The 41,605-nt window shown below is 62.6% G+C and carries 40 protein-coding genes; 15 read left to right on the plus strand and 25 right to left on the minus strand.

Annotated elements, in window-relative coordinates; genetic code table 11:
- Nucleotides 1-579: 579 nt before the first annotated feature.
- The gene (locus DLM85_RS24170; RefSeq protein WP_111480764.1) at nucleotides 580-1,050 is read right to left on the minus strand and encodes a hypothetical protein; all 471 of its coding nucleotides are present in this window, start codon (nucleotides 1,048-1,050) and stop codon (nucleotides 580-582) included.
- Between the two features lie 245 nt (nucleotides 1,051-1,295).
- On the opposite strand from DLM85_RS24170, the gene aspS reads away from it, so the two are divergent.
- Genes aspS through DLM85_RS24180 form a run of 3 tightly spaced genes read left to right on the plus strand, consistent with a single transcriptional unit; the run spans nucleotide 1,296 to nucleotide 3,958 of the window.
- On the plus strand, nucleotides 1,296-3,056 hold the full coding sequence (aspS, locus tag DLM85_RS24175) for an aspartate--tRNA ligase (RefSeq protein ID WP_111480765.1): 1,761 nt from the start codon (nucleotides 1,296-1,298) through the stop codon (nucleotides 3,054-3,056).
- Nucleotides 3,057-3,062: 6 nt separating this feature from the next.
- The gene (locus DLM85_RS25245; protein ID WP_133257261.1) at nucleotides 3,063-3,512 is read left to right on the plus strand and encodes a hypothetical protein; all 450 of its coding nucleotides are present in this window, start codon (nucleotides 3,063-3,065) and stop codon (nucleotides 3,510-3,512) included.
- A gap of 56 nt (nucleotides 3,513-3,568) precedes the next feature.
- Nucleotides 3,569-3,958, plus strand: coding sequence for a hypothetical protein (locus tag DLM85_RS24180; RefSeq protein ID WP_111480766.1), 390 nt, complete (start codon nucleotides 3,569-3,571; stop codon nucleotides 3,956-3,958).
- Between the two features lie 16 nt (nucleotides 3,959-3,974).
- Here DLM85_RS24180 and DLM85_RS24185 read toward each other — a convergent pair whose 3' ends face one another.
- Nucleotides 3,975-4,949, minus strand: a complete 975-nt coding sequence (locus tag DLM85_RS24185; protein WP_207891094.1) for a phytanoyl-CoA dioxygenase family protein — start codon at nucleotides 4,947-4,949, stop codon at nucleotides 3,975-3,977.
- A 261-nt stretch (nucleotides 4,950-5,210) separates the two neighbouring features.
- Here DLM85_RS24185 and DLM85_RS24190 point away from each other — a divergent pair, with 261 nt between their 5' ends.
- Nucleotides 5,211-6,110 carry an urease accessory protein UreD gene (locus DLM85_RS24190; protein WP_111480767.1) on the plus strand — a complete coding sequence of 300 codons (900 nt, stop codon included), beginning with the start codon at nucleotides 5,211-5,213 and terminating at the stop codon, nucleotides 6,108-6,110.
- Nucleotides 6,111-6,379: 269 nt separating this feature from the next.
- On the opposite strand, the gene ureG is transcribed toward DLM85_RS24190, so the two are convergent.
- The 6 genes from ureG to DLM85_RS24220 all read right to left on the minus strand — a co-directional run bounded on the left by ureG (nucleotide 6,380) and on the right by DLM85_RS24220 (nucleotide 11,724).
- Entirely contained in the window at nucleotides 6,380-7,132 is a 753-nt protein-coding gene (gene ureG / locus DLM85_RS24195) for an urease accessory protein UreG (RefSeq protein WP_111480768.1), read from the minus strand.
- Nucleotides 7,133-7,234: 102 nt separating this feature from the next.
- Nucleotides 7,235-7,906 carry an urease accessory protein UreF gene (locus tag DLM85_RS24200; protein ID WP_111480769.1) on the minus strand — a complete coding sequence of 224 codons (672 nt, stop codon included), beginning with the start codon at nucleotides 7,904-7,906 and terminating at the stop codon, nucleotides 7,235-7,237.
- A 122-nt stretch (nucleotides 7,907-8,028) separates the two neighbouring features.
- Nucleotides 8,029-9,744 (minus strand): urease subunit alpha, encoded by a 1,716-nt coding sequence (ureC, locus tag DLM85_RS24205; RefSeq protein WP_111480770.1) that lies wholly within the window; start codon nucleotides 9,742-9,744, stop codon nucleotides 8,029-8,031.
- A 3-nt stretch (nucleotides 9,745-9,747) separates the two neighbouring features.
- Nucleotides 9,748-10,245, minus strand: coding sequence for a hypothetical protein (locus DLM85_RS25250; protein WP_133257262.1), 498 nt, complete (start codon nucleotides 10,243-10,245; stop codon nucleotides 9,748-9,750).
- Nucleotides 10,246-10,273: 28 nt separating this feature from the next.
- Nucleotides 10,274-11,011 (minus strand): urease subunit beta, encoded by a 738-nt coding sequence (locus DLM85_RS24215; protein ID WP_111480772.1) that lies wholly within the window; start codon nucleotides 11,009-11,011, stop codon nucleotides 10,274-10,276.
- 101 nt (nucleotides 11,012-11,112) lie between these two features.
- On the minus strand, nucleotides 11,113-11,724 hold the full coding sequence (locus tag DLM85_RS24220) for an urease accessory protein (RefSeq protein ID WP_133257263.1): 612 nt from the start codon (nucleotides 11,722-11,724) through the stop codon (nucleotides 11,113-11,115).
- Between the two features lie 200 nt (nucleotides 11,725-11,924).
- On the opposite strand from DLM85_RS24220, the gene DLM85_RS24225 reads away from it, so the two are divergent.
- From DLM85_RS24225 to DLM85_RS24260, 8 genes are all read left to right on the plus strand, one after another.
- Nucleotides 11,925-12,119, plus strand: coding sequence for an ArsR family transcriptional regulator (locus tag DLM85_RS24225; protein ID WP_111480797.1), 195 nt, complete (start codon nucleotides 11,925-11,927; stop codon nucleotides 12,117-12,119).
- Entirely contained in the window at nucleotides 12,095-12,298 is a 204-nt protein-coding gene (locus tag DLM85_RS24230; RefSeq protein ID WP_133257264.1) for an SdpI family protein, read from the plus strand. The genes DLM85_RS24225 and DLM85_RS24230 overlap by 25 nt, the downstream gene beginning before the upstream one ends.
- A gap of 134 nt (nucleotides 12,299-12,432) precedes the next feature.
- The gene (locus DLM85_RS24235; RefSeq protein ID WP_111480775.1) at nucleotides 12,433-15,501 is read left to right on the plus strand and encodes a sensor histidine kinase; all 3,069 of its coding nucleotides are present in this window, start codon (nucleotides 12,433-12,435) and stop codon (nucleotides 15,499-15,501) included.
- A 189-nt stretch (nucleotides 15,502-15,690) separates the two neighbouring features.
- Nucleotides 15,691-16,344 carry a response regulator gene (locus DLM85_RS24240; RefSeq protein WP_111480776.1) on the plus strand — a complete coding sequence of 218 codons (654 nt, stop codon included), beginning with the start codon at nucleotides 15,691-15,693 and terminating at the stop codon, nucleotides 16,342-16,344.
- A 569-nt stretch (nucleotides 16,345-16,913) separates the two neighbouring features.
- A complete protein-coding gene (locus DLM85_RS24245; protein WP_207891095.1) occupies nucleotides 16,914-17,714 on the plus strand; it encodes a 3'-5' exonuclease in 801 nt (266 codons plus the stop codon).
- A gap of 725 nt (nucleotides 17,715-18,439) precedes the next feature.
- Nucleotides 18,440-19,744 carry an OmpA family protein gene (locus tag DLM85_RS24250; protein WP_111480777.1) on the plus strand — a complete coding sequence of 435 codons (1,305 nt, stop codon included), beginning with the start codon at nucleotides 18,440-18,442 and terminating at the stop codon, nucleotides 19,742-19,744.
- 90 nt (nucleotides 19,745-19,834) lie between these two features.
- Nucleotides 19,835-21,148: an OmpA family protein gene (locus tag DLM85_RS24255; RefSeq protein ID WP_111480778.1), complete on the plus strand. Its 1,314-nt coding sequence runs from the start codon at nucleotides 19,835-19,837 to the stop codon at nucleotides 21,146-21,148.
- A gap of 231 nt (nucleotides 21,149-21,379) precedes the next feature.
- Complete coding sequence (locus DLM85_RS24260; RefSeq protein ID WP_111480779.1) at nucleotides 21,380-23,023, plus strand: amidohydrolase; 1,644 nt, start codon at nucleotides 21,380-21,382, stop codon at nucleotides 23,021-23,023.
- A gap of 115 nt (nucleotides 23,024-23,138) precedes the next feature.
- Here the strand turns inward: DLM85_RS24260 and DLM85_RS24265 are convergent, their stop codons facing one another.
- The 5 genes from DLM85_RS24265 to nuoK all read right to left on the minus strand — a co-directional run bounded on the left by DLM85_RS24265 (nucleotide 23,139) and on the right by nuoK (nucleotide 28,783).
- A complete protein-coding gene (locus tag DLM85_RS24265) occupies nucleotides 23,139-24,578 on the minus strand; it encodes an NADH-quinone oxidoreductase subunit N (protein WP_111480780.1) in 1,440 nt (479 codons plus the stop codon).
- Nucleotides 24,579-24,590: 12 nt separating this feature from the next.
- Nucleotides 24,591-26,051, minus strand: coding sequence for a complex I subunit 4 family protein (locus DLM85_RS24270; protein WP_111480781.1), 1,461 nt, complete (start codon nucleotides 26,049-26,051; stop codon nucleotides 24,591-24,593).
- 61 nt (nucleotides 26,052-26,112) lie between these two features.
- A complete protein-coding gene (locus tag DLM85_RS25255; protein WP_133257265.1) occupies nucleotides 26,113-26,400 on the minus strand; it encodes a hypothetical protein in 288 nt (95 codons plus the stop codon).
- A gap of 11 nt (nucleotides 26,401-26,411) precedes the next feature.
- Entirely contained in the window at nucleotides 26,412-28,352 is a 1,941-nt protein-coding gene (nuoL, locus tag DLM85_RS24275) for an NADH-quinone oxidoreductase subunit L (protein ID WP_111480782.1), read from the minus strand.
- Between the two features lie 98 nt (nucleotides 28,353-28,450).
- Nucleotides 28,451-28,783 carry an NADH-quinone oxidoreductase subunit NuoK gene (gene nuoK / locus DLM85_RS24280; protein WP_111480783.1) on the minus strand — a complete coding sequence of 111 codons (333 nt, stop codon included), beginning with the start codon at nucleotides 28,781-28,783 and terminating at the stop codon, nucleotides 28,451-28,453.
- 296 nt (nucleotides 28,784-29,079) lie between these two features.
- On the opposite strand from nuoK, the gene DLM85_RS24285 reads away from it, so the two are divergent.
- Nucleotides 29,080-29,682: an RNA polymerase sigma factor gene (locus DLM85_RS24285; RefSeq protein WP_207891096.1), complete on the plus strand. Its 603-nt coding sequence runs from the start codon at nucleotides 29,080-29,082 to the stop codon at nucleotides 29,680-29,682.
- Between the two features lie 155 nt (nucleotides 29,683-29,837).
- Nucleotides 29,838-30,224, plus strand: a complete 387-nt coding sequence (locus DLM85_RS24290) for a hypothetical protein (protein ID WP_111480784.1) — start codon at nucleotides 29,838-29,840, stop codon at nucleotides 30,222-30,224.
- 63 nt (nucleotides 30,225-30,287) lie between these two features.
- Here the strand turns inward: DLM85_RS24290 and DLM85_RS25260 are convergent, their stop codons facing one another.
- The 12 genes from DLM85_RS25260 to DLM85_RS24345 form a co-directional block, all read right to left on the minus strand.
- Nucleotides 30,288-30,836 (minus strand): hypothetical protein, encoded by a 549-nt coding sequence (locus DLM85_RS25260; RefSeq protein WP_133257266.1) that lies wholly within the window; start codon nucleotides 30,834-30,836, stop codon nucleotides 30,288-30,290.
- Nucleotides 30,837-30,882: 46 nt separating this feature from the next.
- Nucleotides 30,883-31,401, minus strand: coding sequence for an STM3941 family protein (locus DLM85_RS24295; protein WP_111480785.1), 519 nt, complete (start codon nucleotides 31,399-31,401; stop codon nucleotides 30,883-30,885).
- 60 nt (nucleotides 31,402-31,461) lie between these two features.
- Nucleotides 31,462-31,974 (minus strand): NADH-quinone oxidoreductase subunit J family protein, encoded by a 513-nt coding sequence (locus DLM85_RS24300; RefSeq protein ID WP_111480786.1) that lies wholly within the window; start codon nucleotides 31,972-31,974, stop codon nucleotides 31,462-31,464.
- Nucleotides 31,975-32,152: 178 nt separating this feature from the next.
- Entirely contained in the window at nucleotides 32,153-32,728 is a 576-nt protein-coding gene (locus DLM85_RS24305; RefSeq protein WP_111480787.1) for a NuoI/complex I 23 kDa subunit family protein, read from the minus strand.
- Between the two features lie 122 nt (nucleotides 32,729-32,850).
- Nucleotides 32,851-33,993, minus strand: a complete 1,143-nt coding sequence (nuoH, locus tag DLM85_RS24310; RefSeq protein ID WP_111480788.1) for an NADH-quinone oxidoreductase subunit NuoH — start codon at nucleotides 33,991-33,993, stop codon at nucleotides 32,851-32,853.
- A 96-nt stretch (nucleotides 33,994-34,089) separates the two neighbouring features.
- Complete coding sequence (locus tag DLM85_RS24315; RefSeq protein ID WP_111480789.1) at nucleotides 34,090-35,097, minus strand: NADH-quinone oxidoreductase subunit G; 1,008 nt, start codon at nucleotides 35,095-35,097, stop codon at nucleotides 34,090-34,092.
- Between the two features lie 215 nt (nucleotides 35,098-35,312).
- A complete protein-coding gene (nuoF, locus tag DLM85_RS24320; RefSeq protein WP_111480790.1) occupies nucleotides 35,313-36,653 on the minus strand; it encodes an NADH-quinone oxidoreductase subunit NuoF in 1,341 nt (446 codons plus the stop codon).
- A gap of 18 nt (nucleotides 36,654-36,671) precedes the next feature.
- Entirely contained in the window at nucleotides 36,672-37,238 is a 567-nt protein-coding gene (locus DLM85_RS24325; RefSeq protein WP_111480791.1) for an NADH-quinone oxidoreductase subunit NuoE family protein, read from the minus strand.
- 10 nt (nucleotides 37,239-37,248) lie between these two features.
- On the minus strand, nucleotides 37,249-38,439 hold the full coding sequence (gene nuoD / locus DLM85_RS24330) for an NADH dehydrogenase (quinone) subunit D (RefSeq protein ID WP_111480800.1): 1,191 nt from the start codon (nucleotides 38,437-38,439) through the stop codon (nucleotides 37,249-37,251).
- A 189-nt stretch (nucleotides 38,440-38,628) separates the two neighbouring features.
- Nucleotides 38,629-39,198 carry an NADH-quinone oxidoreductase subunit C gene (locus DLM85_RS24335; protein WP_111480792.1) on the minus strand — a complete coding sequence of 190 codons (570 nt, stop codon included), beginning with the start codon at nucleotides 39,196-39,198 and terminating at the stop codon, nucleotides 38,629-38,631.
- 79 nt (nucleotides 39,199-39,277) lie between these two features.
- Nucleotides 39,278-39,835, minus strand: a complete 558-nt coding sequence (locus DLM85_RS24340) for an NADH-quinone oxidoreductase subunit B (RefSeq protein ID WP_111480793.1) — start codon at nucleotides 39,833-39,835, stop codon at nucleotides 39,278-39,280.
- Between the two features lie 89 nt (nucleotides 39,836-39,924).
- The gene (locus DLM85_RS24345) at nucleotides 39,925-40,311 is read right to left on the minus strand and encodes an NADH-quinone oxidoreductase subunit A (protein ID WP_111480794.1); all 387 of its coding nucleotides are present in this window, start codon (nucleotides 40,309-40,311) and stop codon (nucleotides 39,925-39,927) included.
- A gap of 198 nt (nucleotides 40,312-40,509) precedes the next feature.
- Here DLM85_RS24345 and DLM85_RS24350 point away from each other — a divergent pair, with 198 nt between their 5' ends.
- On the plus strand, nucleotides 40,510-41,106 hold the full coding sequence (locus tag DLM85_RS24350; RefSeq protein WP_165822290.1) for a Uma2 family endonuclease: 597 nt from the start codon (nucleotides 40,510-40,512) through the stop codon (nucleotides 41,104-41,106).
- The last annotated feature ends 499 nt before the right edge of the window (nucleotides 41,107-41,605 follow it).

The following is a 41,605-nucleotide window of genomic DNA, read 5'->3' on the forward strand; positions in this document are numbered from 1 at the left end:
CGCCCGTATCGGCCGCCTCGTGCGCAAATCCCTCTCCTTCTCCCGCTCTCTGAAGCTGCTCGACGCTTGCATCCACCTGTTCCTACACGACTACAACGCCACGCGACACCCTCGTTGAGCCACTACCATATTTTTTACCTTGATTCTTATTCTCTACGGTCGCTGGTGCCGCTGCAAACGCTGTATTATTTTGTTCCATCAATGACGGTTTATCAAGGCTATTGGAAGTTGAAGTGCAGGCGGGCGTGAAGAGCGAAGAATTAGATTGCTCGACGGGCCTGCAGAACTGTAGTTGGAGTTGATTGCGAAGCGGTGCTGCATTGCAAACCTGAGCGGACAACGGCGTCGCTGTCGAAAAGGCATAATGGTTCAGCTGGCAAAAATACCGGGATTTGTTCAGAGTTCTAGGTCAGGATGCGTTGGGCACGCGTGGGCCGCAGAAAATGCCGTCGGACTTCCGCTCAGCGCGGGTGGCGGCAGGCGCGGTGCGCCCATAAAAATACCGCGCCGCACCTGATAAGCCAGGCGGCGCGGTAACAATCAAGGCTAGGGATAGAACCAGGCCACGGCCGGATACTACTAAAACAGTCCCTTCTTTTTCTTCGTGCTCGACACCGGCGTCGACGGGTACTTGATGTTCACCTTCTTCCAGTACAGGTAGTTGTCGATTTTGGCTTCCACCAGGTAGGTGCCGGCCGGGATGTGGCCCAGATCGACGGGGGCGCCGGTGTGGGTGGCCGGGTCGAGGGCCTGCTGATATACCACGGCCTTCTTGTAGTTGGTCATGGTGAGTGTGCCGGGCTTGGTAAACTGCTGGGTGAAGCTCAGCAGCACGGCGTTGGAGTTGGGCTTGGGAAACACGTCGATGCCCGACAGCGTTTCCACGCGCTTGATGCCGCCGTCGAGCACCAGCGGCTCGGCCTCCGACTTGGACTTGATCTGGGTGCCGGTCGTTTCCGACTTGGTTTTGGTCTTGACCTTGGTCTGGGCCTGCGCGGCCGAAACGGTGAGCAGGGCGGTAGCAGCGAGCAGGTAAACGGAGCGTTTCATGGGGCGAAAGAGTTTCCGCAAGAAAGCGGACAAACGATGAAATGACAGGTGAAGGAGCCAAGCAGGCGGCTGAGCGGCCCGTTGCACATTCCGGGCCAAATTGCACAACGCGCCTTGTACGTGCCAATCGGGCGCGCGGCTTGCCTATCTTTGCCGGCTCCGAAATTGATTGTGCGGCTGCTTCCAAGTGGCCCGAACGACCCCGGCTGCCGCCTGCCCCGCGGCGCGGGCTTACCCTGCGAATTATGCTCCGAACCCACACCTGCGGCGACTTGCGCCAGGAACATGTTGGTCAAACCGTTACGCTCAGCGGCTGGGTGCAGCGCACCCGCGACAAGGGCGCCCTGCTCTACCTCGACCTGCGCGACCGGTACGGCATCACCCAGGTGGTGTTCGAGCAGGGCGTGGAAGCCGAGCAGCTGCGCGAGCAGGCCCGCGAGCTGGGCCGCGAATTTGTGGTGAGCGTGACGGGCCGCGTGGCCGAGCGCTACAGCAAAAACGCCAACCTGCCCACCGGCGACGTCGAAATCCGCCCCGATACCCTGACGGTGCTCAACCCGGCCAAGCTGCCGCCCTTCCTGATCGAAGACGAGACGGACGGTGGCGACGAGGCCCGCATGAAGTACCGCTACCTCGATTTGCGCCGCAACCCGGTGCGCCGCAACCTGGAGCTGCGCCACCGCCTCGCGCAGTCGGTGCGCCGCTACCTCGACGGGCAGGGCTTCCTGGAGGTGGAGACGCCCGTGCTCATCAAGAGCACCCCGGAAGGCGCCCGCGACTTCGTGGTGCCCTCGCGCATGAACCCCGGGCAGTTCTACGCCCTGCCCCAGTCGCCGCAGACGTTCAAGCAGCTGCTGATGGTGTCGGGCTTCGACCGCTACTTCCAGATCGTGAAGTGCTTCCGCGACGAGGACCTGCGCGCCGACCGCCAGCCCGAATTCACCCAGATCGACTGCGAAATGGCCTTCGTGGAGCAGGAAGACATCCTGCAGACCTTCGAGGGCCTCACGCGCCAGCTGTTCATCGAGGTGAAGGGCTTCGATCCGGGCGAGTTTCCGCGCATGACCTACGCCGACGCCATGCGCCGCTACGGCTCCGACAAGCCCGACACGCGCTTTGCCATGGAGTTTGTGGAGCTGAACGAGGTGGCCAAAGGCCAGGGCTTCCCGGTGTTCGACAACGCCGAGCTGGTGGTGGGCATCAACGCCAACACCTGCGCCAGCTTCACCCGCAAGCAGCTCGACGAGCTGACCGACTTCGTGAAGCGGCCGCAGGTGGGCGCCACCGGGCTGGTGTACGCCCGCGTGGAGCCCGACGGCACCGTAAAGTCGTCGGTGGACAAGTTCTATAGCCAAGAAGTGCTGCAGCAGTGGAAGGAAGCTTTCGGCGCCCAGTCGGGTGACTTGCTGCTCATCCTGGCCGGCCCGGCCGACAAAACCCGCAAGGCCCTCAACGAGCTGCGCCTGGAAATGGGCCAGCGCCTCGGGCTGCGCAACAAGGAGGACTTCCGCCCGCTGTGGGTGCTCGATTTCCCGCTGCTGGAATACAACGAAGAGGACGGCCGCTACTACGCCATGCACCACCCCTTCACCTCGCCCAAGCCCGAGGACGTGCCCCTGCTCGACACCAAGCCCGGCGAGGTGCGCGCCAACGCCTACGACCTGGTGATTAACGGCACTGAAATCGGCGGCGGCTCCATCCGTATTCATGACCGCGGCGTGCAGGCGCGCATGTTCGAGCTGCTGGGCTTCTCGCCCGAGGAGGCCGAGGCGCAGTTTGGCTTCTTGCTCAACGCCTTTGAGTACGGCGCCCCGCCCCACGGCGGCATTGCCTTCGGCTTCGACCGCCTCTGCTCCATGTTCGGCGGCGCCGACTCGATCCGCGACTTCATTGCCTTCCCCAAAAACAACTCCGGCCGCGACGTGATGATTGACTCGCCCTCGGAAATTTCGGCCGCCCAGCTCAAGGAGCTGAGCATCGATACCAAGGTGGAAACGGGGAAGTAGCAGAAGGTGAGTCAAAAGAAGGGCAAAGCCCAAGCCTTCGAGCACGAAATTTACTATTCGCAGAGTAGCATCGCCGCCGATGGATTCTGGGTTTTGATTTTCCTTGGGCTTGGCATCTTTACAGCCGTAATGGGGAATTACTGGGGAGCTTTATTTCTTGGCGGTGCGGCGCTTTTCATATCAGTTCGCGCTGTGAGAAGGGCACGTGTCAACGGCCCAGTAATAAAATTCGGCCGTTCCGGAATATGGACCGCTCAACTGGGTTTCAAAACCTGGCATCAGGTTGTGGCAGTTATGCAAACTCATACCAGTACCCGTGGTGCCACCTCTTTGCACCTGAGTATCGCACAACGTGGCAGCAACACCCAGATTGAATTGCAGAGCATTCCGGCTAACGATCTGGCGGTGGATGTTCGAACATTACGGGTGTGGCTGAAGAAGTACACCGTTGGCTAATCCAAACGACAAGCGGTGCCTGATACATCAGGTGCCGCTTGTCGTATTTTCACGTTATGCGTCCAGATTTAGAAGAAGCATTCATCCGCAAGTTTATTGTCAAAAACAGGCGACCTAGCTATCTGTATTTCCTAGAGAGAGGGAAAAGCAATGGGCACATCGCTTCTATGCTTCAGCACGGGCAGCATCTTGATCATAGCTTGTTTCGGGAGCTGCGGACCCATCCTGATAAGAGCAAGGCTGAGGTGGTGCGCAAAGCGCTTGATCTGAAGCTAAAGTCAGGGTATATCATTTCATTTGATGATAGGATAAATGGTCTGGAGCTTCCCACCGAGCAGGCAATAGATACTGTGGTCGGCCAAGAATCTACGCTGCTGATTCTGGGCAGTAACCAACTGGTGTATCTCGAAACAGAGCATCCAAGCCCTGGATACCTGAGTCTGTAATAAGCCAGCGCGTTTATCACAGCCACGCCAGATTCTCCTTGAACTCCACCGGGTACATGTTCAGGTACTGCACGATGCGCGGGTAGCGGCCGCGGTTGGGGCTGCTGCCGTGGGGCAGGGCGTGGTGCCAGATGACGAAGTCGCCGGCTTCGGCGGCAATGGGCACGGCCTGCGCGTCCAGGTTCACCTGGCGCGGGTCGGTGCCGGGCGGCAGGCTGGCCAGCCACGCGGGCAGGGTGCGGTGAAAGCCGGGCACGCAGCAAAAGGCGCCCTGCTCGGCTGGCGTGTCGCAGAGGTAGAGCAGGCCCTGGGTGCCGAAGCGGAAGGGCGGTTCCAGGCTCATGTCCCAGTGCAGACGCGGGCCCTGGAAAGGAAGCTTGGGCGTTTCGGGCGGGTTGAAGCTGGTGCGGTCGGTGGTCATCCAGAGGTCGGCCGTTTGCCAGAGCTGGGCAAAGGCCTTGTGGATGCGCGCCGACTGCCGGTTGGCCCGCAGCGTGGGGTGATGGTAGAACTCCATCATGATGCCCTTGCCGATGGGTTTCTGGTACCAGGTGGCCGGGGCCTCTGGCTTCATGCCCAGGGCTTCCCACACGGCCTGTTCCGTGGCCCGGGCCTGCTCTTTCGGAATGGCCCCGCGCAGAATCACGTAGCCGTGCTCGTCCCAGAACGCCAGGTCCTCCGCGCTGAGTACGTCCGGCGCCTGCTCCACCGCCCGCAGGTGTTGCTGCAGTTCGCCGGGGTAGGGCCGGCCGGAAAACAGGCTGTTGAGGCGCGCCACCTGCAACGGGTCCAACTGCCCGTCGTGCTTGCTGAGCACCCAGCGTTCAAACTCCGCAAAGCTGGGGGCGAAATTGCCCAGATACTGCAGGGTTTCTTCGAGCGGCAGCCCCAGTCCGTTCAGCAACAGGTTGTCGAGGCGCCAGTCTTTTGCCGTTGGTTCGATAAACGTGCCGTTGCGCGCGGCCAGCGTCTGCGACCAGAAACGCTTCAAATGTTGAACTCCCAACTCCCCGGTTTCCTCTAAGCTGGCCAGCTGATGCGGCATAATCATTCGCGTTTAAAGACTCTGGTAATTCCCGGGACCAATGCGCGGGGATGGTAGCGGCAAGGTAAAGGGAAGCTACCCATTGCGGCAATCAAAATCAGCGCGGCCGACCAGGACGCCGCGAAAACCGGCTTGTGCTGTCGGCGCCTGCCGGGGTGCGGGCCCAATAGCGCGGAACTACCCTAGAAAGCCGGATATTAGCGCCGAATGACAACGCCGTTACCCGACCATCTGGCCGCGCTTCCGGCGGCACCTGCGCGCGAAAATTGGAGCGAAATCGACGTGGCGTTGGTGCGCGGCCACTCGCGCCTCGTCGGCAGCCGCAGCGTGCAGCCCCTGAAGCTGCTGAACCCGCGCTCCAATGCGGCGGCCTGCCACGTGGTGCTGTCCAGCTACGGCGGCGGTCTGCTGGCCGGCGACGTGATTCGGCTGCGGGTGCGGGCCCGGGCGGGGACGCAGCTGTTTCTCGGCTCCCAGGCCAGCACCAAGGTCTACCGCTCGGGCGGCGGGGCCGTGGCCGAGCAGCTCACCGAGGGCGAAGTGGAAGCCGGGGCCGCGGCCGTGGTATTCCCCGACCCGGTGGTGCCGCAGGCGGGCAGCCGCTACCGGCAGGTGCAGCACTGGCAGGTGCAGCCCGGCGCCCTGCTGCTGCTGGCCGACTGGTTTAGCGCCGGCCGCACCGATGCCGGGGAGCAATTTGCCTTCGATGCGTACCACGCCGAGCTGCGCGTGCGCCGGGCTGGCCACCTGCGCGTGCTCGACCGGTTCAGCTTCGAGCCGGCCGCGCACATTGCCGCCTCGCCGGCCAACTTTCAGCAGTACCAAACCACGCTGTCGGTGTACTTGGTGGGCACGCCCGGCGAGGAGCGGTTTGAGCGCCTGGGGGCCGCATTGCTGGCGCTGCAGATGCCCGGCCGCCGCGAGCTGCACTTCCACCTGCCCGCGCACGCCTGCGCGCTGACGGTGGTGCCGGCCCGCGAAGACGTGTACGTGCTGCGCGCCGCCGCCCGCCGCCGCCTCGATCTGCAGCCGCTGCTGGCGGCGCTGATGCAGCTCGTCGCCGCCGAGGACGTGCTGGGCTACAATCCGTGGGAACGGAAGTACTAAGCGGCTGTGGCACCGGCCGTCATTGCGAGAAAGAATGACAGTCAGCGCCTTAAGCGGCGCCAATCTTTCCTCCAGTAGCGCCGCCGTTACAACTGGCCAAAGCCCAGAAAGCACTGCCCGAATCTGCAGACGCGAGGTTGCGGGCGGTGCTGCTTGTAGCGTTGTGCCGCGAGCGGCCTGATTGGCTATGCCTTCCGGTGGTTGCCGCGCTTGACGATGTCGACCTTCGGTTCGTGCGCAATGACGATGGGGGCCACCGTCGCATGAGGTTACCGCCGGTCTTCGCGCACCGAGGCCAGGGCGCGGGCTTTGGCTTGGTGAATGTGCGCGATGATGACGTCGAGGTTGTGGCCATCGAGGGCGCGGGCGAAGACGAACGGGCCCTCCCCGCGCATCTTGCGGGCGTCGCGCTCCATCACCGCGAGGTCGGCGCGCACCAGCTCGGCCAGGTCGATTTTGTTGATGACCAGCAAATCCGACTGCGTGATGCCCGGCCCGCCCTTGCGCGGCACCTTGTCGCCGCCCGACACGTCGATGACGTAGATGGAGTAGTCGACCAACTCGCGGCTGAAGTGGGCCGCCAGGTTGTCGCCGCCGCTTTCCACGAACAGGTAATCCAGCTGGCCGAAGCGTTGCATGAGGCCCTCCAGCGCGTTCATGTTCAGCGAAATGTCCTCGCGGATGGCCGCGTGGGGGCAGCCGCCGGTTTCCACCCCCACGATGCGCTCGGGCGGCAAGGCGTTGTGGCGGGTCAGAAACTCGGCGTCCTCGCGGGTGAAGATGTCGTTGGTGACCACGCCCAGCTCGAACCCGTCGCGCAGCTGCTCGCACAGGGCCTTGAGCAGGGCCGTCTTGCCGGTGCCCACCGGCCCGCCGATGCCCACCGTGAAAGCGCGCTTGCGGAAGTTGCGGTAGGAGGGCAGCTGGCGGGTGTCGCGCGCGTTGAAGTCGCCCGGCGACTCGTAGTACTCGTGCGGGTTGTGGCCGTGGAGCAGCAGGGCAAGTTTGTCGACGAAGGCCATAAGGGAGAGGTGAGAGGATGAGACATGAGAAGTGAGACAGGCTTCAGTAACGACCCCTTAAACAAGTCGTCCGTCTCACTTCTCATGTCTCATTGTCCCATACTAGTTTTGAAACAGCTTGGAGTAAATGTCGTCGTGGAGGGTCTGGGCGGTGTCGAGCAGGAAGGCCGAGCGCGTGGCCTGCTGGTAGCCGCGGCCGGCGTGCTGAGTCAGCAGCTCGTCGAACACCGCGTAGAAGTCGTGCTGCAGGCGGTGGCCCTCCATCGGGCCGATGACGCCCAGGCGGATGGCCGCGCTGATCTGGTCGCGCAGGGCCATGTGCAGGTACATCGTCTGGATATCGGGGGCGGCGCAGCCCAGGCGCGTGAGGGCCAGGCCGAAGGCCGGGACGAAGTGCAGCGGCCGCCCGGCGTGTTCGTGCCAGGCGGTGAGCTCGGCCAGGTGGGCGTCGGGGTAAAACGATTCGAGCAGCCGCAGCCAGTTTTTGGCCTGCACCAGGCTGGCGCGGTGCAGCGCGGGCACCAGCAGCAAGGCGTCGTACTCTTCGGCCACGGCCAGCAGGCCCGCATCGAGGCTGGCGTGGTGGCAGCAGCTGAGCAGAAACGGCAGCTCCAGGCTGGCCGCCTGCTGCAGAAAGGAGTAGAGGTAGTTGCGCAGCTCAAACCCCGTGCGCACCAGCCCGAACGCGACGCTGCTCTCCAGCCCGTACGAGTACGCGAAGGCGCCCGTCGGAATGGCGGAATCCGTGAGGTGCAGCAGGCGGGCGAAGTGCATGTGGGTAGAAGTGAGGCTATAAGACACGAGAAGTGGGACGAGCGTCAGCAACGGCACCGCTCAACGAAACCGTTGCTGACGCTCGTCCCACTTCTCATGTCTCACAATCCCATGTCTCGGTTCTAAAACAAATTATACAGCTGGGCCAGCGGCAATTTGGTGGCCGGCTCGCAGGTCAGGTGCACGCCGTCGACGGTGACGCGGTAGGTTTCCGGGTCCACCTCGATGTTGGGCAGGTAGTCGTTCAGGGCCATGTCGCGCTTCTGCACGCTTCGGCAGCCCTTCACCGCCACCACCCGCTTGCGCAGCCCGTACTGCTGCCGCACGTGCGCCACCGAGGCCTGCGACACGAACACCACCGATGTCGGCCCGAGGGCCGCGCCGAAGGAGCCGAACATGGGCCGCGAAAACGAGGGCTGGGGCGTGGGAATGGAGGCGTTGGCGTCGCCCATCTGGCTTTGCACGATGATGCCGCCTTTGACGACCATTTCGGGCCGGGCACCGAAAAAAGCCGATTTCCAGAGCACCAGATCGGCCAGCTTGCCCACTTCCACCGAGCCGATTTCGTCGCTGAAGCCGTGGGCGCGGGCGGGGTTGATGGTGTACTTGGCCACGTAGCGCCGGGCGCGGAAGTTGTCGTGCCCGCGGCCGTCGTCCTCGGGCAGCGGCCCGCGCTGCTGGCGCATCTTGTGGGCCGTCTGCCAGGTGCGCGTAATGACTTCGCCCACCCGGCCCATGGCCTGCGAGTCGGACGAAATGATGCTCAGCGCGCCCATGTCGTGCAGAATGTCCTCGGCGGCAATGGTTTCGCCCCGGATGCGGCTTTCGGCGAAGGCCACGTCTTCGGGAATGTTGCGGTCGAGGTGGTGGCAGACCATGAGCATGTCCAGGTGCTCGTCGATGGTATTCACCGTGAAGGGCCGCGTGGGGTTGGTGCTCGACGGAATGACGTTCGGCTCTCCGCAGATTTTGATGATGTCCGGCGCGTGGCCGCCGCCCGCGCCCTCGGTGTGGTAGCTGTGGATGGTGCGCCCCTTGAACGCCGCCGTCGAGGTTTCCACGAAGCCGCTTTCGTTGAGCGTATCGGTGTGGATGCACACCTGCACGTCGTATTCTTCGGCAATGGTCAGGCACTGGTCGATGGCCGCCGGGGTGGTGCCCCAGTCCTCGTGCAGCTTGAAGCCCAGGGCGCCAGCCTCCACCTGCTCGCGCAGGCCCTCGGGCCGGGACGAGTTGCCCTTGCCCAGGAAGCCGAAGTTGAGCGGCCAGGCCTCGGTGGCCTTGAGCATCATCTCGATGTAAAACGCGCCGGGCGTGCAGGTGGTAGCGGTGGTGCCGGCCGCCGGACCGGTGCCACCGCCCACCATCGTCGTCACGCCCGAGGCCAGGGCTTCGGGTATCTGCTGGGGGCTAATGAAGTGGATGTGGCAGTCGATGCCGCCGGCGGTGAGGATGAGCCCCTCGCCGGCAATGACTTCCGTCGTCACACCCACCGTCATGCCCTCGGTCACGCCCGGCATGATGTGGGGGTTGCCGGCCTTGCCGATGCCCGAAATGCGCCCGTTTTTCACTCCGATGTCGGCCTTGTAGATGCCGGTGTAGTCGAGCACCAGGGCGTTGGTGATGACCAGGTCCAGCGCCTCGGCCTGGCTGATGCCGGCGGCCTGGCCCATCCCGTCGCGCAGCACCTTGCCGCCGCCGAACTTGCATTCCTCGCCGTACACGCAGTAGTCCTGCTCGACTTCAATCACGAGGTCGGTGTCGCCGAGGCGCACCCGGTCGCCCACCGTGGGGCCGTACATATCGGCGTAGGCGCGCCGGGCTAGGGAGAGGGACATAGGCTATTTCGACAGAAAAAGGGCCGGCGAACTGTAAAAGGCTTGAATGGTGGTCAGCAAGGGCTCCAATGGCTTTTGCTGAACTAGGCAGTTGTAGAACTGATTGTTCACCGAGTAAGGCAGCACTTGTCCATCAACAATCTTGAGCAGGTACGGAAAGCCTTTTCGCTCTTTGATACTGTGCAGCATGCGAGAAATAAATGCTTTATCGGCACTGGCGTTGACCGCACTACCTTCCACAAACACGACGCGTACTGCCGAATCAAGCAGTGGCACTACCTCGTCTTGCGCGAAGGCAACACTGCTTTTGCGGTTGTTGTAACAGAAGAATTTCGCTCCGTTGGCTTCCAGTAAAAAACGTTGGTATTGCCGCTGAAACTGTCGCTCTTCCAGATAATTATAAGCCAGTATAAAAGGAATAAAGGGAAGCGCCAGCAATAGAAAGCCACCAACCGCCAAAACGCCTAGGATAGTTGCTAGTGAATTTTTTAATCTTTCCATACTGGTGTAACAAAGGCGTCCAGCCGATTTAATGAGGTAGCTTAGAAAGTGTAGCCTCCTTTGACCTAGCATCATCCAGCGCCCCATTAATCCACCCATTCCCCCCATACACCACCCGCTCCCCGGCCAGCGCCACCAGCGTCACGCGCTTCCGTTCGCCCGGCTCGAAGCGCACGGCCGTGCCCGCCGGGATGTTGAGCCGGTAGCCGTAAGCGGCGGCGCGGTCGAACTCCAGCCGGGCGTTGGTTTCGAAGAACGGGTAGTGCGAGCCAACCTGCACCGGCCGGTCGCCCATATTCGTTACTTCGATTTCCACCGTCTCGCGGCCCGCATTCAAGGTCAGCGGCGCCTCGGCCAGCAGGTACTCGCCCGGCACCTCGTTGATGAGCGTATCGGGTGAAGCCGTTGCGGGGCGGCGCGTCAGGCCGGAGCCGTAGAGGGCCAGTTCGGCCGAGCCGGTTTCGCGGCAGATGGGCTCGTGCACCGTCACCAGCTTGGTGCCGTCGGGGAAGTTGCCCTCCACCTGCACCTCGGGTAGCAGCGCGGCCACGCCATCCAGCACGTCCTGCAGCCCCAGAATCTGCTTGCCCTTGTCCATCAGCGTCGCCACCGATTCCCCGTCGCGGATGAATTCCAGCAGCTGCGTGGCCAGCAGGGCCACGGCTTCGGGGTAGTTCAGGCGCAGGCCGCGGGCGTAGCGCTTCTGGGCCACCACGCCGGCCTGGTGCAGCACCAGCTTGTCAAGGTCTTTGGGCGAGAGGTGCATCAGGTAAATGGTTAAATGGCTGGGTGGGCTGACGGTGCGGAAAGGGAAAGGCAGGGGGAGGGGCAGACAACTGCATGGTCGACAACCAACCATTTAACGGTTCAGCCATTTGACCATAAGTGCTCATACACCATCCAGCCGCCGTAGCCGATGCTGAGGAGCGACGACACGGCCACGACCGAGCCGGTAAGGGCGCGGCTCAGGCGCATGCGCCGGGTGAAGGGAATGTGCATCAGCCCGGCCGCCCCGAACATGCCCACCACCGAGCCCAGCCCGAACACCAGGATGTAGGCCAACGCCAGCCAGGGGTTGCGCAGCTCGCCGAGCACCGCCAGCACCAGCACGCCGCTGCCGGCCAGCCCGTGCAGCAGCCCGATGGCGTAGGCCCAGGCGTGCGGGCTGCGCGCGGTGCGGGTGGGCACGAAGTTGGCGCGGTTGGTCAGCCGCCCCAGGCCCATGCCCACCAGCACCAGGCCCACCAGCACTTCGAAATAGCCGCCGGATAGCAGCGTGAGCTTGCCAAACAGGATGACGCTGCCCAGCACCACCAGCATGGTGGTGTGGCCCAGGCCCCAGTACAGGCCGTCCTTCACCGCCAGCAGCGTACTGTCGCGCCGGGCCACCAGTTGGCTGACGGCAATCAGGTGGTCGGGCTCGAAGGCGTGGCCCAGGCCCATGATGGCGGCGAATAAAAGGGGGAGAAGTGCGTGCATGCAGCCTTGGGACTGAAGGGGCAATATAAGCTTGGAATAGATAAAATCGATTTTGGGGCTATCAAAGACGGGGGGTATAAGCAGGAAAACAGGCAGAACGACAACCTTCGCCCCTTGTAGTAATGGGGGGTAAAGATTTAGGCGTAGATTTCTGCTCGCTGTGATAAGGATTCAGATGCCGGTCTAAATGCGCTGCGTTGTTGAACGCACTTTGCAAAGCCCTGAACGACCCGACCCGGCGCCCCATCCTGGCGCTTCTGCGCAAGCAGCCACTGAGTGTCAGTAATGTATATGACCACTTCGCCAAGTCAAGGCCTGGCATTTCGCACCAGCTCGCCCTGCTCCGGCCGGCCTGGTGTTGGCGGCGGGCATGGCGGCCTTCAGCGTGCTGGTAACCCACGCGGCCCAGGCCGGCCACATTGACAACCGCTGGGTGCTGCTGGGCAACTACCTGACTGCCATGTCGCCCAACTATTTCACCGGCATCCGCACGCCTTGGACGCTGGAAAACCCCATGGTGGGGCAGCGCACCCGCCGCGCCGCCGGGCTGCTTGGCTGGCGCCCGGCCCCCTGATGCTGGCGCCCCTGGGCGCGGCGGCGTAATCCTACGTGCTGTGGCGGCGCGGCGTACTGAAATGCCCGGCTAAGCTGCGGACGGAAAAATCATGTGATTGACAAGCTGCCTGCGGCGAGCTTACCTTGCACGGGATGAGTTCCGTACTGCGCCGGCAGCGCGCCTGGCTGCCCCTGCTTGTTGCCTTGCTGACCGGCTGGCTGGCCGTGCCCGCCCGGGCCCAGAACCTGACGTTCCGGACCCTGTCGTCGCAGGGCGGCCTGTCGGAAAACAGCGTGTCCTGCCTGACGCAGGACCGCGCCGGCTTTCTGTGGCTGGGCACCCAGGACGGGCTGAACCGCTACGACGGGGCCTCGTTTCGGGTGTTTCGCGGCGACCAGCACCGGCCCGGCACCCTGCTCAGCAACTTTATCCAGGACATTGCCGCCGACCCGCGCGGCGGCGTGTGGGTGGGCACCGGTGGCGGCGGCCTTTCCTACTACAATCCGCTCACGGAGTCCTTCGACAATTACGGCGAAGGCGACATTGCCGACGGTTTCGTGTGGTCTGTATTCTGCGACCGGCAGGGCCGGGTGTGGGCCGGCTCCGAAACGGCCCTGAATTTATTCGACCCCAAAACCAAGCGCGTGCGGCAGTTTCGGCACGTGCAGTCGGTGAGCGGCAACGTGCGCCGCAACTCCATCCGGGCCATCACCCAGACCTCCGACGGCCGCGTGTGGGTGGGCACCGGCGAGGGCCGCATCAGCGCCGTCGACCTGACGACGGGCACGCTGCAGCCCCTGGTCGACTGGGCGCCCGGCAGCGCCATCCGGGCCCTGGCTGCCACGCCCCGCGGCGGGCTGTGGGTGGCCGCCGCCGATGGTGGTGGGTTGTGCTTTATTGATCTGAAAACCAATCAGAAGACTCACTTTCGCCACGAGCCCAACCGCGTGGGCAGCCTGCCCAGCAACGAGCTGAACGCGGTACTGGTCGACCAGCAGGAGCGCGTGTGGGTGGGCACCACCCGCGGCCTGTGCCGCTACGATGCCGCCGCCAACTACTTCACCGTGTGGCAGCACCAGCCCAACCCGCGCAGCCTGCCCGCCGACAAAGTGGTGAGTTTGTTTCAGGACCGCTCGGGCCTGCTCTGGGCCGGCACCGACCAGGGCGTGGCCAGCTTTGAGCCCCGCCCGAATGCCTTTTCTCAGCCCATTCCGGCGCGCTTCACCGGGCCGGTGTGGGCCATAGCCCAGGACGCGGCCCAGCACCTCTGGGTGGGCTCGGAAACCAACGGCCTGCTGCGCCACGACCCCGTGACGGGCCGCGTGACCACCTACCGCGCCAACCCGGCCGATCCGCAGGCCCTGCCCGAAGACTTTATCCGGGCCGTGCTGCCCGACCGCGCCGGCCGCCTGTGGGTGGGCACCCGCAGCAAGGGCCTGGCCTACCTCGATCCGGCCACCGGCCGCTTCCGCCGCTTCCGCCACAACCCCACCGACCCCACCAGCCTCTCCGACGACAACGTGCGCTGCGTGTACGAAGACCGGCAGGGGCGCATCTGGGTGGGCACCGAGGGCGGGCTGAACCTGATTGACCCGGTGAGTGGCCGGTGCGCCGTGTACCGCCACAATCCCCACGACTCGCTCAGCCTCAGGAGCAACTACGTGCGCTGCGTGTACCAGGACCGCCGGGGCCGCCTCTGGGTGGGCGTGGGCGGGGGCGGCATCAGCCAGTTCGACTCGCGCACCGGCCACTGCCGCTCCTTCCGGGCCCGCCGCGACGACCCGCACAGCCTCGCCAACAACTACGTGCGCTGCATGCTCGAAGACGCGCAGGGGCGGCTGTGGCTGGGCACCGAGGGCGGCGGGCTGTCCTGCCTAATCGACGCCGAGCGGGGCCGCTTCGTGAACTACGGCGAGGCCGACGGGCTGCCCAACAACGTCATCTACGGCATGGCCCTCGACGCGCAACAGCACTTGTGGGCCGCCACCAACAAGGGCATTGCCCGCTTCACGCCGCGCACCCAGGAGTTTCGGACCTACGACACGCGCGACGGGCTGCCCCAGGACGAGCACAACGCCGGGGCCTACTGGCGCAGCCCCGACGGACGCCTCTTCTTCGGCGGCGGCAACGGCATCGTGGCCTTTCAGCCCGCGGCCGTGCGCTTCAACGCCGAGCCCCCGCCCGTGGTGCTGACGGGCTTCCGCAAGTTCAACCGCTGGGCCCCGCTCGACACCAGCATCACGGCCAGCCGGCAGCTCACCATCAGCCCCCGCGACAACTTTTTCTCCATCGAGTTTGCGGCCCTGAACTACCGGCTGTCCGACAAAAACCGCTTCGCCTACAAGCTGGAAAACTTCAACGACAAGTGGATCGACGCGGGCACGCAGCGGCAGGCCACCTATACCAACCTCGACCCGGGCACCTACGTGTTTCGGGTGCGGGCCGCGAACAACGACGGGGTGTGGAACAACGTGGGCGCCTCGCTGCGCCTGGTGGTGGAGCCGCCGTGGTACCAGACGTGGTGGTTCCGCATCCTGGCCAGCTGGCTGGTGTTCGGCCTGCTCTTTCTGGCCTACCGCGTGCGCGTGAGCCAGCTGCTGGCCCTGGAGCGCGTGCGCCACAACATTGCCCGCGACCTGCACGACGACATGGGCTCTACGCTCTCCTCCATCAGCATCCTGAGCCAGCTGGCCCGCACCCACCAGCAGCGCGGCAACGCGGAGCAGTCTTCGCAGCTGCTCGACCAGATCGGCGACTCCTCGCGCCGCATGCTCGACTCCATGGACGACATCGTGTGGGCCATCAACCCCGCGCACGACTCGATGGAGTCTGTCACCTCGCGCATGCGCAGCTTCGCTTCCGACGTGCTCGAAGCCCGTGGCATCGACTTCATCTTCAAGGTAGCGCCCGACGTGACCGAGCACCGCTTGCCCATGCGTGCCCGGCGGGAGTTTTTCCTGATGTTCAAGGAGGCCGTCAACAACCTGGCAAAGTACTCCCGGGCCGAATTTGCCCGCATCACCCTCGACTACGACAACCGCAGCCTGGTGCTGCGCGTGGAGGACGACGGCGTGGGCTTCGACCCGAAAGCCCCGGCCCAGGGCGGCGGCAACGGCATGACCAACATGCGCAGCCGCGCCGCCGCCATCAAAGCTCAGCTCACCATCGACACCGCGCCCGGCCAGGGCACCCGGCTGGAGCTGCGTGTGCCGCTGAAGTAGCGGGTGTGTCATGTCGAGCGCCGCGAGACATCTGGGCCAGCCTGTCAGCAGACGACTTCACCCAGATGTCTCGCGGCGCTCGACATGACAGTTCTGGTGCCCTCACATCATTATGCTACAGCGCCGCGCCCATGCGGGCCGTACCTTCGCAGCATTCTGACTCGCACCCCTTTACCACCGTTCACTGCCATGGAAGCTGCCGATACCCGCGTTCTGATTTACGAAGACAACCCCGACCTGCGCCTGAGCCTGAGCCACCTGCTGGGCGGCACGCCGGGCCTGGAGCTGGTGGGAGCCCTCGGCAACTGCCAGCAGGTGGAAACCGACATTCCGCGCCTCAAGCCCGACGTGGTGCTGATGGATATCGACATGCCCGGCATCAACGGTATTGAGGGGCTGAAGCGCATCAAGGCCAACTCGCCCAAGGTGAGCGTGGTGATGCTCACCGTATTCGAGGACAACGACCGGGTGTTCCAGGCCGTGTGCGCCGGCGCCGATGGCTACCTGCTCAAGAAAACCCCGCCCGCCAAACTGCTCGACGCCATCGGCGAAGTGCGGGCCGGCGGCGCGCCGATGACGCCCGCCATTGCCCGGCAGGTGCTGCGCCTGTTTCCCAAGCCCGTGGCTCCGCGCCAGCAGGAAGACTCGCCGGCCAACCTCAGCGCCCGGGAGCAGGAAATTCTCGGCCTGCTGGTGGAAGGCTACAGCTACAAGATGATTGCCCACGACCGCGGCATCTCGCTCGACACGGTCCGGTCGCACATCAAGAAAATCTACGAGAAGCTGCACGTGCGCTCCATGACGGAGGCCGTGAGCAAGGCCCTGCGCCAGGGCCTGACCTAAGCCAACGTCATCTGTTACAGGTCGTCATGCTGAGTCCAGTCCGTCTCTACCGCTTCGTTGAAGCGTTCGGTAGCGATGCTTCGCGGGGCTCAGCATGACGTTCTTTTTGCATAGTGTCTGGCCCACTGACGGCCGTACCGCCGGGCCTCCCGGCGGGTATCACATCATCATGTGATTGACGGGCGCCGGCCGATTGCTGAAATTGTAGACGAGCCTGCCCCATGGGGGTACGGCTGATATGCTCCACTCTTCACCGCCGTCCGCTCATGTCTGCGAAATCCCGTCGGCAGCTGCTGATTTCCATGCTGGGCCTGTGGCTTACCGGCAGCCCGGCCCTGGCGTAGCGCGGCTCAGCCCCGTGTCTCGCCCGACACACCTATTGCCCTTCCGGTAGCAGCGGCCGCGGCCGAGCTGAAGCATACCGCGAATACGCCCGCCTGATTTCCAATCAGCCGGGCGTATTTTTTTGGGGCCGGTGGGGGGCTGCTTCGCCAAAACAAACCGCCCCGGCTTGGCGTTTGCCCCGGTGGTGGCCTATCTTCGTTACCGACCCTCCGCCCGGCGTGCCCATGCAACTGCTCCGTAACCTTAAGCTGACCGACGTTTTCGTACTCGACATCGAGACGGTGCCCTGCGTAGGCTGCCACGAGGAGCTGGACGACATGCTGCGCCACCTCTGGGAGCATAAGGCCCAGAGCCTGCGCCGGCAGCAGGGCTTTCCTACCTGGGGCGCCGAGGAAATCGAGCCCATGCCCGACCGGTTTACCGCGGCTTCGCTCTTCGCCCAGGCTGGCATCTACGCCGAGTTTGGGCGGGTTATCTGCATTTCGGTCGGCTATTTTTACTACGACGCGCTGGAGCAGCTGCGCTTCAAGGTGAAAAGCTTCGCCGGCGACGACGAGGCCGACCTGCTGCAGGACTTCGTGCGGGCCCTCAGCAAGCGGCCCAACTTCACCCTTTGCGCCCACAACGGCAAGGAATTCGATTTTCCCTACCTCTCGCGCCGCATGCTCATCAACGGCGTGGCCTTGCCCCCGCAGCTCGACGTGGCCGGCAAAAAGCCCTGGGAAATCAACCACCTCGACACCATGGAGCTCTGGAAGTTCGGGGACCGAAAATCCTTCACCTCCCTGGCTTTGCTGGCGGCCATGTTCGGCATTCCCACGCCCAAGGACGACATCAACGGTGCCGACGTGGCCCGCGTGTACTACGAGGAGCACGATTTGCCGCGCATCGTGAAGTATTGCCAGAAGGACATCATCACCACCGCCCGCCTGCTGCTCAAGTTCCGCGGCGACGAGCCCTTTGCCGATGATGCGGTGGTGTACGCCGACCAACCCGCCCCGATGATGGTCCTGCGCGCCAGCTAAAAAGGGCAGATGCGCGGCCATTGGAGAATGGTTTTCTGGGTGAGCCTCGCACTTGCGGGGGTAACGGCCAGCCGTTCCGCTGGTTCGCCCGATGTAGCAATGTTACGGCAGAGACGGCAGCTCAAGCTGGGGAAAAGCAGTCAGCAGCGCGTCGTGCCGGTACTGGGCATGCCCACCATGCGGCAGAAGGGGCTGCTACATGGCTTCCCAAGAGACGGGGATGCCACACCAATTGTTGGGTGACGCTGTATTATCCTCGGCTCGGCATTGAGTGCGTTATGCTGGAAACCCCGGCCGGCCCGCGACTGGACGAGGTAGCGCTCAACTTCCCGTACGCGAAGACGGTCCTGGATTCCATTTACCTGAGCCGACAGCCGATCGGGGCGCGGGCTGCCCCAGCCCATCTGGAGTTCGAGGGATGACCGAGGACGAAAACCATGCGAAGTACGCGGCGGCATTGCGGGCGCTGGTATGGGGCTGGAAGTGCAGGCCCAATTCGACTCGGCTACCTGGAACCGTTGCCAGCGTCGGCCGGCGTTGCTCGACAGTCTGAGCGGCACTATGCCCGTCAATCAGATTGTGTTCGAAAACGACGATTGATCAGGCGCCAACGACAGTTTTGCCCCCGTGCTGGTACTCCATTGCTATAAGCACTGAGAATTATTGAAATAAATAAATAATTATTTGTATTATTATCTATGGTCTAACGTGTAAACCCTACAGTCATGGCGCAGAACGTGTTGGAGGAAGTATCGGCTTGTTTCACGGCTCCGGCCGTCAGCCAGGCCAGTGTGGTGGTGGGAGAAAGCGAAGCCGGGGTGCGTAAAGCCTTGCCCAAAGTGGTGCCCCTGGTGCTCAGCAGCCTGATCAAGCTCTCGGAGCAGGTTGGCGGCATCGATGTCGTCTGGCTGATGGCCCGCGACGCGCACGAGGCCGGCACCCGCGCCGACGTGCTGGCCGCCCAGGTACCCAAAGGCCAGGAACTGATGCGGGCCCTGCTCACCGACCACTACAGCGGCCGCATTGCCTCGGTGGCCACCGAAAGCGGCATTCGAACCGAAGCCGTGGAGGGCCTGCTGGGGCTGGCCGCGCCCGTGATGCTCGGCGTGCTCGGCGAGCATGCCGCCACCGACCACCTCGATGCCCCCGCGCTGGGTCGTTGGCTGCAAAGCCAGCGCAGCAGCGTAACCGGTCTGCTGCTGGCCGATGCCGCGACCAAAGCCCGGAACGGCCACGGCGCCGAACCGGCCGTGGGTGCCTATCCGCACGCGGCGCCCCTGCCCGCGCCCGACGCCGCTACCCGCCCCGACCGGCTGCTGCGCCAATGGCTGCTGCCGGCGCTGGTCGTCATCGGGGCCATTATCGTTGGCTACTGGCTCGGGCGTACGCCGCGGCCGGCCCCGGGGCCCGGCGCGGCGGCCCTGACCACGGCCGGCCTGACCCCGGCTACCCCGGCCGCGCCGAGCGGCCGTGACGTCGCCACCGCCGCCGACGCGGCCCCGGTAACGGCCATCAGCGGGCGCTACGACGCGGGCACGGAAAATTACATCTACGACACCGGCCGGCCGGTACGGCTGGCGCTGATTGACGGTACGATGCTGACGGTGGGGGCCAACTCCACCGAAAACAAGCTCTACACCTTCCTGGCCGACGCTACGCAGCAGGTCGACCCGGTGAACCGCACTAAGGGCTGGATCAACTTCGACCGGGTGTACTTCGACGCCCGCAAAGCCACGCTCACCGACGAGTCGACGGCGCAGCTGCAGAACGTGGCCAGCATCCTGAAAAGCTTCCCGACGGCGCACGTCAAAATCGGGGGCTACACCGACAGCACCGGCTACTTCAAGGACAATCTGCGCCTGAGCGAGCAGCGCGCCACGGCGGCCCTGGCGGCCCTGGTGGATATGGGAGTGGCGGCGGGCCGCGTCGAGGCCAAGGGCTACGGGCAGAAGCACAACGTGGCCAGCAACGAAACGCCGGTGGGCCGGGCGCTGAACCGGCGCATCAGCGTGCGGGTGACGCAGAAATAAGCTGGGCACTGGGCAACCTGGCAGGCAGTGAATCGTTGAATTTTCACATTCGCTCTTTCTCTTTTCAAGCTTACCTAGCCCTCTAAAGCCATGAGCCAAAACATCATTGACGTTGTGCGGAGTTTCTTCTCCGATGGCGTAGTGCAACAAACCAGTAGCGCGCTGGGCGAACATGGCAACCGCGTCCGCTCGGCCCTGACGGGGCTGGCTCCCCTGGTGCTGGGCGGCCTGCTGCGCCGCACCGAGCAGCCCGGCGGCCCGGCCGAAGTGTTTGGCATGGCCCAGCAAGCGCATTCCAGCGGCCTGCTCGACAATGTAGGTGGCCTGCTCACCGGCGACGGCGGCGGCTGGTCCAGCCGGGGGCCGGAGTTTTTGCGCTCGGCGCTGGGCGGGCAGTACCAGCCCGCCACCGAGGCCATTGCCAGCGGCAGCGGCATCAACAGCGGCATTGTGGGGCGGCTGGCGGGGCTGGTGGTGCCGGTGGTGCTGGGGCTGCTGGGCCGGCACGCGGCGCAGAACAACCTCGATGCCAATGGCCTCAGCGGCTGGCTGACCTCGCAACGTTCATCGATTCTCGATGCGCTGCCGTTTGGGCTCGGCGGATTGCTGGGGGGCCTGGGCGGCGGCGCTACGGCCGCCGGAGCCAGCATGGCCAATACCGGGCGCGACACCGGCCACGCGGCCCGCAGCGTGGTAACTGAAACTGTGCCCACCGCCGCGCGCGAAGGCCGGCCGTGGTGGCCCTGGCTGCTGCTACTGCTGCTCGGGGTGGCCCTGCTTTACTACCTCTTCGGGCGCAACCGGAACGAGGAGCCCGTCACGACCACCGATACCACGACCACCATCGATACGACTACGACGGCGGCCGCGCCGGTAGCGGCAGCCGCGCCCACCGGCCGCTACGACGAGGCCACCGGCAACTACATCTACGACACCGGCACCACCACCGACGTGAAGCTGCCCGACGGCACGGTGCTGAACGTGGGCAGCAACTCGACGGAAGCGCGCCTGTTCAATTTCCTGAACGACGCGAGCCTGCCCGTAGGCGACGACAAAACCCAGGGCTGGCTGAGTCTTGATCGGGTGTACTTCGATACCGGCAAGGCTACGCTCACGACCGAGTCGCAGCAGCAGCTGAAAAACATTGCGGCCATTCTGAAGGCCTTCCCGAATGCGGCCATCAAGCTCGGCGGCTACACCGACAACAAGGGCAGCGCCGACGCCAACCTGACCCTGAGCGCCGACCGGGCCAACGCCGCCCGCAAAGCCGTAATGAACAATGGCATCGACGCGGGCCGCGTGGCGGCCGAAGGCTACGGGCAGGAGCACCCGCTGGCCACCAACGACACGCCCGAAGGCCGGGCCCAAAACCGCCGGGTGGACGTGCGCGTGACGAGAAAGTAAACGTTGTGGGCCGCATGTTCCCGGCCAAAATCAGCAGCGCCGGCCGGGGTATCCAGCCCCCCGCCGGCGCTGTCGGTGTAAGGAATGGTGTACGCAATGCCCCGAATACGCCGGCGTCGGGGGGGCGCCGCGCGGTCGAGGCACGAGGAGTTTTTCAACATTATTGGGTTTTGGGACTTGGCCTGATCCGGCAGTATGCTTGCCTGACCCAAGGGCCGTTATCTTACCCGCATGAAGATGCTCTGCACGGTTTCCGCCCTGCTGCTGGCGAGCCAGGTAGCTGCGGCCCAGGCCCCGGCGCCCGATATCATCCTGACGGGCGGCAAAGTATTCACGGCCAATGCCAGGCAGCCCTACGCCGAGGCCGTAGCGGTGCGCGGCGAGCGAGTGGTGGCCGTGGGCAGCACCGCCGCCATCAGCCGGCTGGCCGGGCCGCGCACCCGGCGCATCGAGCTGCGGGGCCGCACCGTGGTGCCGGGCTTCAACGACGCCCACGACCACCTGCCGCACCGCGTGCCCACGGGCCGGCACTTCGCCTTTCCGGCCGCGCCCATGATACCCGGCCCCGCCCGGCAGCAGGTGCTCGATACCCTGAGCCGGCTGGTGCAGCGCACCCCGCCCGGCACCTGGCTGCAGGGCGAAATCAGCCTGCTGGTGCTCCTCGACCCGGAGCTGCGCCGCGCCGCGCTGGACCGCGTGGCGCCCGCGCACCCCGTCATGCTCAAGCCGCCGTGGGGCCACGGCAACATTCTCAACTCCAAAGCCCTGCAGCTGCTCGGCATTGCCGACGATGCCCCCGACCCGGTGGGTGGCCGTTACGAGCGGGTGGCCGGCACCGGGCAACTCAGCGGCCTGCTCTCGGAATACGCCGACTGGAATGCGCGACGTCAGTTCCACGGCACCCTGCCCGATGCCGCGTGGGCGCGGGAGCTACAGCAATACGGGACTGAAGCATTGGCTTTGGGCATTACCAGCGTGCAGAATATGGCCGGAGAGCTGCCGCCCGCCCAGATGCTGCGGGTGGTGCAGGCCGCCCGGCTGCCGCTGCGCCACCGCATCATGCCGCTGCCCATGACCACCGCCGCCGGCATCCGCTACGGTGAGTGGATGGGCGCAACCCCGCAGCCGGCGCCGCTGACGCGGGTGCAGGGCCGCAAGTACATTCTGGACGCCACGCCGCTGGAAGGCGGCGCCCTGATGCGGAAGCCGTACCCCGACCGGCCGGGCTGGTACGGCCGGCTGAACTTCCCCGTCGACACGGTGCGGCGCATGCTGCGCCTGGCTCTCATGGGCTCCGAGCCGCTGATGCTGCACGTGTCGGGCGACAGTACGGCCAGCCTGGTGCTGACGCTGATGAGCGAGCTGGCCGACGAGGCTACCTGGCGGCGCAAGCGGGTGCGCTTCGAGCACGGCGACGGGCTGGCCGCCGACCTGCAGCCGCGGGCCAAGGCCCTGGGCATCGTGGTGGTGCAGAATCCCTCGCACTTCATCAATCCCGCCCTGAGCGGAGCCCCCAACGGCGTGAATTTCGTGGCGCCGTTTCGCTCGCTGCTGGCCGCCGGCATCCCCTTCGCCCTCGGCTCGGATGGACCGATAAATCCGTTCCTGAATATTATGTTCGCCACCACCCTGGCCGACCCCAAAGAGGCCCTGACCCGGGAGCAGGCCGTAACGGCCTACACCGCTGGCTCGGCTTACGCTGAGTTTGCCGAGCAGGACAAAGGCACTTTGGCGCCAGGCAAGCTGGCCGATCTGGCGGTATTGTCACAGGATATCTTCACCGTGCCCGCGCCCGCCCTGCCCGGCACCGTGAGCGAGCTGACGATGGTAGGAGGGAAGGTGGTGTACGAAGCCAAGGCGGACGGTAAACGCTGATACCTGTTCTGTCATCCTGAGCAGAGCGGAGGAGGACGCTAGGATGGACTGCGAAACTGCCAGAAACAGAAAAAGCGGCCCGAGAGCCGCTTTTTCTGTTGTTGCGAAGACGCTGTTACTGCACGTTCAGCACGCCGTCGAGCAGGCCGGGCAGCACGCCCAGCAGCACCGTCAGGCCCATCAGCACCACCAGCACCACCGACTGCAGCCCCGTCACGGGTACGGGGGCTTCGGCGCCTTCCACGGCCGGGCGCATGTACATAGCAATGATGGGGCGCAGGTAGTAGTAGATACCAATGGCCGACATCACCACGGCAAACACGATCAGGCCGATGTAGCCTTCCTGGGCGGCGGCGTTGAATAGCTGAAACTTACCAAAGAAGCCCGCCGTCAGCGGAATGCCCGCCAACGACAGCATCGAAATGGTCATGGCCAGGGCCAGCAGCGGGTTGGTGCGGGCCAAGCCGTTGAGGCCCTCGTAGTCTTCGCGCTGGCGCTGGTTCTGCACCAGCTGCAGCACGCCGAAGGCCGCTACCGTAGCCAGCGAGTAGGCCAGCGAGTAGAAGAAGATGGCGTTGGCCGAGAGCATGCCGCTGCGCAAAGCCACCAGGGCCAGCAGCAGGTAGCCCGCGTGCGAGATGCTGGAGTAGGCCAGCATGCGCTTCACGCTGGTTTGGGCCACGGCACCCACGTTGCCGATGAGCAGCGTCAGCACCAGCATGGTGGTGAGCGTGGGCAACCAGAACGGAATGGTGTCGCCGCCGAAGGCCACCACCAGCAGCTTGAAGAAACCGGCCACGCCGGCCGTTTTCACCACCGTGCTCATGAAGCCGGTAAAGATGGTGGGGGCCCCCTCGTACACGTCGGGCGTCCAGAAGTGGAAGGGCGCGGCCGAAATCTTGAAGCCGATGCCGATGAGCATGAGCAGAATGCCCACGTACATCATCGGCGCCAGCGTCGCATCGGCGGTGGGCAGGGCGCGAATGGCGGCGCCCATCTGCATCAGGTCGAAGGTGCCGGTGGCGCCGTAGAGCAGGGCCACGCCGAAGAGCAGGATGCCGGTGGCAAACGAGCCCATCAGGAAGTACTTCAGGGCTGCTTCGTTGGAGCGCAGGTTGCTTTTATCCGAGCCGGCCAGCACGTACATGGCAATGCTCAGCGTCTCGATGCCGAGAAACAGGATCAGGATGTTGGTGTAGCTCACCATCATGATGGCGCCCACCAGCGAAAACAGCATCAGGCTGTAGAACTCGGCTAGGTTGGGGTTGTCGTCCTGCACGTAGTGCTGCGAAAAGGGCAGCAGCAGCAGGGCCGTCAGCACGATGACGCCGGTGAAGACGCGGGCATACTGGTCGAAGAACAGCATGTTGCGCAGGTAGCCGGTACGGGCCCACTCGGCCAAGGCGGCCGAGCTGTTGTCCACGTCGAAGATGTTGATGGCCAGCACGGCGGCCAGCACCAGCAGCACCAGCGGCAGAATCAGCCGGTTGGAGCGCAGGAAACCCAGGAACAGATTGGCCAGCCCGGAAACGGAAAGCAGAATAATCGAGAGCATGGGGCGGGAGGCTTAGCGGTTGATGAGCACCAGCAGCTTGTTCACGGCCGGCTCCGAAATGTGCATGAACGTGCCGGGGAACAGGCCAATCCAGAACACCATCACGACCAGCGGTACCAGCACGGCCAGCTCGGCGCCCGTCAGGTCGCGGATAACGGCGCTGAACGAGGAATCCGGGCCCAGCATCACGCGCTGGAACATGCGCAGCAGGTACACCGCGCCGAACACGATGGTCAGACCGGCCACGGCGCCCAGCCAGGGGTTGAACTGGTACACGCCCATCAGCAGCAGGAACTCGCCCACGAAACCGTTGGTGAGCGGCAACGCCACGGTGCCGAGCAGAATTACGAGGAAAGTAACCGACAGCAGGGGCGTAGCGCGAGTCAGGCCGCCCAGCTCCGGAATCTGTCGGGTGCCGGTGCGCCGCTCGATGATGTCGGCAATGAAGAACATGCCGACCACGTTCACGCCGTGGGCCAGCATCTGAATCACGGTGCCCTGCAGGCCCACGGCCGTCAAGGAGAACATACCGGCAATCATCAGGCCCACGTGCGAGAGCGAGGAAAAGGCAATCAGGCGCTTCATGTCGCGCTGGCGGATGGCAATGAGGGCGCCGTAGATGATGCCCACCACGGCCAGCACCATTACGGGAGCTACCCAGCGGCTCACGCCCAGCGGCACCACCGGCAGCAGCCAGCGCAGAGTGCCGTAGATACCCATCTTCAGCATGATGCCCGACAGCAGCATGGTGGCCGGCGCGGGCGCCTGCTCGTAGGTATCGGGCTGCCAAGAGTGCAGCGGAAACAGCGGCATCTTGATGGCGAAGGCCGCGAAGATGAGCAGGAACAGCCAGGACTGCTCTTGGGCGCTGAGCTGCAGGTTGTAGAAGGCCGCCAGGTCGGAGCTGCGGGCGGCGCCGCTGGCCCCGGTCATGTAGTAGAGGTACACGAAGCCGGCCAGCATCAGCAAGGAGCCGACCACGGTGTAGATGAAGAACTTCAGCGTGACCTGCACGCGCCGTTCCCCGCCCCACACGCCGGCCAGGAAGTAAATCGGAATCAGGGCCACTTCCCAGAAGAAGTAGAATACGAAGGCATCCAGCGCCACGAACACCCCGATCAGGCCCGACTGCATGAAGAGCACCAGCGCGTAGAACACCGAGGGGTTCTCGTAGTCGTGGCGGAAGGAAGCCAGCAGGATCAGCGGCACCAGAAAGGCCGTGAGCAGCACCAGCAGCAAACTCAGCCCGTCCATCCCGATGTGGAAATGGATACCGGCCGAGGCCAGCCAGGCGTAGTCCAGCTCGAAGTGCGGCAGGGAGTAGTCGGTCTGAAACTGGAAGGCCGCGTAGAGGGCCAGCACCAGCTCGACCAGCGAAGCGCCAAAGGCCAGCGCCCGCGCGGCGGAGCCCCGCACGAAGTGCAGCAGCAGCGCAGCGGCCACGGGCCAGATAAGCAGAAGGGCAGTCAGCATGTTGTACTGTATGATGCGAGTCAGGAGCGCAGAACGAGGATTTAAATGAGCAATGGCCTCTTTATGCTCTTTTGGTTTTTTGGCTTACCACCAAGTTGATTACAGCTATAAGTAAGACAAAAGCAATGTGCACCCAGCTATAGAGGTCTGCAGCAAAGGTTTTGGCAATCTGTGTGGCGCTGTCATCAGGTGAGCCTAGCCAAAAAACAATCAGGTGCAGCAGCAGAAACAAACCCGAGAGTACGCAAACCTTAAATAGTGCATGCCTCGGTCTTTCAATGTTGTTCCCGAAGACAGCCAGCACTACTACCAGTTCTACAATCCATGGTAGAAACAGTAGCAGCTGCATGGTGGCCGTTTTTAGAAATTCATGAAATTCAGCGCCAGCACCACCACGATGCCCACCACCATCAGCAGCAGGTAGGTTTCCACCTTGCCGGTCTGCAGGTTGCGCAGCAGCTGCGAGCCGCCAAACACGCCGCGGCCCACGCCGTTGACGCCGGCATCCACCACGCGCTTCTCCACGAAGTCGTGCAGGCCGCGCGAGAGGTACATCGAGGGCTTCACGAACAGGGTGTTGTACAGCTCGTCGACGTAGTACTTGTGGTACACTAGGTTTTCGAGGAAGCCGCGCTGCGAGGCGTCGTCGGCCGGGCGCACCTTGCGGCTCACGTACTGCACGTAGGCGAAGAGGATGCCCAGCACGCCGGCTGCTACCGAGAGGCCGATGAGCATGTACTCCGTAGCGTGGTCGATTTCCGCGCCGAAAGCTTCCGGGTTGGCCTGCCGCGAGTAAGTGAACAGCGGGGCCAGGAACTCGGCCAGGTAGCCTTTGCCGAGCACCAGCGGGGCGTTCATGAAGCCGCCGATGGCCGCCAGAATGGCCAGGATGATCAGCGGCATGGTCATCGAGGCCGGCGACTCGTGCAGGTGGTGCTTCTGCTCCTCCGTACCGCGGAACTCGCCGAAGAAAGTCAGGAACAGCAGGCGGAACATGTAGAAGGCCGTCAGGAAAGCCGTTAGCAGGCCGATGCCCCACAGCACCTTGTTGTGCTCGAAGGCGTGGGCCAGAATTTCGTCCTTGGAGAAGAAGCCCGAGAAAGGCGGAATGCCGGCAATGGCCAGGCAGCCGATCAGGAAGGTCAGGAAGGTAATCGGCAGGGCTTTGCGCAGGCCGCCCATGTTGCGGATGTCCTGCTCGTTGCTCATGGCGTGAATCACCGAGCCGGCGCCGAGGAACATCAGCGCCTTGAAGAAGGCGTGCGTCAGCACGTGGAACAGCGAGGAGGTGTAACCCATCACGCCCAGCGCCAGGAACATGTAGCCCAGCTGCGAAACGGTGGAGTAGGCCAGCACCTTCTTGATGTCGTTTTGCGCGAGGCCGATGGTGGCCGCGAACAGGGCCGTCAGGGCGCCCACCCAGGCCACCACGTTCAGCGTGTCGGGCGAGAGGGTGTAGAGGATGTTGGAGCGCAGCACCATGTAGATGCCGGCCGTCACCATCGTCGCGGCGTGAATCAGCGCCGACACCGGCGTGGGGCCAGCCATGGCGTCGGGTAGCCAGGTGTAGAGCGGTAGCTGGGCCGATTTACCCATGGCGCCCACGAACAGCAGCAGGGTGATGGCCGTGACAACGCCGGCGCCAACCGGCAACTTCGCGGCCTGCTGGAATACCGAGCCGTACTCCACCGAATCGAAAGTCTGGTAGATCAGGAAGATGCCGAGCAGAAAGCCCAGGTCACCGATGCGGTTGATGATGAAGGCTTTCTTGGCGGCGTTGTTGAACGCAGTGTGCTTGTTCCAGAAGCCGATGAGCAGGTAGGAGCACAGCCCCACGCCTTCCCAGCCGATGAACAGAATCACGTAGTTGGCGCCCATCACCAGCAGCAGCATCGAGAAGACGAACAGGTTCAGGAAGGCGAAAAACTTCCCGACGTTTTCGTCGTGGTGCATATAGCCGATGCTGTACACGTGGATCAGGAAACCCACGCCCGTCACCAGCAGCAGCATGATCAGGCTGAGCTGATCGATCTGGTAGGAGAAGGGAATGTGCAGCGAGCCGACGGAAATCCAGTCGAACAGGTGCACCGTGTAGGGCGTGCCGGTGAACTGCGTGAACAGCATCACCGCAATCAGGAAGGAGCCCAGTACGGCGGCGCTGCTGATAATCCCAGCCACCGTGCCCGAAAGCCGGCGGTTGAGCAAACCGTTGATCAGGAAGCCCAGAAACGGCAGCAGCGGGATGAGAACGTAGAGCAGCGGCGAGCCGCCAAAGACGGCGAGGGGCGCTTGTTCAGCCATATGACAATGAGTGAATGAGCGAATGAATGAATGAGTGAATGAGGAAGGCCGCGCGGAACTGCGCGTAAGGCACTTCACTCATTCACTCACTCATTCATTCACCATTTGAGCCTGTCGAGCAGGTTGACGTCGGTGTTCTGGATGTTGCGGTAAATCATCACGATAATGCCCAGGCCGACGGCAACTTCGGCGGCGGCAACGGCCATGATGAAAAACACGAAGACCTGCCCGTTCGGATCGGCGCGGTACGCCGAAAAGGCGGCGAGCAGGACGTTGACGGCGTTGAGCATCAGCTCCACGCACATAAAAATGATGATGGCATTGCGCCGGGTCAGCACTCCCAGAACGCCGATGCTGAAGAGGGCAGCGGCGAAGAACACGTAGTGTTGGAGCGGAACGGTGCGAATGACTTCCGGTATCGTCTGTTCCATTCAGGACGGGGTAACGGCGGAAAAAAGCCCACAACATACTGGGGCCAATTAGCGGGCAAAGGTAGCCCGAAACTTGGGAAAACCACGCGGGAAACTGCCCTTATTGTCCGGCTGCCGCCCCGCCTTGCCGATGGCAAATGCCCAAGCAACGGTTCAGGCGGCAGTCATTGCCGCGCTTCGCTCGCAATGACTACTGTGCTACCGTCGGCCGTGTCTGAAGTGGGGCCGCTAGCCCTCCCGAAAATTTTCTATTCCCCGTAAAGTAATTTTCGGCGGCCGGCGTCTTCCCCTCCAGAATGGAACAGGCCTTGACCATACCCTCCACCAGCGCGGCCATGACCGAGCAAAACGACCGGCTGCAGCAGGCCGTGCGCGAGCAGCGCGGCAAGCTGCTCTCGTTCATCCGCCGCCGCATCCCCGACGAGGACGATGCCGAAGACGTGCTGCAGGACGTCTTCTACGAGCTGGTGCAAACCTACCGCCTCGTCAAGCCCGTGGAGCAGATGGCCGCCTGGCTGTTCCGCGTGGCCCGCAACAAAATCATCGACCGGTACCGCCGCCCCAAAGCCGCCTCCCTGGAGGAAGCCGCCGCCTACCACTCCGCCGCCGATTCCGACGAGCCCCTGCTGCTGGCCGACATCCTGCCCGCCCCCGACGACTCCACCGAAACGGCCATGGCCCGCGAAACCATTATGGAGGCCATCCTCGATGCGCTGGAAGTGCTGCCGCCCGCCCAGCGCGAGGTGTTCGTCTGGCACGAGTTCGAGGGCAAGACCTTCAAGCAGATGGCCGAAGAAACCGGCGTGCCGCTCAAGACGCTGATTTCGCGCAAGCACTACGCCGTGCAGCAGCTCCGGGTGAAGCTGCAGGCGCTCTACAACGACCTTTTCCTGGACTAGCAGGAATGAATGTGAAAAATGTGAATTGAATGTGCGGAATAGGGGAGCTGAGCTGAAACAAGCATCCTATTTCCTCGCATCTTCCACATTCCGCACATTCAATTCACATTCCTCCGCATAGTCCCCATTTCCCACATTTCGCATATTCCCTTCTCATGGACCGCAAATTCTGGCTGCTCCGCGGCCTGCGCATCATACTCGCCGTGGCCTTTTTCGTCGCCCTGGCCGGCTTCGTCGTCATGTCGCTCTGGAACTGGCTGATGCCTTACCTGTTCCACCTGCCCACCGTTTCCTTTGCCCAGGCCCTGGGCCTGTTCATCCTCAGCAAGCTGCTGCTCGGCGGCTTCCGCGGCGGCGGACCCGGTGCGGCCTGGAAAGCCAAAGCCCAGCAGCACTGGCGCCAGAAAATGGCCAGCCGCATGGAAGGCATGAGCGAAGAGCAACGCGAGAAATTCCGCCAGCGCATGCGCAACTGCGGCCCTTGGGGCCGCATGGCCGAAGCACAGCCCCGCCCGGCTACGGCACCGCCTACCGTTGAATAAGTACGCTGACTAGTAAAGCAAAAGCGGCTCCTGATGCATCAGGAGCCGCTTTTGCTTTACGCGCTATTTCAATTTTCCTTGCCAAGTAGTCATCATTGTGCCTTGCCCATAACCAACTACTGTTATGTAATCCACATAGTTGAAGCGAGTAATATCAGGCACTTGCATAATCACTCCTTCAGGAGATACGCCGTAGCTATTATTCATAGCTGGGTAGTCAGCTTCAGTCGGTAGCATTTCATTTTGTTTGGCTATCGAAACTACTTTCTCAAAATCGTTAATCCGGCCAACCGACACGATGGCACCTGGTTGCAACCGCCATCCAGGAATACGATTCATGGAAACACTGCGGCGGCCGAATTTCACAACTATATCCAGCGTATCAGTTTTTTCTATTCGCGGGAGTATCAGCAAGCCCGCACTATCCCGAACGGCAAAGACGCGCGTGCTTGATCTGAGTGTTATGTCCCTGGATTTGATTTTACACTTCTTCGCTTGGTTGTTCACGTAAATATTTACGATTAAGATTGGCGCTTTGCGGGAGTACCGTGCGGTTTGACAAGTCACCGGCAAAGCATAGAGAGAAATAAACAGTCCGATAAGAGCTTTCATAAATTCAAAGTAGAACTCTACTCAAAGAGTAATGAGCTGCTTGGCACTACAAGCTTGCTTGCTGCAGCAAATTAGGCCGCGCCGCGGGTATGGCAGTCTTGAGCTGTAGTACCAGATCCAAAAACTTATGACCATCGACACCAGTAGCACTGAGCGGTAAGGTCAGTTCCTGAAAGCCCATGGCCCGGCTTATGCCACCCATTTGCTGAGCCAGATTACCCTTGCGCATGGATGGTTCGAAATTGGGCGGCACGACTAGGCAGAGCAGTTGTTGCTTATGCACTTCCGTCAGGTAGGCGTCCTGAATCAGGTCCCAATTGATGAACTCGCGGTGCGCCTCGTGGTGCAAGATGCCGATGCTGTTGAGCGTGATTAGGGGTCGGCGGTCCAGCAGGTTGTAAATGCCGAATGGGTAGCCCAGTCCAAAGAACCCAATACTCACCCAGCCGAACGGGTTGTGGTCTTTGCCAAACACCATCCAAAAGCCGATGAGGACGAAAGGCGTGCAAAGCAGCATCACCCGAATAGCCTGCCAGCGTGATTTGTAGAGGGTAATTTCTTTCATAAGAGGCACAAAAAAGCAGCGCCTGAATCAGACGCTGCTTCAATATGTGAGAAAACTCGCTTAGAAGTTCCGCTCCCCGGCTTCGCGCTTGCCCAGCATTACCGAACCCACCATGGCTACCAGGAACAGCACCGAAGCCAGCTCAAACGGCACCAGGTACTGTCGGTAGAGCACCAGGCCCAGGCGGTTCACCATCCCGATCTGCGAGTCGAAGCTGGCGGCATCGGCCCCGACGGGGTTCACGTTGCGCAGCGCCGCAATGAGCACCAGCAGCAGCATACCGCCGGCTATAGCCCCGGCCACCTTCGCCAGCCCCGACTTGTTGGGCTCCGTGTCAGCGTTCAGGTTCAGGAACATCACCACGAACAGGAACAGCACCATGATGGCGCCGGCGTACACGATGATGTTCACCGCCGCCAGAAACTGCGCGTTCAGCATCAGGTAGTGCCCCGAAATGGCGAAGAACGTCAGGATCAGGAACAGCACCGAGTGCATCGGGTTCTTGGCAAACACCACGCCCAGGGCGCTCAGTAGTGCCACGAAGGCCAGAAAGTAGAAAAGGGAATTACCCATAGGGGAGGAGAAGTGCGGAACTTCGAAAGGAAAGTAGCCCGTCAGGTCGAGCGAGGTCGAGTCATTTGGCCGGATAGTAATGCCAATCGTTGGGTTACTATCCGCAGTCAGCCCGCAAGATTGGCTACGCCTTCCTGCGGTTCGTCGGCAAGCTAGGAATGACGGTCTGTTGCGTCAATTAAGCATCCATGCCGGCCATGCGGCGGGCCAGGGCTTCGGCTTGCTCGGCGGTGAGCTGAATGCCGCGCTTGGAGCGGGCGTTCGGGTCGACGGGCTCCACCAGGCGGTCCTTGCCGTAGATGAACTCGTCGCGCTCGAAGCGGGGCGGGGCCATCTTGTCGGCCTGCAGGTAGATGGCTGCTTTGGGGCAAGCTTCCTCGCAGAGGCCGCAGAAGATGCAGCGCAGCATGTTGATTTCGTAGCTGACGGCGTACTTCTCCTCGCGGTAGAGGTTCTGCTCGCCTTTTTTCCGCTCGCCGGCCACCATGGTAATGGCTTCGGCCGGGCAGGCCACGGCGCAGAGGCCGCAGGCGGTGCAGCGCTCCTTGCCCTGTTCGTCGCGCTTGAGCACGTGCAGCCCGCGGAACGTGGGCGACATCGGCCGCAGCTCCTCGGGGTAGCGGATGGTGGCTTTCTTGGAGAAAAAGTGCTTGAGCGTGATGCCCATGCCCGTGAGGATGGCCGGCAGGTAAGCCCGCTCGGCCAGCGTCATGGGCTTCTTCTCCATGTGCTTCGATCTATTGGTCAGTTTCATCGTGAGGTCGTCGTGGCAGATGGCCGGCCTGTAGCGCGGGCTTCAGCCCGCGTCCGCCCGCGCCGTTTGGACGAATGAAAGTTACTATCTGAAGAACGCAGACTAAAGTCCGCGCTACGGCGCTAACGGCGCGCTACCGTGCGGATTTCAGTGGGTGCCGCTTCTTTGGATACGTCCAGCTTCGGTGCCTTCGAGCCGAAGAACAGGATGAAGGCGCCGGTCAGGATGATGTTCAAAATGGCCAGGGGGAAGAGCATGGTCCAGCCCAGGCGCATCAGCTGGTCGTAGCGGAAGCGCGGCAGCGTCCAGCGCACCCACATGAAGAAGAAGATGAAGAAGAAAATCTTCGCGAACAGCACCACCGTGCCCAGGATGGTCACCACGTTGTGGGCAAACAATTCCCCCTGCGAGGAGGTCAGCGAGTTGTAGAGCAGATGCTCCCCGGGGAAGCTGAAGCCGCCGAAGTACAGCGTGCTCATCACGGCCGAAGCCACGAACACGTTGATGTACTCGGCGAAGAGGTACAGGCCCATTTTCATCGACGAGTACTCGGTGTGGTAGCCGCCCACCAGCTCGGTTTCGCACTCGGGCAGGTCGAAGGGCGTGCGGTTCGTCTCGGCGAAGGCGCAGACGATAAAGATGATAAAGCCCAGCGGCTGGTACACAATGTTCCAGAGGCCGTCGTATTGCTGCAAAGCAATTTTCTGCAGCGACAGGGTGCCCGTCACCATCAGCAGCGCAATCAGGGCCATGCCCATGGCCAGTTCGTAGCTCACGGCCTGGGCCGCGGCGCGGATGGCGCCGAGCAACGAGAACTTGTTGTTGGAAGCCCAGCCGCCAATCATCAGCCCGTACACGCCCAAGGATACCACCCCGAACACGTACAGCATGCCGATGTTGACCTCAATGGCCTGCAGGCGCACCACGTCGCCGTTGTTCAGCAGCAGGGTGTTGCCGAAGGGAATAACGGCCGAGGCCATCAGCGCCGTGGTCATGGCCAGGCAGGGCCCGAACACGAACAGGGCGCGGTTGGAGCCGGCCGGGAAGAATTCCTCCTTGGTAAAGAGCTTTACGGCGTCGGCCAGGGGCTGCAGCAGGCCATAGGGGCCGGCCCGGTCGGGGCCGACGCGGTCCTGCAGGAAGGCCGCCACCACGCGCTCGGCGTAGGTGGAGTAAGTGGCAATCAGCAGCGTGATGCCGAAGACGGCCAGAATGACGAGGCTCTGCCAGGAAATGACGAGGGACGTCAGGGCGGAAAGATCCATCTTTTCGTTTTTCGTTATTCGTTTCTCGTTGTTCGTGTTCTGCTGCTCGGATGCGGAGTATGCCTGCCCCGAAAAACAAACAACGAAAAACGAAGACTATCTACCGAGTTTCAGCGGCGGGTTGTTTTCCAGGTCGCGGACGGAGCTTTCGGGCAGGTCGGCAATGACTTGCGGGTTCACCACCGGCAACTCGTAGTGGTTGGCCGAAATGACCGAGGAGCTGTCGATGTGGGCCGGGCCTTCGATAGTCCAGTCCGCCGTTTCCTTTTTCTCGAAGCGGCACTCGTTGCAGATCCACTCCTTCACCTCGCCGTACTCGTCCTTGCGGGCCGTCACGCGCAACACGTCCTTGCCCTTGTACCAAAGCACCACGCGGCCGCCGCACTTCTCGTGCGAGCAGTTGCGGTGGGCATTCACGGGCTTCGTGAACCACACCCGCGACTTGAAGCGCCAGGTCTTGTCGGTCAGGGCGCCTACCGGGCACACGTCGATGACGTTGCCGGAGAAGTCCTGGTCGATGATGTTGTCGATGTAAGTGCCGATTTCGGCGGCGTCGCCGCGGCCCAGCACGCCGTGCACGCGGCGCTCGGTCAGCTGATCGGCCGTGTACACGCAGCGGTAGCACAGGATGCAGCGCGTCATGTGCAGCTGGATGTAGGGGCCGATGTCGATTTTCTCGAAGGTGCGGCGCTCCTCTTCGTAGCGCGTCGTCGCCACGCCGTGCTCGAAGGCGAAGTTCTGCAAATCACACTCGCCGGCCTGGTCGCAGACCGGGCAGTCGAGCGGGTGATTAATCAGCAGCATCTCCACGATGCCCTTGCGCACGTCCAGCACCGACTGGTTGGTGGTGTTTTCCACTACCATCCCGTCCTGCACCGTGGTGATGCACGAGGGCACCAGCTTGGGCATGGGGCGCGGGTCTTTGGCCGAGCCGGCCGCCACCTTCACCAGGCAGGCGCGGCACTTGCCGCCCGTGCCCTTGATGGGGGTGTAGTAGCACATGGCCGGCGGCACGATGTTGCCCCCGATTTTGCGGGCTGCATTCAGGATAGTGGTACCGTCCGGTACTTCTATCTCGATGCCGTCGAAGGTTATTTTAGCCATTTCTGTGAGAGTCGTATGAGGAGGCGCCTGTCATGCTGAGCCTGTCGAAGCATCTCTACCGCTTCGTTGGGCCCGTCCGGTTCGTCATTCCGAGCGAAGTCGAGGAATCTCGCGTGCCGATGTCAGGTAGTGATTTTACTATCTGACGAAGCGGTAGAGATGCTTCGACAGGCTCAGCATGACGTTCTGGGGTGGCAGACGTTCAAAGTTAAGCCTTATACCAAAGCTGCTTTCGCGGAGAAGTACGCGCCGGGGCGGGTGGCTTCCTTAGGGTTAGTCACGTGCCACTCAAACTCGTGGCGGAAGTGGCGCACGGCGGCGGCAACCGGCCAGGCGGCAGCTTCGCCGAGCGGGCAGATGGTGTTGCCCTCGATTTGCTTGGCCACGCTCACCAGCAGGTCGATGTCGTGCATGTGGCCGTGGCCGTGCTCCAGGCGGTGCAGCACCTTTTCCAGCCAGCCCGTACCCTCGCGGCAGGGCGAGCATTGTCCGCACGACTCGTGGTGGTAGAAGCGCGAGAAGCTCCAGGTGTTGCGCACGATGCAGGTCGTCTCGTCCATGGCAATGAAGCCGCCCGAGCCCAGCATGGTGCCCGTCACGAAGCCGCCGTCGGAGAGGGACTCGTAGGTCATCAGGCGGTTTTCGCCGGCCGCGGTCTTCAGGATCAGCTCCTTGGGCAGAATCGGCACCGAGGAGCCGCCTGCCACCACGGCCTTCAGGTCGCGGCCCTTCCAGATGCCGCCGCAGTACTCGTCGGAGTAGATAAACTCCTCCACCGGCACGCCCAGCTCGATTTCGTAGATGCCGGGCTTGTTGAGGTGGCCGCAGGCCGAAATCAGCTTGGTGCCGGTGCTCTTGCCGACGCCGATTTTGGCGTACTCGTCGCCCCCGTCGTTTACAATCGGAACTACCGCCGCAATGGATTCCACGTTGTTGACCACCGTGGGGCGGGCGTAGAGGCCCTGCACGGCCGGGAACGGGGGCTTGTTGCGCGGGTTGCCGCGCTTGCCTTCCAGGCTTTCCAGCAGAGCGGTTTCCTCGCCGCAGATGTAGGCGCCGCCGCCGGGGTGCACGTGCAAATCCAGGTCGTAGCCCGAGCCCAGGATGTTCTTGCCCAGGAAGCCATTGGCGTAGGCCTCGGCAATGGCTTTTTCCAGGATTCGCAGCACGTAGAGCAGCTCCCCGCGGATGTAGATGTACGAGGTGTTGGCGCCCAGCGCGTACGAACTCGTAATCATGCCCTCGATGAGCAGGTGCGGCAGCTTCGACATCAACTGCCGGTCCTTGAAGGTGCCGGGCTCCGATTCGTCGGCGTTGCACACCAAATGGCGCGGCACGCCCTCCGGCTTGGCCAGGAAGCTCCACTTCAGGCCCGTGGGGAAACCGGCGCCGCCGCGGCCGCGCAGGCCCGACTTCTTCACCTCTTCCACCACCTCGTCGGGGGTCATCGTCTTCAGGGCCTTCTCCACCGAGCGGTAGCCGCCGTGTTTGCGGTATACCTCGAAGGTGTCGATGCCGGGGACGTTAATATGTTCGGTCAGTAGCTTGCGGCCCATGACGGTAGGATCTACGGGTTATTGTTGCGAATGCGCCAGGCCGGTCTGCTCCCAGGGCAGCAGCGGGCGGTGCACCAGGTTGCGCAGCTCGTTGAGCATGGCGTCGACGGCCTCGGGCGTGTCGAGCTGCTCGTAGTACTTCTCGCGCACCTGCACGATGGGCGCCGTGCCGCAGGCGGCCAGGCACTCCACTTCTTTCAGGGTAAACAGGCCGTCGGGCGAGGTTTCGCCCACTTTGGCGCCGGTAAGGCGCTCCAGCTGGGCGGTCAGCTCGTCGGAGCCGCGCAGCATGCAGGGGCCGGTGCGGCAGATTTCCAGCACGTGCTGGCCCACCGGCTTGAGGTTGAACATCGTGTAGAACGAGGACACCTCGTACACCTCGATGGGCAGGATGCCGATGGTTTCGGCCACCAGGTCCTGGACCTCGGGGCTCACCCAGCCGCCAAACTCCGCCTGCGCGATGTGCAGGATGGGCAGCAGGGCCGACTTGCGGCGCTCGGCCGGGTAGTGCTCAAACAAACGGGCAATTTCGGCCTTGGCGGCTTCGGAGAATTGCGGCTTTACGGTCGCGGTTGTCGATTCCATTAGCAGCAGGTTAAGCGTCCAATTCGCCAGCAATGACGTTCATGGAGCTCAGGGTAATGATGGCGTCGGAGAGGGTCGAGCCTACCACCATTTCGGGGTAAGCCTGGTAGTAGATGTAGCAGGGCCGGCGGAAGTGCAGGCGGTAGGGCGTGCGCCCGCCGTCCGAAATCAGGTAAAAGCCCAACTCGCCGTTACCGCCTTCCACCGAGTGGTACACCTCACCCACCGGGGCGTCGATTTCGCCCATGATGATTTTGAAGTGGTAGATCAGGGCCTCCATGTTGCGGTACACCTCCTGCTTGGGGGGCAGGTAGTAGTGCGGCGCGTCGGCGTGGTAGGGGCCTTCGGGCAGGTTTTCCAGCGCCTGGTTGATGATGCGCAGGCTCTGCCAGATTTCCTCGTTGCGCACCAGGTACCGGTCGTAGGTGTCGCCGTTGGTGCCCACCGGAATTTCGAAGTCGAAGTCCTGGTACGAGGAGTAGGGGTTCATCACCCGCACGTCGTAGTCGACGCCGGCGGCGCGCAGGTTGGGCCCCGTGAAGCCGTAGTTCAGGGCGCGTTCCGCGGTAATCGGACCCACGTTGATGGTGCGGTCCATGAAGATGCGGTTGCGGTCGAACAGGTTCTGGAACTCGCGCATCACCGCCGGGAAGCGCTTCAGCCAGGTGCGCAGCTTCTCCAACGCCACCGGCGAGAGGTCCCGCTCCATGCCGCCCACGCGGCCCATGTTGGTGGTCAGGCGCGAGCCGCAGACCTCCTCGTAGATTTCGTAGATGTTTTCGCGCTCCTCAAACAGGTAGAGGAAGCCCGAAAACGCGCCGGTGTCCACGCCCAGGATGCCGTTGCAGACCAGGTGGTCGGCAATGCGGGCCAGCTCCATCATGATGACGCGGATGTACTGGGCACGCTTGGGCACTTCCACGCCCAGCAGCTTTTCCACCGTCATGTGCCAGCCCATGTTGTTGATGGGGCTGGAGCAGTAGTTCATCCGGTCCGTCAGCGGCGTAATCTGGTAGAAGGGGCGCCGCTCGGCAATCTTCTCGAAAGCCCGGTGGATGTAGCCGATGGTGGGCACGCCGGAAATGATTTTCTCGCCATCCATTTGCAGGATGTTCTGGAAAATGCCGTGCGTGGCCGGGTGCGTGGGACCCAGGTTCAGCGTAGTGAGGTCGGTACCGAAGTCCTCGGTCTTGGTGACCATCACGCCGCGCTGCTGCTGGGCCGCCTCGTGGTGAATATGCTCCGTCGCGGTAAGGGCGTCGTTCGTTGCCATTGTTGGGTTTGTCATCCTGGGCGCAGCGAAGGACCTTATCACGTCCGCGCCTGGGGTTTCTTACTCTGATGAAGGCCGCCGTGATAAGGTGCTTCCTTCGTCAGCATGACAAATGGGTTATCGGCCGAAGAAGAGGTCGGTTTTGTCTTCGCGGGTGCCGTCTTCCAGCGGGTACTCCTTGCGCATGGGGTGGTAGTCCATGTCCTCCACGTTCAGGATGCGGATCAGGTTGGGGTGCCCGGTGAAGATGATGCCGTAGAAGTCGAAGGCTTCGCGCTCCATCCAGTTGGCGGTGGCGTAGATGTCGGTCATCGTTGGCACCACCGGATCGGCGATGGGGAAGAAGATTTTCAGGCGCAGCCGGATGTTGTGGATCATGCTGTGCAGCTGGTACACCACGCTCAGCTCCTCGCCCTGGCGCTCGGGCCAGTGCACGCCGCACATGGTGGTCAGGAAGTTGAGCAGCAGCTCCTTCTCGCCGTGCAGCACGTCCAGGATTTCGTGGATGCGGTGCCGGCTGACGGTAGCCGTGAGCAGGCCGTAAGGCTCCTCCACGTCCGAAAACGTATCGGCGCCGAACAGGCCGTGCAGGCGCGCCAGCAGCTGCTCGTTGCTGATGGCCGCGTGGGCTTTCACGTAATCCGCCGCCTTGGCCTGGGCCGCCGGCGAAGTGTTGAGGTCGGTCATTCTGGGAGGAGTTAGGAGACAGAAGCCAGGAGGTAGGAAGCCGATGTGATTCTGGCTCCTAACTCCTAGCTCCTAACTTCTACTTGATATTATAGGACGCCAGCAGGGCCTGGTACTCGGGCGAGTTGCGGCGGCGAATCGACTCGTTCTTGGCCAGCTCCTGCACGCGCATCAGGCCTTCGAGCACCTGCTCGGGGCGGGGCGGGCAACCGGGCACGTACACGTCGACGGGGATGATGCGGTCGATGCCCTGCAGCACGGAGTAGCTGTCGAAGATGCCGCCCGAGGAGGCGCAGGCGCCCATGGCCAGCACCCAGCGGGGCTCGGCCATCTGCTCGTACACCTGCTTCACGATGGGGGCCATCTTCTTGGCAATGGTGCCCATCACCATCAGCAGGTCGGCCTGCCGGGGCGAAAACGACGGGCGCTCCGAGCCGAAGCGCGAAATGTCGTAGTGGGCGCCCATGGTGGCCATGAACTCGATGCCGCAGCAGGAGGTGGCAAAGGGCAGGGGCCACAGGGAGTTGGCGCGGGCAATGCCCACCACCTTGTCCAGGGAAGTAGCGAAGAAACCGGCACCCTCAACCCCTTCCGGGGCGGCTACGGTTTTGATTTCAGGAACGCGGGTATCACTCATGACGAACGTCTCAGTTGGGGAAGTAAGCGGGGCGGCAACCACAGTATTCCGAACACCAGCCCGGAAATAAAGGTTTGGCGGCCTTTAGCTTAGTTCTGCCACTTCAGGATGCCTTTCTTGATGATGTAGTAGAAGCCGGCCAGCAGCAGGCCCATGAACATGAGCATCTCCACGAAGCCGAACATGCCCAGCTCGCGGAAATTCACGGCCCAGGGGTACATGAAGATGACTTCCACGTCGAAGAGCACGAAGAGGATGGCCGTCAGGAAGTACTTCACCGAAATCGGGGTGCGGGCGTTGCCCACCGACTCGATGCCGCACTCGAACGAGGCGTCCTTCACCTTGGAGTTGCGCTTCGGCCCGACGAGGTGGGACACCACCATCGAGAAGGCGACGAAGGCCAGGGCAAGGCCAAACTGGATGAGAATCGGCAGGTAATCGGCCGGTTGGTAGGCAACGGGAGTGGCTAACAGCATGGCAGCAGGAACGGTTGTGCTGTTGAAAAAAGGCATTGGCGGCAAAGGTAGGACGAAAACCGGGGGGGTGCAACGAATCGGGATACCCAGGCGGCGTATCTTTGGAGAAACTGCGCGGCGGGGCGAATGATGTCGTCACTCATTAACAAACGACGCCAGTTTGCGAACTTCCAGCACAAACTTGCTTGCTCTCTGACTATGGCTCACCCTCAGCTCGATAAGCGTATCTATACGGTAGAAGAGTATCTGGCGCTGGAAGAGGTGTCAGAAGTACGCCATGAATTCTATCAAGGCGAAATCTTCGCCATGACTGGCGCTTCGTTACCGCACAACCGGGTGCTGGGCAACAGCTACATGGCGCTAATGAATCGTTTGAATCTGGATTCCTGCGAAGCTTTTGTCGACGGTGCTCTGGTTGAAATCAGCGCTGACTGCTTCCTATACCCGGATGTAGTAGTGTCCTGCCACGATGAGGACTTGGCCTCTGACCGTATTCTGCGCTATCCGTCAGTTATCATCGAAGTCCTTTCGCCCAAAACCGCCGACTACGACCGTACCAGCAAGTTGCGGCTGTACCAGCAACTGCCTTCGCTGCAGCATTACGTGCTGATCCGCCAGGATTACTGTTGGGTGGATTGCCTGACGCGAACTGCCGATGAATGGAGCTTGCGCGTGTATGATTCGCTGGCGGATGAGTTGGAACTGTCGGCGTTGGGTATCCGAATTCCGCTGGCGGAATTATACAAGCGGGTTAAGCTGGGTAACCCACCACAGCTTCGTCCTGATATGCAATAGTAATAGAAAAGCCCCTTAGTCAAAGGCGGCTTTTCTATTACTAGTCAAAACTTAAAAGAGCTATGGGTATATGCCATCTGCACTACCCAACCATTATTACGCTTTTGACAAAGAACATATTTGCTACTACCTCCGCCTTCATCAGACCAAGTGAGTTGAAAGAATGCTTTGGAAAAATCTTTGTTGAAAACCACTCTAGAAAGCCTGTAAGCAGTGGGTACATCATCTTTAGATGCTGCAATTTTTGGCGTAAATGCTGCGTGTGCCGCTATTTGCTGGATAGGTAATGTAATAGTCGAATGACGCGTCTGAGACCAGTTAGTGGTGTCATTCAGTAGGCGTATAAAATCAGGTGACGCCTCGTGTTCCTGAGTAAGAGCGTGTTGGGGAATTGCTGTTGGGGTAAAAGAAAACGAGCCAGTAAGTTGCGCCGGGAGTTCCTAGGCTCTCGGTCGCATTATGGTTGACGGCTATCAACCCCTCACTGACTCGCAGTGGC

The sequence above is a fragment of the Hymenobacter edaphi genome (assembly GCF_003258365.1).
Classification (GTDB): domain Bacteria; phylum Bacteroidota; class Bacteroidia; order Cytophagales; family Hymenobacteraceae; genus Solirubrum; species Solirubrum edaphi.

Coding starts and splice junctions, on each gene's coding strand:
- aspS (WP_111480765.1), top strand. CDS start 1,296: ATGCTCCGAACCCACACCTGCGGCGACTTGCGCCAGGAACATGTTGGT.
- DLM85_RS24180 (WP_111480766.1), top strand. CDS start 3,569: ATGCGTCCAGATTTAGAAGAAGCATTCATCCGCAAGTTTATTGTCAAA.
- DLM85_RS24325 (WP_111480791.1), bottom strand. CDS start 37,238: ATGGAATCGACAACCGCGACCGTAAAGCCGCAATTCTCCGAAGCCGCC.
- nuoL (WP_111480782.1), bottom strand. CDS start 28,352: ATGGCTGAACAAGCGCCCCTCGCCGTCTTTGGCGGCTCGCCGCTGCTC.
- nuoF (WP_111480790.1), bottom strand. CDS start 36,653: ATGGGCCGCAAGCTACTGACCGAACATATTAACGTCCCCGGCATCGAC.
- DLM85_RS24200 (WP_111480769.1), bottom strand. CDS start 7,906: ATGCACTTCGCCCGCCTGCTGCACCTCACGGATTCCGCCATTCCGACG.
- nuoD (WP_111480800.1), bottom strand. CDS start 38,439: ATGGTCACCAAGACCGAGGACTTCGGTACCGACCTCACTACGCTGAAC.
- DLM85_RS24240 (WP_111480776.1), top strand. CDS start 15,691: ATGGAAGCTGCCGATACCCGCGTTCTGATTTACGAAGACAACCCCGAC.
- DLM85_RS24290 (WP_111480784.1), top strand. CDS start 29,838: ATGGACCGCAAATTCTGGCTGCTCCGCGGCCTGCGCATCATACTCGCC.
- DLM85_RS24250 (WP_111480777.1), top strand. CDS start 18,440: ATGGCGCAGAACGTGTTGGAGGAAGTATCGGCTTGTTTCACGGCTCCG.
- DLM85_RS24190 (WP_111480767.1), top strand. CDS start 5,211: ATGACAACGCCGTTACCCGACCATCTGGCCGCGCTTCCGGCGGCACCT.
- DLM85_RS24265 (WP_111480780.1), bottom strand. CDS start 24,578: ATGCTCTCGATTATTCTGCTTTCCGTTTCCGGGCTGGCCAATCTGTTC.
- DLM85_RS24220 (WP_133257263.1), bottom strand. CDS start 11,724: ATGCACGCACTTCTCCCCCTTTTATTCGCCGCCATCATGGGCCTGGGC.
- DLM85_RS24285 (WP_207891096.1), top strand. CDS start 29,080: ATGGAACAGGCCTTGACCATACCCTCCACCAGCGCGGCCATGACCGAG.
- DLM85_RS24235 (WP_111480775.1), top strand. CDS start 12,433: ATGAGTTCCGTACTGCGCCGGCAGCGCGCCTGGCTGCCCCTGCTTGTT.
- DLM85_RS24295 (WP_111480785.1), bottom strand. CDS start 31,401: ATGAAAGAAATTACCCTCTACAAATCACGCTGGCAGGCTATTCGGGTG.
- ureG (WP_111480768.1), bottom strand. CDS start 7,132: ATGGCCTTCGTCGACAAACTTGCCCTGCTGCTCCACGGCCACAACCCG.
- DLM85_RS24215 (WP_111480772.1), bottom strand. CDS start 11,011: ATGCACCTCTCGCCCAAAGACCTTGACAAGCTGGTGCTGCACCAGGCC.
- DLM85_RS25255 (WP_133257265.1), bottom strand. CDS start 26,400: ATGCAGCTGCTACTGTTTCTACCATGGATTGTAGAACTGGTAGTAGTG.
- DLM85_RS24170 (WP_111480764.1), bottom strand. CDS start 1,050: ATGAAACGCTCCGTTTACCTGCTCGCTGCTACCGCCCTGCTCACCGTT.
- DLM85_RS24335 (WP_111480792.1), bottom strand. CDS start 39,198: ATGACCGACCTCAACACTTCGCCGGCGGCCCAGGCCAAGGCGGCGGAT.
- DLM85_RS24300 (WP_111480786.1), bottom strand. CDS start 31,974: ATGGGTAATTCCCTTTTCTACTTTCTGGCCTTCGTGGCACTACTGAGC.
- DLM85_RS25250 (WP_133257262.1), bottom strand. CDS start 10,245: ATGGAAAGATTAAAAAATTCACTAGCAACTATCCTAGGCGTTTTGGCG.
- nuoK (WP_111480783.1), bottom strand. CDS start 28,783: ATGGAACAGACGATACCGGAAGTCATTCGCACCGTTCCGCTCCAACAC.
- DLM85_RS24305 (WP_111480787.1), bottom strand. CDS start 32,728: ATGAAACTGACCAATAGATCGAAGCACATGGAGAAGAAGCCCATGACG.
- DLM85_RS24255 (WP_111480778.1), top strand. CDS start 19,835: ATGAGCCAAAACATCATTGACGTTGTGCGGAGTTTCTTCTCCGATGGC.
- DLM85_RS24340 (WP_111480793.1), bottom strand. CDS start 39,835: ATGAGTGATACCCGCGTTCCTGAAATCAAAACCGTAGCCGCCCCGGAA.
- DLM85_RS24245 (WP_207891095.1), top strand. CDS start 16,914: ATGCAACTGCTCCGTAACCTTAAGCTGACCGACGTTTTCGTACTCGAC.
- DLM85_RS25260 (WP_133257266.1), bottom strand. CDS start 30,836: ATGAAAGCTCTTATCGGACTGTTTATTTCTCTCTATGCTTTGCCGGTG.
- ureC (WP_111480770.1), bottom strand. CDS start 9,744: ATGTCCCTCTCCCTAGCCCGGCGCGCCTACGCCGATATGTACGGCCCC.
- DLM85_RS24260 (WP_111480779.1), top strand. CDS start 21,380: ATGAAGATGCTCTGCACGGTTTCCGCCCTGCTGCTGGCGAGCCAGGTA.
- DLM85_RS24350 (WP_165822290.1), top strand. CDS start 40,510: ATGGCTCACCCTCAGCTCGATAAGCGTATCTATACGGTAGAAGAGTAT.
- DLM85_RS24345 (WP_111480794.1), bottom strand. CDS start 40,311: ATGCTGTTAGCCACTCCCGTTGCCTACCAACCGGCCGATTACCTGCCG.
- DLM85_RS24230 (WP_133257264.1), top strand. CDS start 12,095: ATGGCGGCCTTCAGCGTGCTGGTAACCCACGCGGCCCAGGCCGGCCAC.
- DLM85_RS24315 (WP_111480789.1), bottom strand. CDS start 35,097: ATGGCTAAAATAACCTTCGACGGCATCGAGATAGAAGTACCGGACGGT.
- DLM85_RS24270 (WP_111480781.1), bottom strand. CDS start 26,051: ATGCTGACTGCCCTTCTGCTTATCTGGCCCGTGGCCGCTGCGCTGCTG.
- nuoH (WP_111480788.1), bottom strand. CDS start 33,993: ATGGATCTTTCCGCCCTGACGTCCCTCGTCATTTCCTGGCAGAGCCTC.